General features: G+C 60.0%; 42 protein-coding genes and 1 pseudogene (2 of these 43 running past the window's edge). 21 read left to right on the forward strand and 22 right to left on the reverse strand.

Annotated features, from left to right (window positions below):
• Both chrA and LAD35_RS10015 read left to right on the forward strand, forming a co-directional pair.
• A protein-coding gene (gene chrA, locus LAD35_RS10010; RefSeq protein ID WP_224152516.1) for a chromate efflux transporter crosses the window boundary here: on the forward strand, positions 1-1,227 show its 3' portion. 27 nt of this gene lie to the left of the window's left edge; 1,227 of the gene's 1,254 nt are visible here — the last part of the coding sequence; its start codon lies off the left edge, out of view; the stop codon is at positions 1,225-1,227.
• 76 nt (positions 1,228-1,303) lie between these two features.
• Positions 1,304-1,618 carry a DUF2322 family protein gene (locus tag LAD35_RS10015; RefSeq protein WP_224152517.1) on the forward strand — a complete coding sequence of 105 codons (315 nt, stop codon included), beginning with the start codon at positions 1,304-1,306 and terminating at the stop codon, positions 1,616-1,618.
• Between the two features lie 89 nt (positions 1,619-1,707).
• Here the strand turns inward: LAD35_RS10015 and LAD35_RS10020 are convergent, their stop codons facing one another.
• Both LAD35_RS10020 and LAD35_RS10025 read right to left on the reverse strand, forming a co-directional pair.
• On the reverse strand, positions 1,708-2,826 hold the full coding sequence (locus LAD35_RS10020) for a YbdK family carboxylate-amine ligase (protein ID WP_224152518.1): 1,119 nt from the start codon (positions 2,824-2,826) through the stop codon (positions 1,708-1,710).
• The gene (locus LAD35_RS10025; RefSeq protein WP_224152519.1) at positions 2,816-4,138 is read right to left on the reverse strand and encodes a cation:proton antiporter domain-containing protein; all 1,323 of its coding nucleotides are present in this window, start codon (positions 4,136-4,138) and stop codon (positions 2,816-2,818) included. Before LAD35_RS10025 ends, LAD35_RS10020 begins: the two co-directional genes overlap by 11 nt.
• 150 nt (positions 4,139-4,288) lie before the next feature.
• Here LAD35_RS10025 and LAD35_RS10030 point away from each other — a divergent pair, with 150 nt between their 5' ends.
• Both LAD35_RS10030 and LAD35_RS10035 read left to right on the forward strand, forming a co-directional pair.
• The gene (locus LAD35_RS10030; protein ID WP_224152520.1) at positions 4,289-4,522 is read left to right on the forward strand and encodes a hypothetical protein; all 234 of its coding nucleotides are present in this window, start codon (positions 4,289-4,291) and stop codon (positions 4,520-4,522) included.
• A gap of 361 nt (positions 4,523-4,883) precedes the next feature.
• On the forward strand, positions 4,884-5,858 hold the full coding sequence (locus LAD35_RS10035) for a Bug family tripartite tricarboxylate transporter substrate binding protein (protein ID WP_224152521.1): 975 nt from the start codon (positions 4,884-4,886) through the stop codon (positions 5,856-5,858).
• A 94-nt stretch (positions 5,859-5,952) separates the two neighbouring features.
• Here LAD35_RS10035 and LAD35_RS10040 read toward each other — a convergent pair whose 3' ends face one another.
• Entirely contained in the window at positions 5,953-7,113 is a 1,161-nt protein-coding gene (locus LAD35_RS10040) for an isochorismate synthase (RefSeq protein WP_224152522.1), read from the reverse strand.
• A gap of 596 nt (positions 7,114-7,709) precedes the next feature.
• Between LAD35_RS10040 and panS the strand changes: the two genes are divergently transcribed.
• Complete coding sequence (panS, locus tag LAD35_RS10045) at positions 7,710-8,663, forward strand: ketopantoate/pantoate/pantothenate transporter PanS (RefSeq protein WP_224152523.1); 954 nt, start codon at positions 7,710-7,712, stop codon at positions 8,661-8,663.
• Between the two features lie 67 nt (positions 8,664-8,730).
• Here the strand turns inward: panS and LAD35_RS10050 are convergent, their stop codons facing one another.
• The 3 genes from LAD35_RS10050 to LAD35_RS10060 form a co-directional block, all read right to left on the reverse strand.
• Positions 8,731-9,654 (reverse strand): TIGR03915 family putative DNA repair protein, encoded by a 924-nt coding sequence (locus LAD35_RS10050; RefSeq protein WP_224152524.1) that lies wholly within the window; start codon positions 9,652-9,654, stop codon positions 8,731-8,733.
• A 2-nt stretch (positions 9,655-9,656) separates the two neighbouring features.
• A complete protein-coding gene (locus LAD35_RS10055; RefSeq protein WP_224152525.1) occupies positions 9,657-10,985 on the reverse strand; it encodes a putative DNA modification/repair radical SAM protein in 1,329 nt (442 codons plus the stop codon).
• Positions 10,986-11,170: 185 nt separating this feature from the next.
• On the reverse strand, positions 11,171-12,106 hold the full coding sequence (locus tag LAD35_RS10060; RefSeq protein WP_224152526.1) for a hypothetical protein: 936 nt from the start codon (positions 12,104-12,106) through the stop codon (positions 11,171-11,173).
• Between the two features lie 214 nt (positions 12,107-12,320).
• Here LAD35_RS10060 and LAD35_RS10065 point away from each other — a divergent pair, with 214 nt between their 5' ends.
• Positions 12,321-13,379 carry an asparaginase gene (locus LAD35_RS10065; protein WP_377780244.1) on the forward strand — a complete coding sequence of 353 codons (1,059 nt, stop codon included), beginning with the start codon at positions 12,321-12,323 and terminating at the stop codon, positions 13,377-13,379.
• 92 nt (positions 13,380-13,471) lie between these two features.
• Here the strand turns inward: LAD35_RS10065 and LAD35_RS10070 are convergent, their stop codons facing one another.
• The 4 genes from LAD35_RS10070 to LAD35_RS10085 form a co-directional block, all read right to left on the reverse strand.
• Entirely contained in the window at positions 13,472-14,392 is a 921-nt protein-coding gene (locus LAD35_RS10070; RefSeq protein WP_224152527.1) for an aminotransferase class IV, read from the reverse strand.
• Positions 14,393-14,566: 174 nt separating this feature from the next.
• The gene (locus tag LAD35_RS10075) at positions 14,567-15,565 is read right to left on the reverse strand and encodes a tripartite tricarboxylate transporter substrate binding protein (protein ID WP_224152528.1); all 999 of its coding nucleotides are present in this window, start codon (positions 15,563-15,565) and stop codon (positions 14,567-14,569) included.
• Positions 15,566-15,975: 410 nt separating this feature from the next.
• Complete coding sequence (locus LAD35_RS10080; RefSeq protein WP_224152529.1) at positions 15,976-16,317, reverse strand: FHA domain-containing protein; 342 nt, start codon at positions 16,315-16,317, stop codon at positions 15,976-15,978.
• Positions 16,318-16,877: 560 nt separating this feature from the next.
• Positions 16,878-17,042, reverse strand: a complete 165-nt coding sequence (locus tag LAD35_RS10085; protein WP_224152530.1) for a hypothetical protein — start codon at positions 17,040-17,042, stop codon at positions 16,878-16,880.
• Between the two features lie 828 nt (positions 17,043-17,870).
• Between LAD35_RS10085 and LAD35_RS10090 the strand changes: the two genes are divergently transcribed.
• Both LAD35_RS10090 and LAD35_RS10095 read left to right on the forward strand, forming a co-directional pair.
• Positions 17,871-20,366, forward strand: coding sequence for an IPTL-CTERM sorting domain-containing protein (locus LAD35_RS10090; protein WP_224152531.1), 2,496 nt, complete (start codon positions 17,871-17,873; stop codon positions 20,364-20,366).
• Positions 20,367-21,891: 1,525 nt separating this feature from the next.
• Positions 21,892-23,150, forward strand: a protein-coding gene (locus LAD35_RS10095) for an IS3 family transposase (RefSeq protein ID WP_396022766.1) whose coding sequence is annotated in 2 segments (ribosomal slippage) — positions 21,892-22,240 and positions 22,240-23,150 — 1,260 coding nt in all. Because the reading frame shifts where the segments join, the coding sequence is not laid out codon by codon here.
• Positions 23,151-23,188: 38 nt separating this feature from the next.
• Here the strand turns inward: LAD35_RS10095 and lpdA are convergent.
• Genes lpdA through aceE form a run of 3 tightly spaced genes read right to left on the reverse strand, consistent with a single transcriptional unit; the run spans position 23,189 to position 29,445 of the window.
• Positions 23,189-25,045 carry a dihydrolipoyl dehydrogenase gene (lpdA, locus tag LAD35_RS10100; protein WP_224152532.1) on the reverse strand — a complete coding sequence of 619 codons (1,857 nt, stop codon included), beginning with the start codon at positions 25,043-25,045 and terminating at the stop codon, positions 23,189-23,191.
• Positions 25,046-25,060: 15 nt separating this feature from the next.
• On the reverse strand, positions 25,061-26,719 hold the full coding sequence (gene aceF / locus LAD35_RS10105; RefSeq protein WP_224152533.1) for a dihydrolipoyllysine-residue acetyltransferase: 1,659 nt from the start codon (positions 26,717-26,719) through the stop codon (positions 25,061-25,063).
• Between the two features lie 20 nt (positions 26,720-26,739).
• Positions 26,740-29,445, reverse strand: coding sequence for a pyruvate dehydrogenase (acetyl-transferring), homodimeric type (aceE, locus tag LAD35_RS10110; protein ID WP_224152534.1), 2,706 nt, complete (start codon positions 29,443-29,445; stop codon positions 26,740-26,742).
• Positions 29,446-29,653: 208 nt separating this feature from the next.
• Between aceE and LAD35_RS10115 the strand changes: the two genes are divergently transcribed.
• From LAD35_RS10115 to LAD35_RS10135, 5 genes are all read left to right on the forward strand, one after another.
• Positions 29,654-32,194, forward strand: coding sequence for a PAS domain S-box protein (locus LAD35_RS10115; protein ID WP_224152535.1), 2,541 nt, complete (start codon positions 29,654-29,656; stop codon positions 32,192-32,194).
• Between the two features lie 15 nt (positions 32,195-32,209).
• Positions 32,210-32,842, forward strand: coding sequence for a response regulator transcription factor (locus tag LAD35_RS10120; RefSeq protein ID WP_184709621.1), 633 nt, complete (start codon positions 32,210-32,212; stop codon positions 32,840-32,842).
• Positions 32,843-32,950: 108 nt separating this feature from the next.
• Entirely contained in the window at positions 32,951-33,799 is an 849-nt protein-coding gene (folD, locus tag LAD35_RS10125; RefSeq protein ID WP_224152536.1) for a bifunctional methylenetetrahydrofolate dehydrogenase/methenyltetrahydrofolate cyclohydrolase FolD, read from the forward strand.
• 202 nt (positions 33,800-34,001) lie between these two features.
• Positions 34,002-36,062: a M3 family metallopeptidase gene (locus tag LAD35_RS10130; RefSeq protein ID WP_224152537.1), complete on the forward strand. Its 2,061-nt coding sequence runs from the start codon at positions 34,002-34,004 to the stop codon at positions 36,060-36,062.
• 197 nt (positions 36,063-36,259) lie between these two features.
• Positions 36,260-36,928 carry a glutaredoxin family protein gene (locus LAD35_RS10135; protein ID WP_224152538.1) on the forward strand — a complete coding sequence of 223 codons (669 nt, stop codon included), beginning with the start codon at positions 36,260-36,262 and terminating at the stop codon, positions 36,926-36,928.
• Positions 36,929-37,011: 83 nt separating this feature from the next.
• On the opposite strand, the gene rpiA is transcribed toward LAD35_RS10135, so the two are convergent.
• Positions 37,012-37,686 carry a ribose-5-phosphate isomerase RpiA gene (gene rpiA / locus LAD35_RS10140; RefSeq protein ID WP_224152539.1) on the reverse strand — a complete coding sequence of 225 codons (675 nt, stop codon included), beginning with the start codon at positions 37,684-37,686 and terminating at the stop codon, positions 37,012-37,014.
• Between the two features lie 54 nt (positions 37,687-37,740).
• Between rpiA and LAD35_RS10145 the strand changes: the two genes are divergently transcribed.
• Complete coding sequence (locus tag LAD35_RS10145) at positions 37,741-38,796, forward strand: quinone-dependent dihydroorotate dehydrogenase (RefSeq protein ID WP_224152540.1); 1,056 nt, start codon at positions 37,741-37,743, stop codon at positions 38,794-38,796.
• Between the two features lie 172 nt (positions 38,797-38,968).
• On the opposite strand, the gene pdxR is transcribed toward LAD35_RS10145, so the two are convergent.
• Positions 38,969-40,453 carry a MocR-like pyridoxine biosynthesis transcription factor PdxR gene (gene pdxR, locus LAD35_RS10150; protein WP_224152541.1) on the reverse strand — a complete coding sequence of 495 codons (1,485 nt, stop codon included), beginning with the start codon at positions 40,451-40,453 and terminating at the stop codon, positions 38,969-38,971.
• 105 nt (positions 40,454-40,558) lie between these two features.
• Here pdxR and LAD35_RS10155 point away from each other — a divergent pair, with 105 nt between their 5' ends.
• A complete protein-coding gene (locus LAD35_RS10155; RefSeq protein WP_224152542.1) occupies positions 40,559-41,179 on the forward strand; it encodes an FMN-binding negative transcriptional regulator in 621 nt (206 codons plus the stop codon).
• A gap of 166 nt (positions 41,180-41,345) precedes the next feature.
• Here LAD35_RS10155 and LAD35_RS10160 read toward each other — a convergent pair.
• Positions 41,346-41,929, reverse strand: a pseudogene (locus LAD35_RS10160) (transposase).
• Between the two features lie 486 nt (positions 41,930-42,415).
• On the opposite strand from LAD35_RS10160, the gene LAD35_RS10165 reads away from it, so the two are divergent.
• Positions 42,416-44,872 (forward strand): DUF6923 family protein, encoded by a 2,457-nt coding sequence (locus tag LAD35_RS10165; protein ID WP_224152543.1) that lies wholly within the window; start codon positions 42,416-42,418, stop codon positions 44,870-44,872.
• An 86-nt stretch (positions 44,873-44,958) separates the two neighbouring features.
• Here the strand turns inward: LAD35_RS10165 and bioB are convergent, their stop codons facing one another.
• The 3 genes from bioB to LAD35_RS10180 form a co-directional block, all read right to left on the reverse strand.
• A complete protein-coding gene (bioB, locus tag LAD35_RS10170) occupies positions 44,959-45,996 on the reverse strand; it encodes a biotin synthase BioB (RefSeq protein ID WP_224152544.1) in 1,038 nt (345 codons plus the stop codon).
• 700 nt (positions 45,997-46,696) lie between these two features.
• Complete coding sequence (locus LAD35_RS10175; RefSeq protein WP_224152545.1) at positions 46,697-47,101, reverse strand: glyoxalase superfamily protein; 405 nt, start codon at positions 47,099-47,101, stop codon at positions 46,697-46,699.
• Between the two features lie 86 nt (positions 47,102-47,187).
• On the reverse strand, positions 47,188-47,655 hold the full coding sequence (locus LAD35_RS10180; protein ID WP_224152546.1) for a VOC family protein: 468 nt from the start codon (positions 47,653-47,655) through the stop codon (positions 47,188-47,190).
• A gap of 399 nt (positions 47,656-48,054) precedes the next feature.
• Between LAD35_RS10180 and LAD35_RS10185 the strand changes: the two genes are divergently transcribed.
• The gene (locus tag LAD35_RS10185) at positions 48,055-50,637 is read left to right on the forward strand and encodes an EAL domain-containing protein (RefSeq protein ID WP_224152547.1); all 2,583 of its coding nucleotides are present in this window, start codon (positions 48,055-48,057) and stop codon (positions 50,635-50,637) included.
• A gap of 84 nt (positions 50,638-50,721) precedes the next feature.
• Here LAD35_RS10185 and LAD35_RS10190 read toward each other — a convergent pair whose 3' ends face one another.
• Entirely contained in the window at positions 50,722-53,208 is a 2,487-nt protein-coding gene (locus LAD35_RS10190) for a YgiQ family radical SAM protein (protein ID WP_224152548.1), read from the reverse strand.
• 325 nt (positions 53,209-53,533) lie between these two features.
• Positions 53,534-53,716: a hypothetical protein gene (locus LAD35_RS10195; protein WP_224152549.1), complete on the reverse strand. Its 183-nt coding sequence runs from the start codon at positions 53,714-53,716 to the stop codon at positions 53,534-53,536.
• Positions 53,717-53,935: 219 nt separating this feature from the next.
• Here LAD35_RS10195 and LAD35_RS10200 point away from each other — a divergent pair, with 219 nt between their 5' ends.
• From LAD35_RS10200 to LAD35_RS10215, 4 genes are all read left to right on the forward strand, one after another.
• Positions 53,936-54,535, forward strand: coding sequence for an IMPACT family protein (locus LAD35_RS10200; protein WP_224152550.1), 600 nt, complete (start codon positions 53,936-53,938; stop codon positions 54,533-54,535).
• A 158-nt stretch (positions 54,536-54,693) separates the two neighbouring features.
• Positions 54,694-55,308: a GAF domain-containing protein gene (locus LAD35_RS10205; RefSeq protein ID WP_224152551.1), complete on the forward strand. Its 615-nt coding sequence runs from the start codon at positions 54,694-54,696 to the stop codon at positions 55,306-55,308.
• A 279-nt stretch (positions 55,309-55,587) separates the two neighbouring features.
• Positions 55,588-56,928, forward strand: coding sequence for a serine hydrolase domain-containing protein (locus LAD35_RS10210; protein WP_396022743.1), 1,341 nt, complete (start codon positions 55,588-55,590; stop codon positions 56,926-56,928).
• A gap of 218 nt (positions 56,929-57,146) precedes the next feature.
• The gene (locus LAD35_RS10215) at positions 57,147-57,524 is read left to right on the forward strand and encodes a c-type cytochrome (protein ID WP_224152644.1); all 378 of its coding nucleotides are present in this window, start codon (positions 57,147-57,149) and stop codon (positions 57,522-57,524) included.
• 100 nt (positions 57,525-57,624) lie between these two features.
• Here the strand turns inward: LAD35_RS10215 and LAD35_RS10220 are convergent, their stop codons facing one another.
• On the reverse strand, positions 57,625-57,671 hold the 3' end of the coding sequence (locus LAD35_RS10220; RefSeq protein WP_224148986.1) for a hypothetical protein. It continues 409 nt past the right edge of the window; 47 of the gene's 456 nt are visible here — the last part of the coding sequence; its start codon lies off the right edge, out of view; its stop codon occupies positions 57,625-57,627.

Genomic DNA, 57,671 nt, shown 5'->3' on the forward strand with positions numbered 1-57,671 from the left:
CCTTCTGATACCAGGCCACCACGCCATAGCGCCTGGCAGGTGTTCTGGGTGTTTCTGCAGTTGGGGCTGACTTCGTTTGGCGGGCCAGTGGCGCATCTGGGTTACTTTCGCCAGGCTCTGGTCGAGCGGCGCCAGTGGCTTTCGGATGCGCAGTATGCCGATCTGGTCGCGCTGTGCCAGTTTCTGCCTGGGCCTGCCAGCAGCCAGGTCGGCATGGCCCTGGGTCTGATGCGCGCGGGGTGGCTTGGCTGCCTTGCCGCTTGGCTGGGCTTTACCATGCCCAGCGCCATCGCCTTGGTGGGCTTGGCTGCTGGTCTGAACCATTGGCCACATCTCGCAGACAGCGCCATCGTGCACGGCCTCAAGCTGGTCGCCGTTGCGGTGGTAGCGCATGCGGTATGGGGCATGTGGCGCAATCTGTGCAAAGGCTGGCTGCGCAAATGCCTCGCAGTGGGTGGCGCAATCGTGCTGCTCGCATGGCCTGGGGCTGCCCCCCAGTTGCTGGTGCTTGCCGTTGGTGCCTTGGTGGGGTGGCGCTTTGTGCCCCTGACGCCCGTCAATGCACAGCAAGCAGGCCCCGCCTTGGCGCTTGCGCTGAGCCGCAAGGCAGGGCTGTGCCTCTTGCTCGCGTGCGGCCTGCTGCTGTTATGTTTGCCTGTGGCCGCACAGTTGTGGCCCGGCGTCGCCATGCGAGCGTTTGCGGCTTTCTACCAGGCAGGGGCGCTGGTGTTTGGCGGTGGCCACGTGGTATTGCCACTGTTGCAGGCCAGCGTTGTTCCCCCAGGCTGGGTGAGCGATGCGCAGTTTTTGACCGGCTATGCCGCCGCGCAGGCCGTACCGGGCCCCCTGTTCACGCTCGCGGCATACCTGGGTGCATTGCTTCCTTTGCCTGCGCCGTGGGCTGGCTGGGCCGGCGGCGTTTTGATGCTGGCTGCCATATTCCTGCCCGCCTTCTTGCTGGTGGCCGGTGCCCTGCCCTGGTGGCAACAGTTGCGCCAGAACCTCGCGACCCAGCGCGCGCTGGCGGGCATCAATGCGGCGGTAGTGGGCGTGCTGCTTGCTGCCTTTGTCCACCCGGTATGGTCCAGCGCGATTCGCCAGCCCAGCGATGTATGCATTGCAGCCATTGGCTTTGCCCTGCTGCAGTGGTTGCGGGTACCGCCCGTTGTGGTGGTGCTGCTGACGACCATGGCAGCCTGGAGCATGCAGCTACTGCATAATGCCTGAAGTGACCGCGGCGCCCATCCAACAAGCGCCTACAGCTATTGATTTGATACCAACCTGCTCTTCAAGGACGACCACCATGGCTTTTGCCGACAACCTCAAGACCCTGCCTTCCATCGCCCATGTTGCCGAGATTCAATTGATCGATGTAGACGGCAACTTGGTCGCCAGCATTCCCAACGCTCCCGGCAAGGCAGGTTCGGTCACCGTCTACAACGCATTGGCGGCCAGGCACGGCAGTATCAACGTGGCGGCGGCCCAGGAGGGCCTGCAGCTGTTTGCCGAGCACACCGAAGACGCCAAGGCCCGCCCGGGCGCCCACCCCAATATCGACCGCCTGCTGGAGGTGATCACCACCGGCAAGGGCTATGCGGTAAAAGTGATTGCAGCCTGAAAAGGATTGGTGGCCGCACCCGTCGGTCGTCAGGCGCCCAAAGCTCCTGCCTCCTGAAAAGCGCAACTGCGACCTGACCCGGCCCCGCCCTATTCCGTGCCCCGGAACCGCAGCGTGGACTGCCGCACCACTTCTGGCAGTTGCTGGGCCTCGCCATAGGCATCCCGCAGGCGGCGGGCGTCGTTCATGCCGTCATTCACGGTCTTGCGTAATTGCTGCAGGGCCTCGCGGCTGCCCTCGGGCACATGGCTCTGGATCTTCTGCATCGTGAGCAGAATATGCTCGCGCAGGCCAAACTGCTCGCTGGTAGCAGGGTCCACATAAGTGCCCTCCAGCCCGAAACGGCAGGCCTGGAAGCGGTTGTAGGTGTAGACCAGGTAATCATCTTCCTGGGGCTCGAAGGGGCTCTCGCTCAGGAACCAACTGCCCAGCGCCTGCACATAGGCGGCCAGCGCAGCGGCCCGTTCGATGGACAGCGGGGTATCGAACACCCGCACCTCCACCGTGCCAAACTCAGGCTTGGGGCGGATGTCCCAGTAGAAATCCTTCATGCTGTGGATCACGCCGGTGGCCGTCATCTTGTCAAAGTAGCGTTCAAAATCCTCCCAGTGCAGCGCAAACGGCGCCCGGCCCGACAGCGGAAACGCAAACACCGAGTTGAGCCGCGCCGAATCGAATGCCGTGTCCTGCCCCTGCACGAAGGGGCTGGACGCCGACAGCGCAATGAAATGCGGAATGTAGCGCGACAGCCGGTGCAGCATCAAAAGCGCATCGTCTGCGCTTGGGCAGCCCACATGCACGTGCTGGCCAAAAATGGTGAACTGCTTGGTCAGGTAGCCATAGAGCGCCGTGATCTCCTTGAAGCGCGGCTTGTCGTAAATGCGCTGCTGGTGCCACTGCTGAAACGGATGCGTGCCGCCCCCTGCCAGCGCAATATTGAGCCGGTCTGCGGCCTTGACCAGCGCGTCGCGCGTGGTCGTCAGCTGCTGCAGCGCGTCCTGCGCATCGCGGCAGATGCCGGTCGAAATTTCGATCATGCTGGTTGTCACTTCGGGCACGATCGAGCCGGGCACCTGTGCATTCTTGAGCAAGGCCAGCATATCGGGCGCATAAGGCGTCAGGTTGTAGTGATTGGTGTTGACCAGCTGCAGCTCCAGCTCCACGCCCAGCGTCAGTGCATCGGATTGTTGGAAGGCTTCAAGCGTCATGGCGTTTCTCCTTGGCGTTCAGGGCAGACAGGCCAATGCCGCGATGCGCCTCGCCGCAGCGCCACAGGGCCAGCGATGCCAGCAGTACGCCCAGCACCTCGCACAGCACCACCATCGGCAACGCAATGGCCGTCAGCGCCCCTGCCACGCCCGTATTCACCACCGCCCACTGCATGGCCAGGGCAGACGCCAGCACCAGCGCAAGGCCCGAGCTTGGCGACTGCGCACAGGCCACCGGCCACTGCCGCTGCCACCCCAGGCCCGTACCCAGGCCCAGCAGCAGTACACCGCCCATCTTGCCCACCAGCCGGGCCAGTGCAGCGGCTGCGATCACGCTCACCAGACCTACCGAGGGAACCACCTGGCCCGCCATGCTGGCAACCAGTACGAACATCAGCAGGCTGAGCATGGTATTGGCTGCCATGAAGGCGCTGGGCCATACCAGCGGCTTGGGGCTCATGTTGCGCAGCAACAGCCCCGCCACCAGAAAGCCCAGCGCGGCCGATCCACCCCAGCGCGTGGCCAGCAGGCTCACCGCCACCAGCGCCGCCAGCATGTAGAGCGCGGTCGAATCGCTACGCGAAGACTGCCAGCGCAACACCGGCCACAATGCCACCGTGGTCAGCACTGCCCATAGCACGGTCAGCCCCAGGCTCAGCAACAACTGGCCCAGGCCAGCGGCAGTGAGCACCAGGCTGGCCAGCGCGTCCTCCGCCCCTACTCCCACCGCCGCAGCAGGCGACCAGGCCACGGTAATCACCAGGCCCAGGACCAGCGCATACACGCCGCTCAAGGTGGCCAGCAACAGGCTGCGGTCGGTGACGGCGCCACTCGCGCGCAGATCGGCCACCACACGCAGCAGCACGGCAGGTGATGCGGCCATGGCCACCACGCCGACACCCAGCGACACGGCCCAGCCCATGCCTAGCAACTGCAGCACGCCCGTTACCAAAACCAAGGCAGCCACCGATTCGGCAAGGCTTTGCAGCAGCAGCCAGGGCTGGCGCAGCAGCCATGACAGTGAAATCTGCGACGCAGCCATCAGCAGGCTGGTGCCCACCGCCGTCTGCAGCAACACCTGCGTGTTGCCCTGCAACGGCCAGGGCAGATCGCCAAAGCCCAGCCAACCTGCCAGCAGCCCCACCACCGTATAACCCAGCATGCGCGGAAAACCGCTGAGCCGGAACACCAGATGGCCCGCAATGGCGGCAGCAGCGACCAGCACACACCAACTCATCAGTGGGCCAGCGTGTGCATCAAGCCAGCTGCCGATGTGCGGCGACGGCAAGATCGGTAGGGAATTCGGAGCCATAGGCGCCCTCCTGTATCGGATGCTGCGGCCGCTTCAGGCAGCGCCACAGACGGGTTGGTGCAGACAGTGTTGCGGAAAGTGACGACCTCGGTCGCAAGACATGGCCGGCCAGCAGCCAGAAGACGCAACACCTGCAAGACAGCAGCTGACATGGCAGTACAGATCACAACACGCGCCGCACTTGCCACGGCGGTCAGCCCGCAAATGGAAACAAACCGGAAACTCACTTACATAATAAGAGGCAAGATTCAAACACCTGCTCAAAACCTTTCGAGAAAAGGCTTTGTCTTACAGCAGTGCTGCACATTCCGCCCAGAAATTGCCCAATATCAAAAATGCTGCCAGCGCGCACTCAATGGACATCTTAAGCTCTATAAACAATAGCAATCGGCCACCTCCCTGGTACTGCTTGCCAAGCCTTGTTGCAGCCAGTCGGCGATGAAATGCGCTGTGGTTGGTGCCCGCCAGGGCGCAATGGCAGCGGCGCTTGCAGCACGGCCAGCAGCAGACACTGTCGTGCGCAAGACAGCCACCTCTACCGGCAACCCGGCCGGCGGCTATTTTTCTGCACAATGGCATGCAGCTATGCGTATGCATGGCCGTGCAGTTGCCAAAAGCGCTGGGCCTGAAGCCCAAAATAGCCAAAAATAGTGATACAACCGAACGCCCAAGCCACACCGCGCGCCATCAGGCCGCCCCAGGCGGTGCAGGCGTTCCACCAACGGATGACACAGGGGATACACACATGAAAAGACTGCTACTGGGTGGCGTGGCCGCCGTACTGACACTGGGCACCGTCATCCACACCCATGCGGCAGACGCCTGGCCTGCCAAGCCACTGACACTGGTGGTGCCTTTTGGCGCAGGCTCCAGCCCCGACATCATGGCACGCATCGTGGGCGAAGAGGCGGCCAAGACGCTCAAGCAGTCCATCATCGTGCAGAACAAACCCGGAGCCAGCGGCAACCTGGGCACCGATGTGATCGCCAAGGCCAAGCCCGATGGCTACACCTTTGGCGTCTCCATCACCGGCCCCATGGTCAACAACGCCGTCATCTACAAAAACCTGCCCTACAACCCGCAAACGGACCTGACGCCGCTCACCATGGGTGTGCACCAGTACAACGTGCTGGTGGTGGCCGCCAACTCGCCCATCCGGTCGCTGGCCGACTTGGTGGCCGAATCCAAAAAGCCCAATGCACGCCTCAACTTCCCAAGCACCGGCGCAGGTACGGTATCGCACCTGGCGGTGGAACTGCTGCTTGACCGCGTAGGCGGCAAGGCAGTGCACGTACCCTACAAATCGTCGCCAGACGCAGTGACCTCGCTGCTGAGCGGCGACACCAGCTTTGCCGCACTGCCGCCGGTTGCCGTTGTGCCCATGATCCAGGACGGCCGCCTGCGGCCGCTGGCCGCTGTCTCGGCCAAGCGCCTGGAGTTTCTGCCGGAGCTGCCCACGGTGGCCGAACTAGGCTACCCCGGCGTGGAAGGCTCGGGCTGGATCGGATTTTTTGCCCCCGCAGGCATTGCCCCCGCCACCAAGGCCCAGTTGAACGCTGCGCTCGTGAAGGCCCTGGAAACCCCTGAGGTCAAAACCCGCCTCAAGGGCATGAACATGGAAGCCGCCCCCTCCTCGCCAGAGGCATTCGCCAAATACATGGACGACGAACGCCAACGCTGGTGGCCGCTGATCAAGCGCCTGAGTTTGAGCGAGAACTGAGTACGAGTACACAAAGAACGGAAAAACGGCGTCCAGGGACGCCGTTTTTCATGGCTACCAAATGACGGGAATCAAATGGCAACGAATAACAGTCTTATGCAATCGCCCGCATGAAAGTAGCCATCTTGGTTTCGGTTTCGCGGATTTCGCTGTCGGGGTCAGACCCGGCAACCGTGCCTGCGCCAGCATACAGGCGCAGGGTACGGTGGCCGTCGTAGCGCGCGCAGCGCAGGGTCAACGCCCATTCGCCGTCGCCGCACTCGCGCTGCCAGCCCACCAGGCCGGCAAAGTATTCGCGGTCAAACGGCTCCAGCGCCTGGATGTGGCCAAAGGCCTGTGCGGTGGGAAAGCCGCAGATTGCGGGCGTCGGGTGCAGTTGGCAAGCCAGGTCGAGCGCGGTCATGGCCGGGTCTTTGAGCTCGCCGGTAATAAAGGTGGACAGGTGCCACAGCGCATCGGTACCGATCACCGAGGGGCCGTCGGGCACCTCCAGCGTGCTGCAGTGTTCGCGCAGGATGCGCACGATGTCGTTCACCACGTAGGAGTGCTCGCGCAGGTCTTTTTCCGAAATCGCCAAACCGTCTTTGCGGGCCTGGTCTTGCTCTGGGTCGGCATGGCGCGGAATGGAGCCCGCCAGCGGGTTGATGAAGACGCGCGCGCCTTCGCGGCGTACCAGCAGCTCGGGGCTCGCACCCAGCATGACGGCGGCTGGCTCGGTGTGGCTGCCTTCTTCCCAGCAGGGTATGGCGAAGGTATAGCCCTGCGCATTGCGCCGCAGCAGATCGGCCAGCACGGTGTCGTAGGCGATGGGGGCGTCCAGCTCCACGTCCATGGCGCGCGAGAGCACGATCTTGCTGACACCGCCTTCTGCATACAGTTGGAGGGCGGCGCGTACCATGTCGCCATAAGCTTCAGGCGCTGGCACGGGCTGGCGGCTGGTGACCGCCGGGCGCGCCCTGCGGCCTGTGATGGCAGCGAGGCCAGCGCGATCAGGGGTCGCGGATTGCTGCACCGAGCGCGGTATGGTGAAGCTGCCGGGGCGTGCGCTGTCAAAAGGCACGAGGCCAAACAGCAGCGGTTCGGCAATGCCCTGCGCCTTGGCGCGCGCAAACAGTTGCTGCACAGCGTCCGCCGAGGCGGTGGTGAAGGCGCTCACCGCGCCATCGAGCCCCGTTGAACGAAACTGCTGCGCAGGCGAGGCAAAAAATACATCCCCGTTGTGCATGCCATCCAGCAGCCAGCTTGGCTCAGTCATAACGATTTCCTGTGTCTCCATGTTTTTGGTATCCGCAGCCGCCCCGCTTGCACAGCAGGGCACATGGGCCGCAGATGCAGAGCTTGGGATTGTAGGGTTGCATGCGCCCTGGGCCCCCCTGCCCCCATGGCAATGGAGGCTGCGTTGTCCGCCCCGGGACAGCCGGGCGCGGGACGCGGATGCTCTGTATTCGTTGTTATCACTTCAGCCGCGAAAAATGTGATTCTCCATATACTTTTGAGCGTCAGCGCACGCCCGGCATGTGCAGATTGCTATCATTTTTGTTTATTGTTGCTACCGCAAATATCCGAGCAGTTTGTGGTGCCTCCGTGCTGCGCCTGAAACCGGTTGCAATCGCAACCCTATGATGACAGCCCCGATGCAGCTGGCCAAAAGCACGAAAGAGCCCGCCCGCTACCACCCGTAGCCCTGCGTTCATTGCCGCCCCCGCCCTTTGGCTGCCACCCATGGCCAGGCACTGCGGCGCACTGCTCTTTCGCATCACTACATTCCGCATTTCCGCACCCTGCGTTACGCCTTGCTCTGCCGGGCGGTGCAGCGGCGCGGGGTGCTTTGCCTTTGGTCTGGATACTCTCGTGCTTGCCTTTTTGACCCGTTTTTTCCCCGTGTGGGCCGCCTTGATGGCTGTTGTTGCCTACGCAGCGCCGTCGGCATTTCTGGGCTTCAAGCCCCATATCGCCCAATTGTTGATGTTGATCATGTTTGCCATGGGCGTGACCTTGCGGGTGAGCGATTTCACCCGCGTGCTGCAGCGGCCCGCACCGATTGCGGCGGGCCTGTTTCTGCACTACCTCATCATGCCGCTGGCCGCATGGCTGATTGCCAAGTCCTTGCAGATGCCGCCCGAGCTGACGGCCGGGATGGTGCTGGTGGGCAGCGTGGCAAGCGGCACTTCATCCAATGTGATGATTTTTCTCTCCAAGGGCGATGTGGCGCTGTCAGTCACCATCAGCGCGCTTTCCACCCTGGTGGGCATTGTGGCTACGCCTCTGCTCGCACGCCTTTATATTTCGGCATCGATCGATGTGCCGGTGAGCGCGCTGCTCATGGAGATTGCGCAGATTGTGCTGCTGCCCATTGGCCTGGGCCTGGTGCTCAACCATTTCTGGCATGCGCAGATCAAACGTGTCGAGCGTCTGTTGCCGCTGGTGTCGATGGTGGCCATTTTGCTGGTGCTCTCGACGGTGGTGGCACTCAGCCGCGACCGCATTGCCACCGTGGGTGGCGTGGTGGTTGCCGGGGTGATTGCACACAACCTGATCGGTTACCTGGGCGGCTACTGGGGCGGGCGCCTGCTGGGTTTTGACAAATCGGTGTGCCGCACGCTGGCCATTGAGGTGGGCATGCAGAATTCCGGCCTGGCAGCCAGCCTGGGGGCCAAGTTCTTCAGCCCCATGGCTGCGCTGCCGGGCGCCATTTTCTCGGTGTGGCACAACATTTCGGGCTCGCTCCTGGCGGGCTACTGGTCGAGCCGCCCCACCGGCACGGCCAATGACCATGTGCGGCGCGAAGACGTGGCCCTACACTGATTGGACCCGGAATTCTGTATAAGAAGTACTTCTGACGCAGAGCTGATAAGCGCTATCCGCTATCAAATCAGGAATCTTCACCAGCGCCAGCAGCCTCGCCTTCACCTGGGTCATCGCCCATCGCGGCCAGCATGTGCCCCGTGCGGCTGCGGGCCGTGGCAACCAGGGCGCTGATCGCCTGGGTTTCGGGCAGGTTCTTCCAGTAGCGGCGCGGCATTTCACGCAGCATGGCCTGCTCCTTGAGGCGCGCGGGGTTGAAGGTGGATTGGTAGTAGGCAAGCCAGAGCGCCTCGCCCGCATCGGGCCCGGGCGCCTGGGCAGCCGTGGCGCCGGGCGCCCATTGCAGGGCGTGCAGATCCCACAGCACGCTGCAATCAGGGCTGAGAATGGCCCAGCGCATATTGGTAAAGCGCCGCATGAAAAAGCCCGAGGCTGCGCGCACGATGTGGTGCTCCGGCTCGAACCAGGCCACGTGCAGCGGCTCGCCGCTCGCATCCTGCGCGGGCCGAAAGCGCACAAATGCGTGCATTTTGTGGATTTCGCGCCCCACGGCATGGGCCAGGCGCTCCAGATCGCGCCAGTCGGCATCCAGCGCGTCGCCTGCCAGTTGGGGCATGCGCTGCACGCGCCACAGCCAGCGGTAGCACAGCGCAAAGCGCGCCGGGTTGCGGTGGCAGCAGGCATCGCGCAGCACGGCCAGTTGTGCCTTGCGGATATGCACGGGCCGGCCAGGGGCTGGCACCAGGAGATCCAGTGCATCAGGTGTCAGCACCCGGTCTTGCGCAGAAGAGAGTTTGCCGTCGGCAAACAGGTCGCCTTCTGCAGCGCGAGTGGCCAGCGTGTCGTTCCACCGCCAGTGAACGCCGTCAGGTGCAGCGCCCAGGGCCAGCAATGCCCGCGCCGCTTGCCGAAAGCCCGCAAAATCATCGGGCGCGTCCAGCAGCACGCTCAGCGCCTGCCCGCTCTCTGCTCCATATGGCGCGGCCCGCATGCTCAGAACAGCGCCATCTGGCCCGCAGCGGTCAGGTGCATGCCGCTGTGCCTGCGCTGCACGGCGCCCTGCGCCATCTGCGCAATCAACTGTTCGCGCAATTGGGCGCTCTCCAGGGCCCCGGGGCGGGGGTGGTAATCGGCCAATTCCACAAAGGCCAGCACCTTGGCGCTGGCCACATGCAGTTGCTGCAGATCGGCCAGGCGCAGGCTGCGCACGCTCCGCGCGGCCAGCAGGCGCTCCACGCTGCGCCCACCCAGGCCGGGCACGCGCAGCAGCCATTCCTTAGGCGCGCGGTTCAGGTTGATGGGGAAATGCTGGCGGTGCGCCAGCGCCCAGGCCAGCTTGGGGTCGATTTCCAGATCCAGCATGCCAGTGGCGCCGGGGGCGATGATCTCTTCGTGCGCAAAGCCATAAAAGCGCATCAGCCAGTCCGCCTGGTACAGGCGGTGTTCGCGGATCAGGGGCGGCGCCTGCAGCGGCAGGTCGGCTGACGCATTCGGTATGGGACTGAACGCCGAGTAGTACACGCGGCGCAGCCGGTGGCCGGTATAGAGCGCGCTGCTGGTGCGCAGTATGACGGCATCGCTTGCGCCATCAGCCCCCACGATCATCTGCGTGCTTTGCCCACCCGGCGCATACCGCGCAGGCCTGGCGCGGCGCGCACGCTGCGCGCCGGGCAGCGACACGGGCTTTTGGGCGGCGTGCGCCTGGCCCTCCTGCCTTGCCTCGTCGATATGTCTGGCGACATCGCCCATGGCCGATGCGATGCCGGAAGCGCTTTTTTCGGGGGCGAGCTGCTGAAGGCCTTGCGAGGTAGGCAGCTCGATATTGATGCTCAGGCGGTCTGCATGGCGCCCGGCGAGCGCCAGCAGTTGGGGGTCTGCATCAGGAATGGTCTTGAGGTGGATGTAGCCGCGAAAATCATGGTCTTCTCGCAGGCTGCGTGCTACTTCCACCAGCTGCTCCATGGTGTAATTGGACGACTGGATGATGCCGCTGGAAAGAAACAGCCCCTCGATGCAGTTGCGGCGGTAGAAATCCAGGGTGAGCGCCACCACTTCGGCCGCCGTGAACCGTGCCCGCTGCACATTGGAGCTTTTGCGGTTGATGCAGTAGCGGCAGTCGTAGATGCAGAAGTTAGTGAGCAGTATCTTGAGCAGCGACACGCAGCGGCCATCTGGCGTGTAACTGTGGCAGATGCCCATGCCTTCTGCCGACCCCATGCCCTTGCCACCCAGCGAGTCGCGCCCCTTGACGCCGCTGGATGCACAGCTGGCGTCGTACTTGGCAGCGTCTGCCAGAATGCGGAGCTTGGCGATGGTTTGCATAGAATACTGTAAATAACAACAGTATTTTATCAAAACCCGGTTGCTACGCAGCAAAGCTGCCCGTGAATAGCCGAATATAGATAAATCAGTCTTCAGCGCTTTGCTGAATTGCGCCCATTGCTATCAAATTGATAGATAAATTACCAATCCCGGGCCCCCCATCGCACCATCACGCACACCACCACTCAGGCCGCCAGTTGGCGAATGCGCTGCTCCCGCCTGGATGGATCATCAGCGCCATCGCCATTGCCAAATAGCCTGTCAAACCACTTTCTCTCGTCCAGCTGCCGCACGTCCATCAGATGCAGATCAGCCGCTGTTTCGGTGCGTGGCAGCAGTACCAGGGCCTCGGTGCCGCGCTGCCACACGGTGTTGGGCAGGTCCTGCATGTGGGCAGCGGAGTGCGGCTCTTGCAGCACGGGCGGGCCAAAACGCTGCTGCACATCGGCCAGCAAGGGGCCGATGGGGACGTCCTTGTATTCCACCGTGATGCTGTCCACCGCCCTGTCGCCCTGTGCGCGCAACTGCGACTCGGTAAAGAGCGGCGCCTCACCCGCTCGCAAGGGACGGATGATGCCAGCGGGCATCTGCTCGGCCACGATGCTGAGCCTTTGATACGGTAAGCCCAGTACATTGCCGTACAGGCCCCATGCGGCTTCTGCCAGCGCCTGGGCGGTTTCCACCGTCGCTGCCTTGCCTGCGGGCCACGTGGCCAGCACCAGTGCCACGGCCCTGGCCCAATCGGGCTCGCCTGCCTTGGCGCGCGCCTGCAGTCTGGCAGCTGCAGAAGCGGCTGCTGGCGATGGTGCCTGGGGATCGGCTACGCCCAGTGCAGCCAGTGCCGCGAGCCACAGGCGGTCTCGCAATTGGCTGGCCTGCATGTCAAGGCCCCAATCCGGCACCACGGCCAGCGCAGGCTGCGCCGTCAGTGCCAGCACCACCGGCAAACCCAGGCACAGTGGCGGCGCCCACTCGGAGCCGTCGGCAGTCTTGCGTGGCAGGGTGAAAAATTGATCGCTGGCCAAGTCTGGCGCCAGGGCGCCACCGCCTTGCGCAGGAGTGCGCGACGCGGCGCCCTCGCTCTCTTTCTGGCAGGCTGCCAGTGCCGGCAACAGGAGCATGCAGCTACTCCATGCCAGCCAGCGCCTGCGTGTCGATGGTTGTATTTGCATTGCCGCGCATTGTAGGGGCCGGTTAAGCGCGCGACAGCATGCGCGGTGCGAAACCACGCGCAGCACCCACAATGCTCCTGCCTGCAGCCCCCATGTGCAAAGCACGCAATGTGCGCACCGTGTGCGGTGCATGCAGGCGATTCACCATACGAGGAGACTGCCCATGCCCCGATTCCGCTTTTCCCTGCTGGCCGCTGCGCTGGCCGGCCAGATGCTCACCGCCCCCGCCTTTGCGCAGGACAAGCCCACTGTGCAGTTCATCGCCACAGGCGGCACGATTGCGATGAAGATCGACCCGGTGAAGAACGCGCCTGTTCCTGCGATTTCGGGTGACGACCTGCTCGCCACCGTACCTGACGTGGGCAAGTACGCGCAGATTCAGGTGAACAACCTCTCGAACGTGCCATCCGACTATATGGACCCGGCGCGCTGGGTGGAACTGACGGCCGCCGTGCAGGCAGCCCTTGCCAAGCCCGAGGTGGCGGGCGTCATCGTCTCGCACGGCACCGACACACTGGAGGAGACCGCCTTCTGGCTGGATGTGACCGTGCAGTCGCCCAAGCCCATCGTGCTGATCGGCGCGCAGCGCAATGCTTCGGTGTCTGATTTTGATGGCCCGCGCAACCTGCTCAACGCCGTGCGCATTGCGGTCGACCCACAATCGCAGAACAAGGGCGCCATGCTGGCCATGAACAACCAGATCAACGCTGCCCGGTATGTGACCAAGACGCACACCGCGAATGTGGAGACTTTCCGCTCTGGTGAATACGGTTTTCTGGGCGAGGTCTACCCCGACCGCGTGGTCTACGGCAACGCGCCCGTGCGCCGCCAGCACATTGCCATTGCGGCGCAGACCATGCCCGAGGTGGAAATCTTCCCCATGTATGGCGGCGCCAACGGCGAAGCGTTGCGACAGGCGGTGGATCGGGGTGTCAAAGGCATCGTCATCGACGCGCTGGGCATGGGCAACATGAACGTGCCCATGCTGAATGCCGCCAAGTACGCCATGGGCAAGGGCGTGCCCGTGGTCGTCACCACCCGCGTGCACAATGGCCGCGTGATGCCCAGCTACGGCTTTGAAGGCGGCGGCAAAACCTCGTACGACGCAGGCGCCATCATGGCCGGTGACCTGAAGGCGCCCAAGGCGCGCATTCTGCTGATGCTGGCTCTGCAATCGGGCCTGAAGGAGCGCGCCCAGCTGCAGGCGCTGTTTGACAAGTAGGCTGGCCCGGCAGTCTCCCCGCTCCTGCCCCGCTCACGTCTGCGCTGGCCGGGCGGGTCATTTGCTGGCTGTTTGGGCCAGCTGGGCAGCTCTCAGCGGCTGTAATCCACCGGGTCGCGGTAGGCCGCCTCGTCATGCATGGCCCAGTAGGCGTCCTGCAGCCGCTGGGTGACGGGGCCAGGGAAACCGGTGAGCGCCACCCCGTCGATCTTGGAGATGGGCATGATGCCACCGGCCGTGGAGGTGATGAACACCTCGTCTGCCGTGCGAAGCGCCTCCTGCGTCACCGGCTGGGCATACGCGGTAATGCCCAGGCGCTGGCACAGCTCCAGCGCCGTCTGGCGCGATATCCCCATCAGAACGCCGCGCGCCGGAGTGCTCACCACCCCGTTCTTGACCATGAAGAGGTTGAAGCCGGGCCCTTCGGCAATGCAGCCCGCGCCATCCACCACGCAACTGGTGTCATGCCCGCCGTCGTAGGCATCGAACAGCGACTGCACCAAATCGAGCCAGTGGTAGTTCTTGACCGTGGGATCCACCGACTCGGGGGCAATGCGCACACGCTGGCTGATGTGCAGGTCCAGGCCCTGCTTCTGCTTTTCGGGGCTGGCAATCCATACGTACGGCAGGGCATACGCATAGAAGCGGTTTTCGGCCAGACGCGGATCGCGCACCCCCTTGGGCGCCACTCCGCGCGTACACACCATGCCCACATAGGCGCTTTGCAGGCCAGCGGCGCGCACGCAGCCGTGCAGGATGGCGCGCACCTGCGCCTTGTCGTACGGAATCTGCATGCGCAGCGCCTGCATGCTGGCAAAGAACCGGTCAATATGCGCATCCAGCCGAAAGAAAGCGCCCTGCCACACGCCCACCACGTCATAGGTCACATCCGAACGGGTAAAGCCCCAATCGAACAGCGAAACCTTGGCTTCGGACAGCCGCACATAGGCACCGTCGGCAAAGGCGCAACCGCCGTCCAGGCTGGCGGCGGCAGGCGGGGTGGGAAGCGTCATGGCAGACCTCATGAAGTGAACACGGCAAACGCCCAGCTTAGGCCCGGCTGCATGGCATGGCTGTCGCCTTGGGTGCACCAGGGCCTGGGAGTGCAACCATGCTTGGGAAATATCAGAAAAGGTAGCTGGTACTAACTGCCGCGCGCGCCATACATTTTTATCTCAGAAGCATCACTACTCCGCCGTCGCACCCGACTGCTTGACGGCCTTGCCCCATTCCACCATCTCGCTCGCAACAAAGCGGTCCATCTCGGCAGGCGTGGTGGGCGTAGGTTCCGACCCACGGTCGCGGATGAACTTCTGCATATCGGCACTGCGCAGGATGGCCACGGTTTCCTCGTTCAGCCTGTCGACCACCGCCTGCGGCGTGCCTTTGGGAGCCATCAGGCCCAGCCAGCCCACGGCTTCGAAACCCTTGAACTCGGGCAAGCCCGATTCGGCGATCGTAGGTACCTCCGGCAACTGGCTTGACCGCGTTGCCGATGTCACCCCCAGCGGCACGGCCTTGCCCGCCTGGATATTGGCAAGTGCGGCGGTGACGGAGTCCACCATCAGCGGCACCTGGTTGCCCAGAAAATCGGCCTGCGCCGGGCCGCTCCCCTTGTAGGGAATGTGCTCCAGCTGCAATTTGGCGCGCGCCTTCACCATTTCCGCGCTCAGGTGCTGGGTGCCCCCAATGCCTGCACTGGCGTAGCTGAGCTTGCCCGGCTCGGCACGGGCCCTAACCACAAGGTCATTCATGGTTTTAATGCCAGTGGCCGGGTTGGCCAGAAAGACCAAGGGTACCTTGGCAACCAGGGTGATGCCGACCAGATCGACACGCGGATCAAAGTTCACCTTTTTGTACAGCGTCTGGTTTACTGCCATTGCGCTGCCGGCCACCAGCAGGGTGTAGCCGTCTGGGGCGCTGCGCACCACCTGCTCGGTACCGATATTGCTGCCGGCACCGGCCTTGTTTTCCACCACCAGCGGCTGGCCGAGGTTCTGACCCAGCTTCTCCGCAAGAGCTCGGGCGAAGATATCGGTTGCCTGGCCAGGCGGAAACGGCACGATGAGCTTGATGGGTTTGTCCGGATAGGCCGCCAATGCGGGCGAGGCGCCCACCGCCAGCGTGGCAATGGCAAGCAGGGATGCAGAGGGGCGCAGGCGCGCAAGGGCGGTGGGCTTTTTCATGGTGCGTGTCTCCAGTGGCCAATAGGCGAGGAAGGCCGCATCCCAATGTCTGGGCAACAGAGAGAGGAAATGCAGCGGTATGCTCGAAACGACCCTGATCTTCGCCGATCCTCTGCACTCGCACCCAAGAGTCCTGTCTCTTAGATAACGACAGGCACCCTATCTGTACCATGTCTTTGTCTGCCGCAGAGGATGGATCAATCGAAAATTGACCAGCAGCGTGTTTCCGCCATGTGCAAAATGCTGTTGTTTGGGTGTTGGACGCTGGTCGTATCCCGGATGGGTTCTTTGGGCACCACTTAGGGCGCCCGACCAGCGCTACGGCAACAAGTGAAAAACCGTGAATGGGTGCCTCAGCAACAACTGCCTGGCCAGTGAATCTCCTGAGCCAGCCAAGCGGACTTGTTACCTCAGGGGGCACTCAAAGAGGAGCGGGCGTCATGACGGCCTGCAAGCTCAGACCCGCTGGTGACAACGATCTTGAACTCGCCCACCGCGACGCGGTCACCGGCATACAGAACCTGTCGCTTGACGCGTACGCCGTTCACAAAGGTGCCGTTGGCGCTGTCGTGGTCTTCCACCGTCAGAATACCAAGGTAGTAGGTGAAGGCACCATGATCACGACTGACGCTTGGATCTTCCAGGACAATTCGGCAGCTTTGGCCTCGGCCGATCAACGTGCTTCCCTTTCCCAGCGTGAGGGAGCCTGGAGAAACCCGGGAACGTGAACTGATCTGGATTTTAGGAAGCACGTTAAACCTCTATCAAAAAATCAAAGCCAATAGCATGGCCCCAGAGGTGCTAACACGTTCAGATAAATAGACCTGCGGTCGAATACGGAGCCTGAGATGTATGGAAAGTGCAAAAGCACAACAGGCGGGCCACGTAGCACCAAAGGTCGCGTTGGCAACTCTTCAATAAGAAACTGAACGTAATTGTCCGACAATCCGCTGGTTTTGATTGAGAACAATAGCAAACCTGCCCACCTGAAGGCTTGCGTCGCCTCCGTGGAAAAGTGTCTTGTTTCAATAAAGGCGACATGTCGGTCCAACGCATCGCCAGCCATCAGCAACCGCTGTCGGATTTCCGACTAACGCGAGGACAGGAACTACGACACGCCAGCCCGGACCACCTTCGCTCTGGTACCTGATCTCGGGCACGGTGCCTTTGGCCTAGCAAACACCCTCCTGCGGCATGTGATGTCGCTGTCCGGCCCTACCCTGTGCAGTAGTCGTGCACCTCACGCGCGGGAAAAAACCGCCCAGCATCTGATCCAGATGCTGCCGATGCATACCAAGCGGGCGCATAACTATCAACTAACAAAATAAAGGGGCAGCTTCGTCTGCCTTTTTGACATGGATTCCGGCATTTGCTTGCTGGTGGCAAAGATGTGAAGAGCCCTGTCCATTCCTGCAGCCATGGCGATGCCTTCATCCGGGGAGGCGCAGAGATGGATAGGAACTTCAATGTCCGCCACGGTTGGCGCTCTTTTCCTATTGAGGATTCGGTGTCTGCCGCACCCTACACGACGCCCAATAAAAAGTTGGCTGCAATCCTTTCCACTTTGGCTCTGCTAATACCACCCTTGACACATCGTTGCTTCGTATTCGAGGGCTCCTAGCCGGGGGCCCAGCGTTGTCGCGTGTCTGTGCTCCCTGCGGCTTCACCTGGCGCGGCCCACCGCCTTGCCTCATCCGTAAACCCATGATTTGCTGGGTTGTGTTCGCGGCTCTCAGCGCTCCAGTGGCGCGAAAACCCAATTAGTTTATTCAATAAATGCCATATTCACAGGGTCAGATGGGGTTTTTTCAAAAATAAACATCCATAAAAATAAATCAACTCAATCAAAGAAATTGATTTAATTACATAAACTAATTAATAATATTGGAATATTTCATTGGCCGTATAAATAAGGTTTGATCTACTATTTGATAGATCTCATAAATCGACGTTGAATTTTCGTTTTCAAAACGATGCCAAAATTACAATTTCATTGATTAATACCAAATGCTCAATGGAATTATTCAGTGAGTGAATATTTCTAATTACATTAGAAATTATAAATTCTTAACACTTCTTATCGAGAAGATAAACTGGTCAAATTGGTAGTGAATGAGTAGCCTCAGGTTTTCAATAGAAGCAATGAGCCCCGCCAACATAATTACTCTGCAGCGGGCGTTTCAATTCTAAATTGAATTCCTCCAGGAATCTTGAAATTGCATAATCAAGCAGCCCTCTAATTTCCTGCTTTGAAAATTATGCATCCACGCCCTTTCTTCAACCTTTTCTCAATTCAATTTCTCATATGCTCAGAAAAACTCTACCTGGATTCCTTTTATTATCAGTTTTAGCCAGCGCAGCATCTGCCCAAAGCATCGGAATTGAACTGCGCGAGAGATACAGCGGTGCAGCTGGTATGGCACCTAGCGCCACGGCACCGAAAACCGATCAGGACAACCCAACAACCCCATATATGGCCGTTGCCTTTCAGCAAGATGATACTGTCCAGTACCATATTCGCTTCAAGAATACTGACAGTGCAAATGCGATTCCAGCCAATTCTGGTGCAAGTGCAACCTTCAATATTGATGCCAATATGACCAATGCGACGATTCTGGGCGCGTTCGATGAGAACTATATGTCCTCCTCATGCGCAAACAATCTCAGCATCACCAATAACACGGTTACAGCCACCCTCGTTGGCAGCCTGACGGGTACAAGCAGTCGTTGCACTGTGGTAGTGGAAGCGAAAGCCACCAACCTGACCCCATCTCTGGGCGTGAACAACACGGTCACTCTAAATCCCAATGGCATTGCAACGGGAAGCAATCCAACCAGCTTGGGCGTAACAACGATCGTCTCCAAACCTCCTGCAGGCATCTGCTCCGTCAACAATCTCTATGCAGTTGCGCGCCGCAGCAACATCATCATGCGGTTGGATCTCTCCACACAACCCCCTACCTTTTCCCCATTTGACACTTTTCAAACTCCAGATTATGTAAATGGGCTTGGCGTCACCAGATCGGGGATATTTTATGGCGTTTCTCAATACGAACTCAAGCCAGGCGTGAGTGGAAAGGCAGTCTATTCATATAATCCACAAACGCGAGCCACGACTGCATTCCCGTTTACAGACAGCAGCGTGACGGGTGATTTTCTAGGTGGAGCCATCAGAAGCGATGGCATATTCTTCATGGCCCATGTTTCCGTTCCAAATGCGGATGGAACGGCCACACTTCCCATCTATGCCTTCAATACCAACAACAATACCTATATTGGCCGTGTCGCCAATCTAACCCTCAACCTCCCGGCAGGAAGTGATCTCGCGCGATCTGGAAAAAATGGGGATATCACCTTCGATTCGGCAGGCAATCTTTATTACACCACCGAATACACGCTCACCACAGACACCACAACCAGCAAAGGAATGCTGTATCAGTTTGATGGCCCTCTGCCGTCTACTGCTGGCACCCCCACGCCTACATTGACTTCGGGAAGAATTGTTACAACCTTTGCTGGTGTTGCACCACCCAATGGAGCAGCCTTTTCCAGTGACGGCAACCTGGTTCTGAACAGCGGCGTGAATGCAGCCGGCCAGAACATGGAGACCGTCGTGGATCCTCACACGGGAGCCGTTCTTTCCCAACCGCTGTTCGACTTCGGGGGACGTAGCTGGGTGGACCTGGCCTCTTGCATTTTGCCGGGCACCTTATCGGCAACAACCAAGTTCGCCAATCGCGCCAATCCGACAGATGATTTCCAGGTGACCTTGAATCCCCCTGCAGGAGGCGGACAGGCGCTTCAAGCGCAAACCAGCGCAGGCCAGCCCCAAGCCAGCACGACGGAGGCCATTGGCAACGCCGGTGGGATGTACACCCTGACCCAGACTCGATTGGACAGCGGCACCAGCAGCTACACCACGGTTTGTCAATGCGTGGACACCTTGAACAACAACATGCAGGTGGCATCTGGCGTGGGAACAACGATCAACTATCAGTACCCCAACCCATCGGCAAACCATGCCGTTGAATGCACCTTTGTCAATAGCACCACACCAGCTGCCACACCCTTCCAGGACAGCGGCAGCAGTGTGGAAGGCATTCCCAGGACTGTGGTTCCCAACATCCGCACCAACGACTTTGTCAGTGGCACTCCAGCCACCGCCAGCAATTCGACCATCTCTCTGGGCACAGACCCATCCACCCTCGCCGCCACGGCTGCAGGTATTACCGTGAATCCCAGCAATGGCGCTGTCAATACTTCGGCAACGACCCCTGCGGGCACCTACCAGTTGACCTACCAACTCTGCCTTCAAGCTGACCCTACCGTATGCAATACCGCAACCATCACTGTGGTGGTTGCTCCACCGGGTTCCGCTGCCGTAGATCCCCAGCCCGATACCGGCACAGCGCCCGCTGGAACTGCCAGTACACCGATTGCCGATATTCGCGTCAATGACACGCTCAATGGCCAGCCAGCCACCGCAGCCAACTCAACCATCACGGTGGGTACGGATAGCGACACGCAAACGGCTACAACCCACGGAGTGGTCCTCGACCCAGCCACAGGCAAAGTCACTACAACGACCCAGACACCTGTCGGTACCTACACGCTGACCTACACCCTGTGCGACTCCGCCAATCCGACGGTCTGCCAGGTGACAACTGTCACGGTGACCGTGACAACCGCTGGAGCCAGCGCAACCCCTGTCCCTTCACTGTCCGAAACTGGATTGCTCATTCTTGCCTCCATGTTCGGGCTGTTGGGCTGGCAACAGTCGCGCCGCCGTCAACACCCATAACTGGTGCGTTCGATAGAAGGAAGGAGCATTGATGCCCATGAACCTGCCAATTCAATCCGCCTTTAAGGGCGGTTGCTGAAACATGGCCTGAGTTCGGAGTTGTGCCGAACTCAGATCGTTCCATATCGAATCCATGCTCCATTCTTCCTGATATGGAAGCCATGTATCTGCGTAACGGCCTCCAAAATTCAGAGTCTCATTCGAGAAAATTGATTCAATAAATACTCTTTATTGAATAATGTATTTTTACTTATAAAAGAGGTGAATTATTTAAGGATTTTATAAGTACTTGCTTAAGTATTATTAAACATCAAGAAAAAGATTTAGGACACCAAACGATCGCTAATAAACTATTGTTGAATTTGACAAATCTTCGTCAAAAAATAGTGATGCATACTCGAACCCATACCTTAAACTGATAATACTTCAATCCGATACGATCGCAGGCCCCACACCCTCTCACTTGATAATCAACAGAACTGAATATTATGTATACCAAGGCTAATACTCGATTTTATATAGGCATCACCATAGCAGCAATTGGTTTTGCTCGATTGTTCTACTTGGGATCGCTATGGGTTTCAGAAAAAATTTAAGCATAGCGAGCTCTAAAAAATGATAAAAATATTTCAATCAAGATCGAATTATAAAACACCACTATTTTTTGCAAACATCCCTGCTCATTGGCCGTAGTTCGCCGAATCAATATGAAAAACTTTATGCTTCACAGTTTTTTAAAAAGGAAGCAAAAGTTATTAATCTGGATTGGTAGCCGAATCGAAGAAAATAGAAACGATGGAACTAAACAGAAACAGGTCTATTTGCCTCTGGTTGGATTTGCATGAAATGCTTTGCATTACTTTGTGGCATGTTGCAGCCCCTGAGAAAGCGCGAAAAATTCGCACCTTTGGGCCTCGAAGAAAAATAAATGCATATAATCGTTTAACCAAGGAGCGGCAGATGCTATTGCTTATTCTTGAAGAAATAGGCATTTGCCCCATCACCTTTCAAGATCAATGCTTTACCAAATTATGCAGACGTTATACAATAGAAACAGCACACAAAGCACTTTCCGAGTTGTATGGTCGATGTGCATTTAGTTCCGCATACCTGATAAGACCAAAACTAGAGCGATGGCTGCTTGAGCGTGCGAGAATTCATAAATTACATACTCAGATTTTCTCGGCATAATGTTTATTCCTCACATGAATCAATTAAAAATAGTTTCACGCAAACAATAAGAGATCAATTCAGAAGATTTATGTTTCATTTAAAAATATTCTTGAAAAGACATAGATTTTAAAATCGCAAATGCAGATATTGCATAAACAGAGTCAGTAGTTGTGGATTTTCAAGAAGATTTTCAGTTATTAATATCGATAGATAATTTATAAAGTTAAACAAATATAAAACCGACTAATTACATTTACATGAAAAAAGGCAGCTTTCAAGCTGCCTTTTTTTGAGAACGTGACCCGTCCTGAATTGGGTTGACACCTTTCTGAAGAACAGAAAGGAAAGTCAAATGGAACAGTGGGTTAAGAGAACGCAACGGGACTACACGCTGGCTTTTAAACTCGCAGTAGTCGATCAAGTAGAAAGAGGTGAGCTGACCTACCGGCAGGCCCATGAGCGGTACGGAATCCAGGGCGCCTCAACTGTACTGGTGTGGCTTCGCAAGCACGGACGGCAGGACTGGAAAGCTGCATCATCAAGGGGCAAAGGATTACAGAAGATGCCTGAATCGCCCAAGCTGCTGACTCCAGAGCAGCGCATCAAGGAGCTGGAAGTGCAGCTGAAAGAAGCCCGCGAGAAAGCGGCCTTCTTTGAAGCGGTAGTGAACGTGCTCAAGCGCGACTACGGAGTCCAAGTCACAAAAAAGCCTGCGGGCAAGTCCTCACGCAAAAGCTCGTCAAAGGGTTAAGCGTCACGAGGGCTTGCCGCTACATGGGAATCAGCCGCCAAGCGCACTACAAGCGCCTGGTCTGCCAGCGTGCACGCAGCGAGCGGGACAAGGCGGTGGTGGAGTTGGCCAGTGAAGAGAGGCGCCATCAGCCACGCATTGGCACGCGCAAACTGCTGCACTTGCTCAAGCCGCCGCTTGAACAGGCGGGAATCCAGATCGGGCGCGATGCACTGTTCATTGTCCTGCGCCAAGCACGCATGCTGGTACTGCCACGGCATGCGTACCACAAGACCACCAATAGCCATCATCACTACCGCAGGCACCCCAATCTACTCAAGGAGGGCCCGACCAAAACAGTGGCAAGTGGTTGTGAGCAGCTATGGGTCGCTGACATCACGTATCTACCCACCAAGGAGAAGACTGCCTATCTGAGCCTGGTGACCGATGCCTACTCGCGCAAGATCGTGGGCTGGCACGTGCACGATAGTCTGGAGACCAAGCAGGTCAGCCAAGCGTTGAAAATGGCACTGCGTCAGCGGCGAACAGATCAGCCGCTCGTACACCACTCTGATAGAGGTGTTCAGTACTGCTCGGCTCAATACCAGCGCATCCATGCACGCAACCGCATCACCTGCTCCATGACCGATGGCTACGATTGCTACCAAAACGCTCTGGCTGAGCGGGTCAATGGAATCCTCAAGATGGAATACTTGTTGCAACGACCTGCCGATCTCTCGCAAGCCCGCACCATGGTGGGCGAATCGGTACGGCTGTACAACGAGCGTCGGCCGCACCTGTCCCTAAAATACAAAACGCCCGATGCAGTACATCGGGCGTCTCTCGCCAACCAGCTTGGGCTGGAGATTAGTCGCGAATAGGTGTCAACCTATGACAGGACGAGTCAACGTCCAGAGACTTATTTCCGTGCGGGAGGAACGTCCGTGCAGGTGCCGTGCGCCACTTCTGCCGCCATGCCGATGCTTTCGCCCAGCGTGGGGTGCGGGTGGATGGTCTTGCCGATGTCCACGGTGTCAGCCCCCATTTCGATGGCCAGGGCGATTTCACCGATCATGTCGCCAGCGTGCGTGCCGACGATGCCGCCGCCCAGAATCCTGCCGTGGCCATGGGCCTCTGGCGAATCATCGAACAGCAGTTTGGTGAAGCCTTCGTCACGGCCATTGGCAATGGCGCGACCTGAAGCTGCCCAGGGGAACAGTCCCTTCTTGACCTTGATGCCTTGCGCCTTGGCCTGGTCTTCGGTCAGACCCACCCATGCCACTTCGGGGTCGGTATAGGCCACGCTCGGGATCACGCGGGCATTGAAGGCGGCCGAGGCCAGCTCCTTGTTGCCCTGCAGTTCACCGGCGATGACTTCGGCAGCCACGTGCGCTTCATGTACGGCCTTGTGTGCCAGCATGGGCTGGCCCACGATGTCGCCGATCGCAAAGATGTTGGGCACATTAGTGCGCATCTGGATGTCGACATTGATGAAACCCCGGTCGGTGACGGACACGCCAGCGGCTTCGGCGCCGATCTTCTTGCCATTGGGCGTGCGGCCCACGGCCTGCAGCACCAGGTCGTACACCTGGGGCTCGGGCACGGTGACGCCATCCTTGGCGGGCTCGAAGCTGACCTTGATGCCTTCGGGCGTGGCTTCGGCACCCACGGTCTTGGTATTGACCATGATGTTGTCAAAGCGCGGCGCATTCATCTTCTGCCAGACCTTGACCAGATCGCGGTCGGCGCCCTGCATCAGGCCGTCCATCATTTCCACCACATCCAGGCGTGCGCCCAGCGTGCTGTAGACGGTACCCATTTCCAGGCCGATGATGCCGCCGCCCAGGATCAGCATGCGCTTGGGCACGCTCTTCAAGGCCAGCGCGCCGGTCGAGTCGACAATGCGCTCGTCCTTGGGCAGGAAAGGCAGATGCACGGCCTCGGAGCCCGCTGCGATGATGGCCTTCTTGAACTGCACGACCTTCTTGGCGCCGGTCTTCTCCTGGCCGTCGCCCGAGGTTTCCTGCACTTCGATGTGGTTGGCACTCACGAAGTTGCCATAGCCGCGCACGATGGTGACCTTGCGCATCTTGGCCATGCCTGCGAGACCGCCGGTCAGCTTGCCGATCACCTTTTCCTTGTGGCCACGCAAGGTGTCGATGTTGACCTTGGGGGCGCCGCCGTAGTCGATGCCCAGCGCCGCGAGGTGGCTGACCTCGTCCATGACTGCGGCCACGTGCAGCAGCGCCTTGGAAGGGATACAGCCCACGTTCAAGCACACGCCGCCCAGCGTCTTGTAGCGCTCAACCAGCACGACCTTGAGGCCCAGGTCGGCCGCGCGGAAAGCGGCAGAGTAGCCGCCAGGGCCACCGCCCAGCACCACCACGTCGCAGTCTTCGTCGACCTGGCCGCTGTAGTTGCTTGCTATTGGAGCAGGAGCAGCAGGCGCTTGCGCTGCGGGCGCCGGCGCCTGTTGTGGTACAGATTCTGCGGGCGCAGCAGGGGCGGCACTGGGCGCAGGGGCCGATGCGGCGCCCTCCGCTGCTTCGAGCGACAGGATCACCGAGCCTTCGGCCACCTTGTCGCCGATCTTGACTTTGAGTTCCTTGACCACGCCAGCATGGCTCGACGGGATTTCCATCGAGGCCTTGTCGGACTCCACGGTGATCAGCGACTGGTCCTTGGCGACGGTATCGCCAGGCTTGACCAGCAGCTCGATCACGCCCACTTCAGCGAAATCACCAATGTCGGGGACTTTGATATCTACGATTGCCATAGTGTGCGTCTCCGATTACAGGATGATGCGGCGGTAATCCGCCAGCACCTGACCCAGATAGGCATTGAAGCGTGCAGCAGAAGCACCGTCGATGACACGGTGGTCGTACGACAGCGACAGCGGCAGCATCAGACGCGGCACGAACTGCTTGCCGTCCCACACCGGCTTGATGGCCGATTTGGACAGGCCCAGGATGGCCACTTCCGGCGCATTCACGATAGGTGTGAAGTGCGTGCCGCCAATGCCGCCCAGCGACGAGATGGAGATGCAGCCGCCTTGCATGTCGGCAGCGCCCAGCTTGCCGTCGCGCGCCTTCTTGGCCAGCTCGCCCATTTCTGCGCTGATCTGGATGATGCCCTTCTTGTCAGCATCCTTGAGCACCGGCACGACCAGGCCATTGGGCGTGTCAGCGGCAAAGCCGATGTTGAAGTACTGCTTGTAGACGAGCGTGTCGCCATCCAGGCTGGTGTTGAACTCAGGGAATTTCTTGAGTGCGGCAACCAGCGCCTTGATGACGAAGGCCAGCATGGTGACCTTGACGCCGCTCTTCTCGTTCTCCTTGTTGGTGGAGACGCGGAAGGCTTCGAGCTCGGTGATGTCCGCTTCGTCGTTGTTGGTGACGTGCGGGATCATGACCCAGTTGCGGTGCAGGTTGGCGCCCGAGATTTTCTTGATGCGCGACAAGTCCTTGCGCTCCACGGCGCCGAACTTGCTGAAATCCACCTTCGGCCATGGCAGCAGATCCATACCCACGCCAGAGCCACCGGCCGGTGCCTTGGCGGCCTGGGCCTTGGTCTGCACGGCGCCGGTCATCACCTGCTTGGTGAAGTTCTGCACGTCGTCCGCAGTGATGCGCCCCTTGTTGCCCGAACCCTTGACCTCTTCCAGCGGTACGCCCAGTTCGCGCGCAAACTTGCGCACCGAAGGCGATGCGTACGGCAGGCTGCCCGTAGGCGCCACGGTCGGATTGTGTGCGGGCACAGCAGCGGCAGGTGCGGCGCTTGCGGGCGCTGCCTGCGAGGATGCCGGAGCCGCTGCGGGCGCTTCTGCTTTAGGAGCGGCCTGCGCAGGTGCTGCAGCAGCTGCCGTATTGCCTTCCAGAACCGCCACCAGATCGCCCACATTGACCTTGTCGCCGATCTTGATCTTGAGCTCCTTGACCACGCCAGCGGCGGGCGACGGAATTTCCATCGAAGCCTTGTCGGACTCCACGGTGAAGAGCGATTGCTCCTTGGTGACGGTGTCGCCCACCTTCACCAGCAGCTCGATCACGGCCACATCCTTGAAGTCGCCAATGTCGGGAACATTGACGTTGATGGGGCCGGACGCAGCAGGTGCTGCTGCGGGTGCGAGGGCCGGTGCGGCCTGCGCAGGTGCCGCGACCGGAGCCTGGGCTGCAGGGGCGGCCGCGGCGGGAGCGGGTGCTGCAGCGCCATCGGCTGCTTCCATCTTGATGATGACCGAGCCTTCGGCAACCTTGTCGCCGATCTTGACGAGAATTTCCTTGACCACGCCTGCGTGGCTGGACGGAATCTCCATCGAGGCCTTGTCGGACTCGACGGTGATCAGCGACTGGTCCTTGGCGACGGTGTCGCCAGGTTTGACGAGCAGCTCGATCACGCCCACTTCTGCAAAGTCACCAATATCGGGAACTTGAATGTCAATCAATGCCATTGTGCTGTCTCCTGCTGGCTTTAAGCGTAGAGCGGGTTGATCTTGTCGGCGTTGATGCCGTACTTGGCAATCGCATCGGCCACCTTCTGTGCAGGCAGCTTGCCTTCATCGGCCAGCGCCTTCAGGGCTGCCACGACGATGTAGTGGCGGTCGATTTCGAAGTGCTCGCGCAGCTTGCGACGGAAGTCCGAGCGGCCAAAGCCGTCGGTGCCCAGCACCTTGTAGGTGCGGCCAGCGGGAACGAACGGACGGATCTGCTCGGCATACGACTTCATGTAGTCGGTCGAAGCAATCACGGGGCCCGTGCTGCCTGCCAGCTCTGCCGTCACGAAAGCCACCTTGGGCGCTTCGGTCGGGTGCAGCATGTTCCAGCGCTCGGCATCCTGGCCGTCGCGGGTGAGCTCGTTGAACGATGGGCAGCTCCACACGTCGGCGGCAATGCCCCAGTCCTGCGCCAGCAGTTCCTGGGCGAAGAAGGATTCACGCAGGATGGTGCCCGAGCCCAGCAACTGCACGCGCTGCTCGCCCTTGCCACCCGACTTGCACAGGTACATGCCCTTGAGGATCTTTTCCTCGGTGCCGGGCGTCAGGCCTGGCATGGCGTAGTTTTCGTTCAGCAGCGTCAGGTAGTAGAAGACGTTTTCCTGGTTCTGCACCATGCGGCGCAGGCCATCCTGCATGATCACGGCCACTTCGTGGGCGAAGGTCGGGTCGTAGCTGATGCAGTTGGGAATGGTGCCTGCCAGGATGTGGCTGTGGCCGTCTTCGTGCTGCAGGCCTTCGCCGTTCAGCGTGGTGCGTCCCGAGGTGCCGCCCAGCAGGAAGCCGCGCGCCTGCAGATCGCCCGCAGCCCAGGCCAGATCGCCAATGCGCTGGAATCCGAACATCGAGTAGTAGATGTAGAACGGAATCATGATGCGGTTGCTGTGGCTGTAGCTGGTTGCCGCTGCAATCCAGCTGGACATGCCACCCGCTTCGTTGATGCCTTCCTGCAGGATCTGGCCCTTGGTGTCTTCCTTGTAGTACATCACCTGGTCCTTGTCGACCGGGGTGTACTGCTGGCCATGTGGGTTGTAGATACCGATCTGGCGGAACAGGCCTTCCATACCAAAGGTACGGGCCTCGTCCACCAGGATGGGCACCACGCGGGGGCCGACTTCCTTGTCACGCAGCAGTTGCGTGAGGAAACGCACATAGGCCTGGGTGGTCGAGATTTCGCGGCCTTCCGGCGTAGGCTCCAGCACGGCCTTGAAGGTGTCGAGCGAAGGCACGGTGAACTGCTCGTCGGCCTTGGCGCGGCGCTGGGGCAGGTAACCGCCCAGTGCCTTGCGGCGCTCGTGCAGGTACTTCATTTCCGGCGTGTCGTCGGCCGGCTTGTAGAACGGCAGATCGGCGATCTGGCTGTCTGGAATCGGGATGTTGAAACGGTCGCGGAAGGCCTTGATGTCCTCGTCAGCCAGCTTCTTGGTCTGGTGGACATTGTTCTTGCCTTCGCCAACCTTGCCCATGCCAAAGCCCTTGACGGTCTTGACCAGCAGCACGGTAGGCTGACCCTGGTGGTTCTGTGCTGCGTGGAAGGCCGCGTAGACCTTTTGGGAATCATGGCCGCCGCGCTGCAGGTTCCAGATCTCGTCGTCACTCATATGCTCGACCATCTTCAGCGTGCGTGGGTCGCGGCCAAAGAAGTTCTTGCGGACGTAGGCGCCGTCGTTGGCCTTGAAGGCCTGGTAGTCGCCATCGTTGCACTCCATCATGATCTTGCGCAGCGCGCCATCGTGATCCTTGGCAAGCAAGCTATCCCAGCCCTTGCCCCAGATCAGCTTGACGACGTTCCAGCCGGCGCCACGGAATTCGCCTTCCAGCTCCTGGATGATCTTGCCGTTGCCACGCACAGGGCCGTCAAGGCGCTGCAGGTTGCAGTTGATGACGAAAACGAGGTTGTCCAGGTTTTCACGTGCAGCCAGGCCGATTGCGCCCAGGGATTCGACTTCGTCCATTTCGCCGTCGCCGCAGAACACCCAGACCTTGCGGTTTTCGGTATTGGCAATGCCACGGGCGTGCAGGTACTTCAGGAAACGTGCCTGGTAGATCGCCATCAGCGGGCCCAGGCCCATCGAGACGGTGGGGAACTGCCAGAAATCAGGCATCAGCTTGGGGTGCGGATAGCTGGAGAGGCCCTTGCCGTCCACTTCTTGGCGGAAGTTCAGCAGCTGCTCTTCGGAAATGCGGCCTTCCAGATAGGCGCGTGCATAGATGCCGGGCGAGACGTGGCCCTGGATGTAGAGGCAGTCGCCGCCATGGTTTTCGCTCTCGGCATGCCAGAAATGGTTGAAGCCGGCACCAAACATGCTGGCCAGCGATGCGAAGGAGCCGATGTGGCCGCCCAGGTCACCACCTTCGGGAGGGTGGATGCGGTTGGCCTTGACGACCATGGCCATGGCGTTCCAGCGCATGTAGGCGCGCAGGCGCTGTTCGATCTCGAGATTGCCGGGGCTGCGGGCCTCCTGCTCGGGCTCGATGGTGTTGACGTAGCCGGTATTGGCAGAAAACGGCAGATCCACGCTGTTCTGGCGTGCATGTTCCAGCAGTTGTTCAATCAGGGAGTGGGCGTATTCCGCGCCTTCGCGATCGATCACTGCGGACAGCGCATCCATCCACTCGCGGGTTTCTAGGTTGTCGGTTCGGGTGGTGCCGTTGACTGGCTTTTGTTCGGATGGCTCGGACATGCTAGGCGTCTCCTTATTGACTGAACTGCTACGAATGACTGTGCCAGAGTTTCTCACATTTTTTGAGTATTTCAAATAGCGGTCTTCGTTTTTATATTATGAAAAAATGCTGCAAACGCACAATTGACGGGCGTTTGCGCTGGCACAGGTACCACGATACGCCAGTTTCAGACGGTGGTTTGGCTCCCCCTCGTCTACACTCTGGGCCATGAATCCGAATGAGAGTTCCGTCGCCGAAACGGAAAACAGCCGCCCCAGCCTGGTCCAGATGTGGCGCACCTGGTGGAAGGGTTTGTCGCCTGCGCGACAGGATCGCTATGCATCGATTGCCCCGTTGGTGGCGGTCGTGATGTTTTTCATCGCCATCGTTGCAGCCTTCTGGTACCTGCGTATCGAGGAGTTCGAGCGTGAGCGCGAATCCATGCGCCGCGATGTGGAATACGCCCAGCAGCGCATTCGCCTGCGCCTGTCCGAGCGGCAGGAGCAATTGATGCGTCTGGCGCGCGACGTGGGCAACCAGGACATCGACAAGAACGGCTTCAATGATCGCGCCGACACCATGATCAGCCAGTACGCCGAGCTGCAGGCGCTGAGCTGGCTGGATGCCAAGCGCCAGGTGCGCGCGACGCAGTTTGGGCCGAGCGTGGCCTCCGAAGACCTGCTGACCGTGGATGAAGTCATCAGCAAGAAGGAGCTGGTCGACCTGTTCGACATGGCGCGCGACCTGCAGCAGCCGGTGTACTCGCAGCCGCTGTCTACCAAAGGCACCTCGCCCATGCTGCTGCTGGAAGTGCCCATCAGCCAAAAGGGGCGCTTTGGCGGCGTGCTGCTGGCGGAGTTTTCCATCGACAACCTGCTGCGCTACGCCACGCCCACGGAAGTACTGGCGCGCTACGCCGTCACGCTCAAAGACGGCAACGGCACCACCATTGCCGGCACCCCGCTCGCCCCACGCGCGGCAGCCCAGCGCCTGCTGCCCTGGCGCGCCGTGCCCAATGAATACGAGATACCCATCGCCCCGGTGGGCAACAGCCTCAAGCTCCGTGCCCAGGCCTACCATACCTCGCTAGGCCTGGTCAGCAACGGCCTGTTCTGGCTCGTGGGCGTGCTCAGCTTCATGACGGCCTGGCTGCTGCTGGCCACCTGGCGACACACACGCAAGCGCATCCGCACGCAGGAAGCGCTGCAGGGCGAGACCAATTTCCGCCGCGCGATGGAAAACAGCGTGCTGACCGGCATGCGCGCGCTCGATCTGCAGGGCCGCATCACCTACGTGAACGCCGCGTTCTGCCAGATGACCGGCTGGAGCGAGGGCGAGCTGGTGGGCAAGATGCCACCCTACCCCTACTGGCCCGAAGGCGACCAGAGCACCTACCACGACATGCTGATCGACGAGATGAGCGGCAAGGTCTTTCCCGGAGGCTTTCAGATGCGTGTGCGGCGCAAGAACGGCTCCATGTTCGAGGCGCGCCTCTATGTATCTCCGCTGATCGACGGCCACGGCCGCCAGACGGGCTGGATGACCTCGATGACCGACATCACCGAGCCCAACCGCATCCGTGAGCAGCTGTCCGCATCCTACGAGCGCTTCACCATCGTGCTCGAAGCGCTGGACGCTTCCGTCTCCGTTGCACCATTAGGCAGTGCAGAGCTGCTGTTTGCCAACAAGCTCTACCGGCAATGGTTCGGCTCGCAGACCGTGGGCCACCTGCAGCTGGTGGCGCAGGCCGGTGTGCTGCCCAGCAACAACCAGGCATCTACCAGCCTGGACGATGAGGACGGCCTGATGGGCCTGCCCAGCGACGAGATCACCACCGCCGTGGCGGGCAACGCGGAAATCTACATTCCAGAGCTGGGCAAGTGGCTGGAGGTGCGCTCGCGCTACCTCAACTGGGTGGACGGACGCCTGGCCCAGATGGTGATTGCCACCGACATCACCCAGCGCCGCCTGGCCGAGGAACAGGCCTCTCGCCAGGCCGAGAAAGCTGCTACCGTCAGCCGCCTGGTGACCATGGGCGAGATGGCTTCCAGCGTGGCGCACGAGCTGAACCAGCCGCTGTCGGCCATCAGCAACTACTGCAGCGGCATGGTCTCGCGTATCAAGAACGGCACGCTCAGCGAAGAGGCCCTGCTGGGCGCGTTGGAAAAGACGGCCCACCAGGCGCAACGCGCCGGCCAGGTGATCCACCGCATCCGTGCGTTCGTCAAGCGCAGCGAGCCCAACCACGAACTCGCCGATGTGGCGGAAATCGTCAGCGAGGCGGTAGAGCTCGGCTCCATCGAACTCAAGCGCCACAACGTGCGCCTGTCGCACCATGTGGCGGCGCGCCTGCCCCAGATCCGGGTGGACAGCATCCTGATCGAACAGGTGCTGATCAATCTGATGAAGAACGGCGCCGAATCGATTGCCAATGCAGGCCGCCCGCCACACCAGCGCATGGTGGAATTGCGGGTGGTGCCCCGCAAGATTGGCGATGCGGATGTGATAGAGTTTTCTGTTCAAGATACGGGGCGCGGCCTGTCACCCGAGGTTCTCGACAGATTGTTTCAGGCTTTCTTCTCTACCAAGAGCGAAGGCATGGGCATTGGCCTGAATCTTTGCCGTTCGATTGTGGAATCGCACCATGGCCGGATGCAGGCCGATAACATCTACAATGGCAACGAGGTGACGGGTTGTAAGTTCAGCTTCTGGATTCCGGTGGCCCGTGCTGCTGAATCTGCTGAATCGCCGGCGCGACAGCAATACTGATAGAAGGAATTGTGCATGAGCTTGATCCCGAAGAAGGGCACGGTATACGTGGTGGATGACGACGAGGCAGTTCGTGATTCGCTGCAATGGCTGCTGGAGGGCAAGGACTACCGCGTACGTTGCTTTGACTCTGCCGAGTCGTTCCTGGCGCGCTACGACCCACGCGAAGTGGCCTGTCTGATCGTGGATATCCGCATGGGCGGCATGAGCGGCCTGGAACTGCAGGATCGCCTCATCGAAAACAAATCCCCGCTGCCAGTCGTCTTCATCACCGGCCACGGCGATGTGCCGATGGCTGTGGACACGATGAAAAAAGGCGCCATGGACTTCATCCAGAAGCCCTTTGACGAAGCCCATCTGGACTCCCTGGTCGAGCGCATGCTGGACAAGGCCCGCGACTCGTTCGCAGGCCACCAGCAGGCCGCAAGCCGCGATGCCCTGTTGGCCAAGCTCACCAGCCGCGAATCGCAAGTGCTGGAGCGCATCGTGGCCGGGCGCCTGAACAAGCAGATCGCCGACGATCTGGGCATCAGCATCAAGACCGTTGAGGCGCACCGCGCCAACATCATGGAAAAGCTGGGCGCCAATACCGTCGCCGACCTGCTCAAGATTGCACTGGGATCGCAAGCGCCAGCCAAGGCATCGTGATAAATTAGCGGCCTTCCCGCTCGGACAAAGAACTACGGTTTTTATAGCTATATGCGCTTGTACCGCCTGCGGTACGGCGCATTTTCTTTTGGCATTTTGAATTCAGACATGACCGCTCAACTGATCGATGGCAAGGCCCTCTCCCAACAACTGCGTGCTGATGTGAAGGCGCGCGCCGACAAGCTCAAAGCTCGGGGGGTCGTGCCCGGCCTCGCCGTCATCCTGGTGGGCGACAACCAGGCCAGCCAGGTCTATGTACGCAACAAGGTCAAGTCCTGCGAGGAGTGCGGCTTTCACTCTGTACTGGAAAAGTACGATGCCAGCATGACCGAGGCCGAGCTGCTCGCCCGCGTCGAAGCGCTCAACAATGACCCAAGCATCCACGGCATCCTGGTGCAGTTGCCCCTGCCCAAGCACATCGACGACCACAAGGTGATCGAAGCCATCTCGCCCAAGAAGGATGTGGACGGCTTTCACGTAGCCAGCGCCGGTGCACTGATGGTGGGCGAAGTCGGCTTCAAGGCCTGCACACCCTATGGCTGCATGAAGATGCTCGAATCCATTGGCATGAAAGACCTGCGCGGCAAGCACGCCGTGGTCATCGGCCGCTCCAACATCGTGGGCAAGCCCATGGCCATGATGCTGCTGGCTGCCAATGCCACGGTCACCATCACCCACAGCGGCACCGCCGACCTCGCGGCCATGACACGCCAGGCCGACATCGTGGTTGCCGCCGTAGGCAAGGTGGGCGTGCTGACCGCCGACATGGTCAAGCCCGGCGCCGTGGTCATCGACGTGGGCATGAACCGCGATGCCGATGGCAAGCTGTGTGGCGACGTTGATTTTGACGGTGTCAAGGAAGTGGCGGGCTACATCACCCCCGTGCCCGGCGGTGTGGGCCCAATGACCATCACCATGCTCATGGTCAACACGCTGGAGTCGGCCGAGCGCGCCTGAGGCCTGCGCAAGGACCGGGCGGGTACCCGCCACAGGCCTGTCAAAAACTATTAAAACGATAGCTGCTGGCGTGCTCCCATTGCGCGCCAGCAGCTTTTTTCATGTTCAAATGGCTGGCAATGCCCCGTTCGCCAGCAGTAGTTCAGATATTGCGCCAATAATGCATTGATTGCAGGGCAATACGCCCCATCTAACCAGCACCATGACCAATCCATTGCTCGACTTCAGCGGTCTGCCCCGCTTTGACCAGGTACAACCCGAACACATTGCACCCGCCATCGACCAGTTGCTGGCCGAAAGCGAAACCGCCCTCAAGACGGTGACGGCGCCGGATTTTCCCGCGCAATGGAGTGAAATCGCCAAAGTGCTGGATGTGACGACCGAGAAGCTCGGCCGCGCCTGGGGCATGGTGGGCCACCTCAATTCAGTGGCCGACACGCCCGAACTGCGCGCAGCCTACAACGCGGAAATGCCCAAGGTCACCGCGTTCTGGACGCAACTGGGCTCGGACGAGGCACTGTACGCCAAGTACAAGGCCATCGATCCCGCCACCTTGAATGCAGAGCAGAAGCAGGCCTGGGACAACGCCATGCGCAACTTCGTGCTCGGTGGTGCAGAGCTGCAGGGCAAGGCACGCGACGAATATGCTGCATTGCAAGAAAAGAGCGCCCTCGCCTGCCAGAAGTACAGCGAAAACGCCATGGATGCGACCGACCAGTTCGCCTACTATGCAGCGCTGGAAGAACTGGATGGCGTGCCACAGGATGTGATAGCCGCAGCCCGGGCGGCCGCCGAAGCCGACGGCAAGGACGGCTACAAGCTGACCCTGAAGATTCCCAGCTACCTGCCCGTGATGCAGTTTGCCAAGAGCAGCGCACTGCGTGAGACGCTCTACCGCGCCTACACCACCCGTGCCAGTGAATTTGGCGATGCCAAGCTCGACAACACGCCGCTGATGGTCGACATCCTGAAAATGCGCGAGCAAGAAGCGCATCTGCTGGGGTATGCCAATTTTGGCGAGCTCTCCGTAGCGCCCAAGATGGCCAAATCATCGCAACAGGTGCTGGACTTCTTGCAGGAACTGGCCAGCAAGGCCAAGCCCTTTGGCGAAAAGGACGTGCAGGACCTGCGCGAGTACGCCCGTACGGAGCTGGGCCTGGCCGACCCGCAGGCCTGGGACTGGGGCTATATCGGCGAGCATCTGAAGGAAGCGCGCTATGCCTTCAGCGAGCAGGAGCTCAAGCAATACTTCCCTGCCCCCAAGGTGCTGGCAGGGCTGTTTCGCATCGTCGAGACCCTGTTTGGCGTGCAGATCAGGCGGGACTTGGCCCCCGTGTGGAACGAGGCAGTGCAGTTCTACCGCATCGAGCGCAATGGCGAACTGGTAGGCCAGTTCTACCTGGATCCTCCTGCGCGCAACGGCAAGCGCGGAGGCGCATGGATGGATGATGTGCGCACCCGCTGGCTGCGGCCGGACAACGGGCAGTTGCAGACGCCCATTGCCCACCTGGTATGCAATTTTGCTGCCGGCGTGGACGGCAAGCCGCCGCTGCTCACGCATGACGATGTCATCACCCTTTTCCACGAAACCGGCCATGGCCTGCACCACATGCTCACCCAGGTGAACGAGCGTGATGTCTCGGGCATCAGTGGCGTGGAATGGGATGCCGTCGAACTCCCCAGCCAGTTCATGGAAAACTTCTGCTGGGAGTGGGAAGTGCTGCGCCACATGACCGCCCATGTGGACACCGGCGAGCCGCTGCCACGCGCGCTGTACGACAAGATGATTGCAGCCAAGAACTTTCAGTCGGGCATGCAGACCCTGCGCCAGATCGAGTTCTCGCTGTTTGACATGCGCATCCATACCGAACTGCAGGGCGACGGCATCCATGCCGACGCGCTCTATGGTGTGATGCACGACGTGCGCCGCCAGGTGGCCGTGCTGCCCCAGCCTGCATTCAACCGCATGCCCAACACCTTCACGCATATTTTTGCAGGCGGTTACGCTGCGGGTTACTACAGCTACAAATGGGCAGAAGTGCTGAGCGCCGACGCCTTTGCGGGCTTTGAAGAAGCCGCCAAGGCCAAGGGCAGCAGCGACGTTGTCGATGCTGAGGTGGGCCAACGCTATCTGCACGCCATTCTGGAAGCAGGCGGCAGCCGCCCGGCGATGGAATCGTTCAAGGCCTTCCGGGGACGCGAGCCGCAACTGGACGCCTTGCTGCGCCACCAGGGCATGCAGGCAGAGGCCGCCACTGCCTGAGAGCGTTGCCCCTTGCACTGAAAACCCAGCCTCGCAGCGGCCAACCAGTGGCAAGCTGCGAGGCTTTTTCACAACGCAGACGTGGTATCCGGCCCGCGCAGGCCGGTGCCCTTGTCTCTGTTGCACTCTGCAATGGAAGCCATGCCTGTTTTGGGCATAATGGGCTGGATAACACGACAATGAACCGAGGGATCACTATGCAGATGAAAGCCTTTGCCACCACCGCCGCAGCGATTGCCGGCGCCTTGATGGTGTTCGCAGCCAGCCCGGCTGCGGCCCAGAAGGTCTACCGCATTGTGGGCCCGGACGGCAAGGTCACGTTCTCGGACCGGGCGCCTTCCACGGATACGCCGTCGCAATCGGTATCGGGAGCTACCAGCGCAGAATCTGCCGGTCCCAACCTGGCCGGCCTGCCACTGGAGGTCAAGCAGGCCGCCGGCAAATACCCGCTGACCCTGTATACGTCCAAGGATTGCAGTGCCTGCGATGCAGCACGCAGCTACCTGCAAGACCGTGGCGTGCCATACACCGAGAAGACGGTCACTTCGAACGACGAAATCGTTGCGCTCAAAAAGCTCAGCAGTGCAGACAGCGTTCCATTTGCCACGCTCGGCGGCCAGCACCTCAAGGGCTTCAACAGTAATGACTGGAGCGCATACCTGGATGCAGCAGGCTACCCCGCCAAATCGCAGTTGCCTGCCAGCTACCGCCAGGCAGCTGCCACGCCCCTGATTCCCAAGATGATCAAACCCGCTGCTGCCGCTGGCAATGGCGCCGCTGCGCCCGATGCCGCAGCGCCTGCGGGCGGCAATTCTGTCGTGCCGCAACGGGTGACGCCGGAGAACCCGACCGGAATCGTGTTCTAGCCCTCTTCTGGTCCAGCAAAAAGCCTGCTTGCGCAGGCTTTTTTTCCATGTCGGCAGCGACAAGACAGCTGCCACAACAGTCCTCAGGCAAATTCCAGCGTCTCCACGCCCTGTTCGGTGCCCAGCAGGCACACTGCAGCCTTCTGGTGGGCAAACACCCCGACGGTGATGACACCGGCCCATTGGTTCACTTCTGTCTCGAATGCCAACGGGTCCGCAATCACAAGGCCCGTCACATCCAGGATATGCTGGCCGTTGTCGGTCACCAGCGGCTGGCCGTCCTTCATGCGCAAGGTGGCAGTGCCTCCCTTGGCGGCAAAGTGGCGGGCAATCTGCGCGGCAGCCATGGGAATCACCTCCACCGGCAGCGGGAATACGCCCAGCGTCTGCACGCGCTTGGATGCATCGGCAATGCAGACAAAGCGCTCGGCCAGCGACGCAACGATCTTCTCGCGAGTGAGCGCCGCGCCGCCACCTTTGACCATATAGCCCTGGTGATCGATTTCGTCCGCACCGTCGATATAGACAGCCAGGTTGGTCACCTCGTTCGCATCGAACACCTGGATGCCCAGCGCCTGCAGGCGCTCGGTACTGGCGACCGAGCTGGACACCGCGCCAGGAATCTGGTCTTTGATCGTGGCCAGGGCATCAATGAATTTATTGACCGTGGAGCCGGTGCCCACGCCTACAATCTCGCCCGCCACCACGTATTGCAGGGCCGCGCGGCCGACTTCGGCCTTCAATTCGTCTTGAGTCATGTTGGTGCTGTCAGATCAGCGAAAATACAAACAATTGCGCAATTATCCCATCCCATGTCCCTGATCCCCTATTCCCTGTCCCGAGCCATCCTGTTTGGCATGCAGCCCGAGGCTGCGCACGACTTCACCATGGACATGCTGGCCAAGGGCCAGAACTCCCCCTTGGCCTGCGCCTGGCGCCAGACACGGGTGTCCGATCCGGTGACCCTGGCGGGCCTGAACTTCCCCAACCGCGTCGGCATGGCTGCGGGGTTGGACAAGAATGCACGCGCCATTGACGGGTTGGGCGTCATGGGATTCGGCTTTGTCGAAGTGGGCACGGTCACCCCGCTGGCCCAGCCGGGCAACCCCAAGCCGCGCATGTTCCGCATTCCCGAGCGTGACGCCCTCATCAACCGCCTGGGTTTCAACAACGGCGGACTGGAGGCCTTTATCGCCAATGTGAAAAAGGCGCAGTTCCGCAAGCAGGCCAACCCGCTGCTGCTGGGCCTGAACATTGGCAAGAATGCCGCCACCCCGATGGAGGAGGCCACGCGCGACTACCTCCAATGCCTGGACGCCGTCTACCCGCACGCCGACTACATCACGGTCAACATCAGCTCGCCCAATACCAAGAATCTGCGCGCGCTGCAAAGCGATGAAGCGCTCGATGCCCTGCTCTCTGCTCTGGTGGCACGCCGCGAACAACTGGCACGCGAGCACGGCAAGCACAAGCCGGTGTTCCTCAAGATCGCGCCCGACCTGACGGACGAACAGGTCGCCGTCATCGCAGCCAGCCTCAAGGCCCACGGCATGGACGGCGTGATTGCCACCAACACCACCATCAGCCGCGACGCAGTGCAAGGCCTGCAGCATGCGGAAGAAGCCGGTGGCCTGTCGGGCCGCCCGGTGTTCGAGGCGAGCAATGCCGTCATTCGCCAGTTGCGCGCAGCGCTCGGGCCACAGTTCCCGATCATCGGCGTGGGCGGCATTCTGAGCGGTGCCGACGCGGTCGAAAAGGTCAAGGCAGGAGCCGACGTGGTGCAGATCTACACCGGGCTGATCTACAAGGGCCCGGCCCTGGTTCCCGAGATTGCCCAGGCGCTCAAGGCAGAGGGCGGACAGGGCTAGGAACGTGTTTACGATATCTACGCAGCCGCGACAGTGGGCTTGCGGGCGGTCTGCGTTGTTGCAAATCCTCGCAATAGCGGGGCTATTGCTGCGGTATTGCGCTTAGCAGCCCATCCCTAGCCGGGCGCCCCGCAAGCCCACTGTCGCAGCGCGAGGAGATCGTAAGCAGGTTCTAAGCCTGCTCCACCTCGCGCACCGCTTGTGCGAGGCGCTCCACCCCCTTCGCAATCACTTCGGGCTGCAGCAAGGCGTAACCCATGACCAGCCCGCAGGGTCTGGGCAGCGCCCGGTCCGGGGCCTGGGGGTGGAACAAGGGGCTGAGCGGATGGACTCGCACGCCCCGCCGCTGCGCCGCAGCCACCAGGAGCGGCTCTGCGCTTGCCGGCAAGGAAGGCAGCCACACCACCACATGCAGCCCGCTCGCGGCGCCCTGCACCTGCGCCTTGGCGCCCAGATGGCGCTGCAATGCCTGCAGGAGTGCCACCTGGCGTGCCTGCTGCAGGCGGCGCATGCGGCGTACATGTCTGTCGTAGCTGCCGTCTTCCAGCAGCAGCGCCAAGGCACGCTGAACGCCAGTGGCTGCATGCCGGTCGGTCACGCGCTTGGCTGCGGCGAAGGGCTCGACCAGTGCAGGCGGCAGCACCATGTAACCCAACCGAAGCTGGGGTGAAAGCGTCTTCGAGAAGGTGCCCACATGGACCACGCAGCCATGCGCATCCAGCGACAGCAGCGTGGCCTCCGGGCGCACGGCATAGCGGTACTCGCTGTCGTAATCGTCTTCGACGACCCAGGCCTTGCTGCGCACCGCCCAATCCAGCAACTGGCGCCGCCGGCCAATGGGCAAAAAGCCTCCCAGCGGAAACTGGTGCGTAGGCGTCACATAGGCCAATTTGGCATGGCCCAGGCTCTCCAGTCCATCGGTCACCGCGCCGTGTTCGTCAATGCCCAGAAAACGCAGCCGCGCGCCATAGGCTTCAAAGGCATGGTGCGCCATCCGATAACCCGGGTTTTCGACCACCACAGGGTCACCCGGGTCCACAAACAGTCGCGCGCACAGATCCAGGGCCTGCTGCGAGCCGCTCACGATCACGATCTGCTCGGCACTGCAGGCGAGGCCCCGCGCACGGCTCAAATGGGCCTGCAAGGCCGTGCGCAACGCAATGCTGCCGCGCGGATCGTCATACTCCAGCCGGTTGCTGCGCTGGCGCTCAACTGCACGCAGAGCATTCATCCAGGCCAGAGTTGGAAAATCGCCGCCCGACAAGGGGCCGTAGACAAAGTCGATGTCCTGCTCACCCTCTTTCGGGCTGGGCGTTGCCAGCCCGAGCGCGGCAATGCGTTGGCCAACAGCCGACAGCGGCCTTGCCGGGTACGTGGGCATGGCAGCCACCGGCACTGACCGCGGCGAATTTACCGTCGCAGCCGCGCCGCTCGCCACACGGCTGGCTGCCCCCGGCCGGGTTTCGATAAAACCATCGGCCGCGAGCTGCTCATACACCAGCGTGACCGTGGCTCGCGATAGCCCCCGTTCAGCCGCAAGCGCACGGGTGGATGGCATGGGGGCACCCACGGCATAGGTGCCATCGGCCATCCGCGTCCGGATTTCTTCATACAGCGCCCGGCTCAATCCAGGACGCCGATGGTGCGAAGGGTTCATCAACTGGTATGGCAAATATTCAGAAAACTGGCTATTTTATGCATACCACAAATGCGGCACAGTGGCGTTTGGCCGCTTCAGTCCGGCATTTTTTCAAAGAACTCCATGTACCTCCCACCCGCTTTTGCCGAAACCGATGTTCAGGAACTCCATCGCATCATCCGAGAGAATGCCCTGGGCATGCTCATCACCCATACCGCCAACGGGCTGGAAGCCAACCATCTGCCGCTGCTCCTTGACGACAGCACGCTGATTGCCCACGTTGCGCGCGCCAACCCTCTCTGGCGCGAGGTGCGCGATGGCGAGGGGGTGCTGGTAGTGTTCCGTGGCGCGCAAGGCTATATCTCACCGAACTGGTACCCCAGCAAGCACGAGACGCACCGGCGCGTCCCCACCTGGAACTACGAGGTGGTGCATGCCCATGGCACCATCCATGTACGCGACGAAGAAAAATTTGTGCGCCGCGTGGTGGGGCTATTGACCCGCCAGCACGAAGCGGGCCAGCCCAAGCCCTGGAAGATGGCCGATGCCCCTGCCGATTTCCTTCAGGAGCAGCTGGGTCACATCGTGGGCATCGAGATCCGCATACAGCGCCTCGAAGCCAAGCGCAAGCTCAACCAGCACCACACAACACCCGACCGGGAAGGCGCCATTGCCGGGCTGGAATCACAAGGCAACCACGCCCTGGCCCAAGCCATGCGAGGTACCGCCTTGCCACCGGGATAAACCCGTTCAAGATGGGTGCAGGAGTTCTCGCACGATGTTGCGCCTGGGAGAACTAACTGGCAAGGACCTTTGGCGTTATGCGGGCACTTCGTAGGTGCGCGTGGCTGTATTGGGCTTTGTTGCAAAAATCGCTCGGAGGTGGAGCTTCCCCAAACCCCAGACGCAGTTATGCCATGGCCACCGTTTGGAGCGTGCCCACTTCGATGAATTGATTAAGGATGGACGCCCGGATGTTGAACTCGGCCACCTGCCGTTCGAACGTCCTGGCTATCACTTTCTCGCCCACGCGCTTGAAGCAGTTCATCTTCGTCTCCATGAGTGACCTGCGGTGGCAGCCGCTCCAGCGCTTCCAAATAGCCCGGCCTAGCTGCCTGCACGCTTTGACCGCTTCGTTTCGATGTTTAGGCTTTCCACTCGCCTCCGCCCCAAGAACTTGGTGCCTGTGGAGTCGGCAAGCAAATGCAGGCCATTGCGGCTTAGACGGTAGTGCACCTGAACATCAAGACTTTTCTGCCTGCGGCACACCGTGCTGTAGTCGGGCGCTGATCAGAGTAGGCGAGCCATTTTGAGCAGGGATTGCACCATCCCCAATGTCTGGCGCAGGGGCTGTCCAAACAGGCATTTGATAGTCAAGCAGAACTGGATGGCCACACCTGAGAACGTCTGACGACGCCCGCGCTTGCCGCTGGGCGGGGCCAACCACTGCATGTCCTCGTCCAACCAGATGGTCAGGTTGCCTCTGGCCTTCAATGCTGCGTTGTATGCCTTCCAGTTTGTGGTGCGGTACTTGCGCCGTCCCCATTTCGGTCATTCATCGGGCGAGGCTACCGCATCTGTGTGCAGGATTTATGCAACAACGCCCGTGTCCGTGTCCGTGTCCGTGTCCGTGTCCGTGTCCGTGTCCGTGTCCGCACCTAGTATTCATTAACCATTTCCACAACATGTTTCCAGCCATTTCATATCAATTCTTATTTTGAAGATTTAATTTAATAAATATATACATCAACATCTCTCCTTTGATGTAGTCTTGCAGAACCGAATTAAATTCAAGTAAAACCCCTACTTAACCCGATATTCACACTCATCTATAAATCAATAATTTTTTAGAAATAAAAATTATGACATAAACAGACAGTCAATTAATTAAATTAGATTTCAAGACAATGGCTTAATGAAATATAATTTTTTAGAAATAAAAACCCCCTGATGAATTTCCATATTTTAGATTGAGGAATTATGTTAACAAAGCAAACTATTTTTTCACTATCAACCGGCTTATTTATGCTTGGCGCCCAAGCTCAATGCACAGGAGATATGTATGTAGCAAGAGAAGCAGCCTCGGGAACTGGTTCACGTCTGAACTTGGTTGATACGAGCGTATATCCAGTTACTCTAAGCCCTATAGGTTCAGCAATAAGCTTCTTCTACAATGCAATGGGTCGCCACCCCGTCTCTGGAGATCTTTATGCATTGAATCAAAGTAGTAATTTCCGCCAACTCATACGCATCGACTCAGCCACAGGTGCTACTACCACCTTGGGTCTGGTAACTGGCCTTGCCAATACCGAACACAATGCAGGTACTTTTGATGAAGCTGGCTCGTATTGGGTCAAACAGACTGGCAACAACAGAACGCTTTACCGTATCAATAACGTTCTCACTGCTTCTACAGCTAGCCCTGCTAGCGTAGCTGCAACGGTGACATTGAATCGTGACATCCTTATTGCCGACATGGCATTTGTTACAGGTGAACTTTTTGCCGTCACTAATGACGGGCAGTTGGTAAAAATCGATGTAAACAGCGGCGTTGTTACCGATATAGGTTCTGCAGACACTTCCGGCCGGATTTTTGGCTCACAGTTCGGCGCACCCAACGGACTATACGGAGCCTCCAACGCCGGAGAAGGCCTGTACCGCATTGACACAACAACAGGAGTCCAAACGCGGGTTTCCGCATTAGGCAGCAGCGACAAGAATGATGGCGCCAACTGCCCGCAAATGCCCATTCTCTTCTCGGCTGATTTGGCAATTACCAAGACGGATGGCAACGTGGAATACACCCCCGGAGCCCCTGTTACCTACACCATCGTAGCGCGCAACAACGGCCCGCATGATGCTTACGGCACCAAGGTAAGCGACCTGCTGCCTGCAGGCATAACCACCGCCAACTGGACCTGCACGCCTTCCGGTGTCGGTGCCTCCTGCACCACCAGCGGCACGGGGGCAATTAACGACACGGTGAATTTGCCGCGTGATGGCTCGGTCACCTACACACTGACCATGAATGTGCCTGCCAATTTCACTGGCAATCTGGCGAATACGGCTACAGTGACTGTTCCGCCATTCATTGAGGATCCCAATCCAAGCAACAACACAACCACCGATACCGACAATTCGCCGACAACGGCTGACCTAGCAATTGTCAAGACAAGCAATAGCCCTGTGTACACGCCGGGTAGCTCACTGGTCTACACCATCAACGTCTCCAATACAGGCCCCGCTGCAGTCAGCGGAGCGACCGTACGGGACCTATTACCTGCAGGCATTACCACTGCAAACTGGAGCTGCGTTCCAGGCCTTGGTGCGGCCTGCACAGCCAGCGGCACAGGTGCCATCAATGATTCGGCAGTTACCCTGCCCGTTGGCGGAAGCGTAACCTATACGCTGTTTATGTCTATTCCCGGTGGTCAGACGGGTAGTTTGGCCAATACGGCGACGGTGGAGGTACCTGCTGGCGGCCCTACCGACCCCAACCCATCGAACAATACCTCTACATCTACCACTACGCCCTCTGCAACGCCACCGCGCTCCTCTGACCTGATGGTAACGAAAACGAGCACCACCACAGGCTCCTATACGGCTGGTGGGACTGTGACTTACACGATTGTCGCCAGCAACAACGGCCCAGATGCAACAACCGGGGCAGTGGTATACGACGCACTGCCTACCGGTATCACCGGAACCTGGACCTGCGTGGGAAGCGGCGGCGGAAGTTGTACTGCAACTGGTACCGGCTCCATCAATGATACGGTTAACCTGCCTGTAGGCGCCAAAGCTACATATACACTCATTGCCAACGTGCCTGCGAATTTCACAGGTGCGCTGGTCAACAATGTTCGCGTCGTGACAACCGATGGTGCTGATTCAGTACCAGGCAACAATACGGCCTCACTCACGATTCCCGCCCCCACTCAAGCGAACCTGGGTATCACCAAGACTGATGGCAAAAGCAGCTACACACCCGGCACCAATGCGGTGTACACCATTGTGGCAACCAACTACGGCCCAGCTGCTGCCACCGACGTTACGGTAAGCGACCCACTGCCGGCAGGCATCAGCAGCGCGAACTGGACTTGCACCGCTGTAAACGGCGGCACCTGCACGGCCAGCGGCTCGGGTGCACTTAACGACAGCGTGAATCTGCCTGTTGGGGCCAGCGTTACCTACACACTGAGCATGGCCGTGCCTGCCACCTTCACCGGCGACCTCGTAAACAAGGCCTCTGTGAAACACTCGGCAGGAGGAGGACTGACCGACCCAGACCCCTCCAACGATACCGCTACCGACACCGATACCCAAACCAAAGAGCCCTCCAAGGAGCCGGCTCCTGTACCTGTGGGTGGTACGGGATTGTTGCTGGTATTCATGGGTCTGCTTGGCACGGCCATAATGAGCCGCCGCCGCAGTTGGTAAAGAGAATAGGTTTATATAGCCCTCGGCACCAAATTGCCCAGCGCAAGGCACACGGCATTGCTACAGCAAGCGGTGTGCCTTGTTACTTAGAACTTTCCACAAGTGCGCGCAGGCATGCCCAGTTTCATCAATAGGCGCGCATCGGCATCTGCCTCCGGATTGCCGGTGACCAGCAGCTTGTCTCCGTAGAAGATGGAGTTGGCACCTGCCAGAAAGCACAGCGTCTGCACTGCTTCCCCCAATTGCTGGCGGCCTGCCGACAGACGCACGCGGGCTTTGGGCATCAGAATGCGGGCAGCAGCAATCACCCGCACAAAGTCCAGCGGATCCACTGGATCGCTGTCGGCCAGCGGCGTACCCGGCACGCGCACCAGGCTGTTGATGGGCACGGACTCCGGATAAGGCTCCATATTGGCCAACTGGGCAAGCAGGCCTGCACGATGCACAGGCGCCTCCCCCATACCCACAATGCCGCCGCAGCAGACGCTGATTCCGGCCTCGCGCACTGCAGCCAACGTGTCGAGCCGGTCCTGGTACTGGCGGCTGCTGACCACATCGCTGTAGTACTCGGGCGCGGTATCGAGGTTGTGGTTGTAGTAGTCCAACCCCGCCTCTCGCAAGGCCTGCGCCTGGTGTGGGGCCAGCATGCCCAGGGTGGCGCAACTTTGCAGGCCCAGGCCCTTGACGGCCGCAATCAGCTCGCCCACTTTCTCGATATCGCGGTCCTTGGGAGCGCGCCATGCGGCACCCATGCAAAAACGGGTGGCACCTGCATCCTTGGCGGCCTGGGCTGCAGCAGTCACCTCGGCAACGCTCATCAGCTTCTCGGCCTTCACCCCGGTATCGAACTCTGCCGACTGCGGGCAGTAGCCACAGTTCTCGGGACAACCTCCCGTCTTGACGGACAACAAGGTCGCCAGCTCCATATCGCCTGCAGGCCAATGCGCACGGTGAACCGTCTGCGCACGGTACATCAGCTCCGTAAATGGCAATTCCAGCAGTTCCTGCACGGCCTGCACAGGCCAGCGCTCTGTTGCGGTCGGTTGTGCCGGCTTTGCAGCGGGGTGCCAGTGCACGGCGGTGGTGACAGGTGCCGATCCGGAAAAATGAGATGGGCTGGACATGGGGCTCCTCAATCAAGGCCAAAGCCGATCTGGCCTGGCATGGAGCCCATTGTCTGCACAAGCGGCGCCAATCCCAAGCGCACGGCGCGCCCTGCGGGAAGCAGTTTTGGCAGATATCCAGATGCAGCATATTTGTATGCAGATAGACGCCCATAGCCTGCACGAAGACCGCAAGATATTGCAAACTGCGCCAATCACCCTTCAATTTTCTGCAAATCACGGTAGCGCTGCGCCTGTACTGCGGTCCGTTACTAACAACTTGGTGGCATTTGACGTGGTTTGCCCAAGAGAATCGGGCGCTGCTGGATGAAATGACGCAGAAGTGCTGCAGCTGCCGCAACAGGACTGGCAGGATTTGGGAGCTTTTAGCACCACGGAGATGTATTCAATCCCGAGTGACATATGTGGGTATTCCGGACCGAGCGCAGGAAAGCGCTGCACCGGCCAGAAGTACGGCGCTTGAAGTGTTCACGGAAGTCGGCCCACGATGTATTCCGTGGGCCGTGGCAGGTGGCGCGATGTGGGAGTGTTCCCGCTAGGGAACCTCTGCAAAACCCTCGCCAGATGGGATGGACGCGGATCGGAATGAGCCGCAAGGCGTCTTTTGAAGGCAATAGCCGTAGCTATTGGCGAGGAAGACAACGCAGCGGATCGCCCGAGACCGCGTTCAGACCACGGCAGGGAGTTTTGCAGAGGTTCCCTAGGGCGAGGCGTGGGCCGCCTCGTCCTGCAACTCTTCAAAGAAAACGAGGCGATTGCCAAACGGGTCAGCAATGCGCAACTCCTGCATGCCCCAGGGCATGCGCTCCAACCCCGGCTTGGCATTGCGGTAGTTTTTGGCCAGCAAAGCCTGCTGGAAAGCCGCCAGCCCCGGCCATTCAATGCGCACATTGGCGCCAGGGCTCCCGTCCCCATGGTGCTCGCTCAGGTGCAGAATGCAGAAGCGACCGTCCTGCCCCTTGAGGCTCAGTTGCTGGTAGAGCGGAAAATCGTCACCGAAACGGTGTGTCCAATCCTGCGAAAAGCCCAGGAACACCTGGTAAAACTCGACAGCCTTGGCCTCGTCAAAACTGCGCAGCACGGGAATGATGGGGTTGCTCAGCATGGAAAAACCTTGGTTCGCTATCACTTTTGACATGCTGGCGCCCTATGAACAAGCGCCAGCGCAGGATGGAGCAAAGCCCCCTTCGATCAGCCCAGTGCAGCAATGACCTCCGGAGGCGCTTGCACCAACTCGATCAGCACTCCTTCACCGGCAATGGGAAACTCATCATTGCTCTTGGGATGCAGGAAAGTGATGTCGTAGCCTGCAGCCCCCTTGCGGATGCCACCCGGTGCAAAGCGCACGCCATTGGCACTGAGCCATTCCACGGCGACAGGCAGATCATCGATCCACAAACCGATGTGGTTGAGCGGCGTGGCGTGCACGGCAGGTTTTTTCTCGATGTCCATGGGCTGCATGATGTCCACTTCCACCTTCATCGCGCCTTTGCCCATGGCCAGAATGTCCTCATCCACATTTTCTCGCTCGCTCTGGAAGGTGCCAGTCTGCTCCAACCCCAGCATATCGACCCAGAGCTTTTTCATGCGCCCTTTGTCGGTACCACCGATGGCAACCTGCTGAATCCCCAGAACCTTGAACGGACGCGCTTGTGACATGTGTATGTATCTCCTTGAACAATCCACGGCACAACCCTTGGTTGCGCCGACGCCACCATTGTGCCAAGGCTTTGCTGTCACCTGGTGGACTGCGTACCCAGGAGCCCATTCAAAGCCCACGCCCAGGGGGTCTCCAGAGGAGAGACACCGCAATGAATCAGTGGAAATCGGGGCCTCGCCCGGTGCTGCTTTTTGTAAGAATCGAAAACCAATTACATTTATTGAAAAAATAGTATTAGGCTATCTATAGAATATTGGCCATGGGTTTCTGATATGAAGCCCGACTTGATTTGCAACCGTAGTACTTGAAAACCTCCACTCCATGCAAGGCAAACCCACCTGTCAATGCTCTCAACCGGCCAAGCGACTGCTGGCCTGGTCATGGCGGTAGGTGGACCCATGGACTACTACGCCTCGCAACGCCCTTCTGCCTCAGGTACGGTTGCGAGCGGGATTGCGGATCCGCGTTGGCAACGCAGTCTGCGAACCCTGCGCAGCATCTGGCCTTTCATTGCGCTGGCCATTGTGCAGGCCACGCTTGCCGTCATCAGTTTGCAGATGCTCAGCGCACTGCGCTCCTTCAGCACTGGAGAAAGCCAGTGGAGCAAGGGCCAGAAGGACGCCATCTACGCACTGAGCGATTACGCCACCACAGGCAATGCCAGTGCCTATGGCCAGTTCCAGAAAGGGCTGCGCATTCCCATGAGCGACATGCAGGCCCGCAAGCTGATCGAGGCACGGGGCAGCAACGCCGAAATCCAGGCGGCGCTGCTGCTCAAGGAAGGCCGCAATGAGCTTGCAGAGATCAAGGAGCTGTTCTGGCTGACTGGCTACTTCAAGAATACCGACCTTGTGGCCCCACTCCTCGAAAAATGGCAGGCCAGCGACGGAGCCCTGATGGAACTCCAGTCTCTTGGCAATCTGATCCATGCCAGCTTGCAGATCGGCCCTCCCACACTCACCTTGCAGCGGGGCTGGCTTGCCCAGCTCAATACCCTGCAGTCCCAGCTCTCCGCCCTGGAGCAGGAATTTTCCAACGCCCTGAATATGTCGGCCCGCAAGCTCAAGGCAAGCCTGCTGTGGCTCAATATCGGAGGCGCCCTGCTCATGCTGGTGCTGCTGATGTGGCACACCAGCCGCCTCAAGCGCGATACCGAGCAGGTGGAAAACACCCTGGACATGGTGAGCCAGCGCGCCACCACCACCTTGGCAGCCATTGGCGATGCCGTCATCACCACCAATGCGGCAGGCGATGTGCTCTATATGAACCAGGCCGCCGAGCAATTGCTGGGGGCCAGCCTTCACCAGCTTTTCCTGCGCAACTTGGCAGAGCGCATGCGTACCCCGCCAGCAAACCTCGAAAGCTACCTGGTTCAGGATGCCATCCTGGACGCCTTGAGTGGCAAAGCGCTGGTGAATGAAGCCATCTTCACCATCTACGACAGCCACCGTCGTGCGCGGCAGGTGAAAATGGCCTATACCCCCATTGGTACGCACACCGGCACCGTCGAGGCGGTTTTCGTATTCCATGATGTGAGCCAGGAGCAGACCTTCATCCGCGAGCTGGCCTGGCAGGCTACGCACGACCAGCTGACCGGTCTCGTCAACCGCTATGAATTTGAGCGCCGCCTGGGGCTGGTGCTGGCCCAGCCGCACGGGCCTGAAGGCCCCGCTGGGGCCATCATGTATCTGGATCTCGACCAGTTCAAGGTCATCAACGACACTGGCGGCCATTCTGCGGGCGACGCCATGCTGCGCGCCATCAGCACCATGCTCCAGCATGGCCTGCGGGCTGAAGACACCCTGGCCCGCGTTGGCGGCGATGAATTTGCCATCCTGCTGGAGAACTGCCCCTTCAATCTGGCCAGGGAGCTGGCCGAGCAGATTCGGGACGCCGCCCAGCATCTGCGCATCCAGTGGGGAGAGCGCAGCCTCAGCTCCAGCATCAGCATAGGCCTGGTCAAGCTCTGTGCTCCCCTGGATTCGGTGGAGGAGGTCTTCCGCGTGGCCGACATGGCCTGCTTCGGCGCCAAGCAGCGCGGCCGGAATGTGGTGTATGCCTACGACCCGGCCGTAGACCAGGAAATTGCCCGCTACGTGGGCGAAATGGAATGGGTGGAGCGCATCAAGACAGCGCTGGAGAGTGACCATTTCATCCTGCATGCCCAGCCGATCCACGCCTTGAACAACAGCGCCGAGGCAGCTGCCGGCCATGGCTTGCATGTGGAAGTGCAGATACGCATGCGCATGCCCGACGGCAGCGTGATCAGTCCTGTGCACTTCATTCCCGCTGCTGAGCGCTATGGCCTGATGCCGCTGGTGGACCGCTGGGTGGTCAACAAATCGCTGGAAACCCTGGCTGCCATGCAAAAGGCTTGGCATGTGATGCCCATCTCGTGCTGCGCCATCAATCTCTCGGGTACGACCCTGGGCGATGAAAAGCTGCTGGATTTTCTGCGCCACCAGATCGAGCTGCATGGCATCAACCCGCGCATTCTGTGCTTTGAAATCACCGAGACTGCGGCCATCACCCACCTGCCCAATGCGATCCGCCTGGTCAAATCGCTCAAGGACATGGGCTGCAAGTTCTCGATGGACGATTTCGGCGCAGGCGTCTCGTCCTTCGCATCCCTCAAAAACCTGCCGGTCGATTTTCTGAAGATTGACGGTGCCATTGTGGCTGACATGCAGCGCGAGCCCGCGCACCGCGCCATGGTGGAGGCCATCAACCACCTGGGCCATGCGCTGGGCATGAAGACCATTGCCGAGTTCGCAGCCACGCCCGAGATCGTGGAGATGCTGCGCGACATGGGCGTGGACTATGCCCAAGGCTATGCCACGGGTGCGCCCAAGCCTTTCCCGGGGGTGAATGCATCCCCCGCCGCCAATGAGGCCGCTGCAGTTGCATCCTCCGCCGCCAGCGCCAGACTCGGCAGCCCTGCACCCAACCTGCCGCTCTCCATTGCCCGTGGGCTTATCTAGCAGCGGAGGCTGGCTTCGATTTCGCCCACGAAAAAGCCCGATGTAGTCGGGCTTTTTCTTTGCGTTTGTAAGGCAGCGAGTGGGTCAGCCGGGTCTGCGCGCTTTGCCGGGCTTGCCCGCTTTGACGCCGACCTTGACGCCCGCACGCGGCGGCAAGCCGGTGTGCTGCGTCAGCATCTGGCCCGCCTTGGGCTGCTGCGCCGAGCGGAACCGGACATCGCCCTTGGGCTCCTGCTGCGCCTGCGGGCGGCGCGGAGCCAGGGCAACCGCCTTGCCATCCTTGTTCACGGTGTAGCCCAGACCGCCACCGCCGGGCTTGGCCGACGTGCTGTTCTTCTTGCGCGCACTCTGGTAGCTGCCATCCACCAGCGGCTGGAAGGTGGGAATCAGGTGCTGCTTGCCATTGCCGATCAGGTCGGCGCGGCCCATGGCCTTGAGCGCATCGCGCAGTACCGGCCAATTGTTCGGGTCGTGGTAACGCAAGAACGCCTTGTGCAGACGGCGGCGCTTTTCGCCACGCACGATGTCCACCGACTCCTCATCCGCGTCGCGCATCTGGCGCCGCACCTTGGTGAGCGTGTTGCGACCGCTGTGATACATGGCCGTGGCGGTAGCCATGGGGCTGGGATAGAAAGTCTGCACCTGGTCGGCGCGGAAACCGTTCTTCTTGAGCCAGACTGCGAGGTTCATCATGTCCTCGTCGCTGGTGCCCGGATGGGCGGCGATGAAGTACGGAATCAGATACTGCTTCTTGCCTGCCTCTTCGCTGAACTTCTCGAACAGCTGCTTGAAGCGGTCGTAGCTGCCGATGCCGGGCTTCATCATCTTGGACAACGGCCCTGTCTCGGTGTGCTCGGGCGCAATCTTCAGATAGCCGCCCACATGGTGCTGCACCAGTTCCTTCACGTACTCGGGCGACTTCACGGCCAGGTCGTAGCGCAGGCCCGAGCCGATCAGAATCTTCTTGATGCCGGGCAGCTTGCGCGCGCGACGGTAGATCTTGATGAGTGGCGCGTGGTCGGTGTGCAGGTTCTGGCAGATGCCGGGAAAGACACAACTGGGCTTGCGGCAGGCCGCTTCAATTTCGGGGCTCTTGCAACCCAGGCGGTACATATTGGCCGTGGGGCCACCCAGGTCGGAAATGGTTCCGGTAAAGCCCTTGACCTTGTCGCGGATGTCTTCGACCTCCTGGATGATCGAATCCTCGGAGCGGCTCTGGATGATGCGGCCCTCGTGCTCGGTGATCGAGCAGAAGGTACAGCCGCCAAAGCAGCCGCGCATGATGTTGACCGAGGTGCGGATCATTTCCCAGGCGGGAATCTTCGTCTCGCCCTCATGGCTGCCCTGCGCGTCAGCATAGCTAGGGTGTGGGTTGCGGGCATACGGCAGGCCAAAAACCCAGTCCATCTCGGCGGTGGTGAGCGGAATGGGCGGTGGGTTCAGCCACACATCGCGGGCCGTCGCACCCTCGCCGTGTGCCTGCACCAGCGCGCGGGCATTGCCGGGGTTGGTCTCCAGGTGCAGCACGCGGTTGGCATGGGCGTAAAGGATCGGGTCGGCCTTGACCTGCTCATAGCTGGGCAGGCGCAGCACCGTCCTGTCGCGCGGTGGCTGCTTGCCCTTGGCGCGCAACGACAGGTTGGGGATGAACTGGATGGGTTGGGCGGCAGGCCCTGCCTCGGCTTTTTTGACGCCGCCAGCATTGATGACCTCTGCGCTCATTGCTCCTGAATCAGGAGCATTTTCCTTGGAGCAGGTCTGCCCCTGGGCTTCGGCCTGCTCGCTGGTGGTCATATACGGATTGATGTGGGGCTCTACCACGCCGGGCTCGTCCACAATGGACGAATCCACCTCATACCAGCCTTCTTCCGACGCGCGGCGGAAGAACGCAGTGCCACGCACATCGGTGATGCTCTCCACAGGCTCGCGCGCCGCAATGCGATGTGCCACCTCGACCAGGGCCCGCTCGGCGTTGCCGTAGAGCAGAATGTCGCACTTGCTGTCCACTACGATGGAGCGGCGCACCTTGTCGCTCCAGTAGTCGTAGTGGGCAATGCGGCGCAAGCTGCCTTCAATCCCGCCCAACACAATGGGCACATCCTTGTAGGCTTCGCGGCAGCGCTGGCTGTAGACGATGGCGGCACGGTCGGGGCGCTTGCCACCCACGTCGCCGGGTGTATAGGCATCGTCCGAGCGGATCTTGCGGTCTGCCGTGTACCGGTTGATCATCGAATCCATGTTGCCCGCCGTCACACCCCAGAACAGGTTGGGCTTGCCCAGGGCCTTGAAGGCCTCGGCACTGTGCCAGTCCGGCTGGGCAATGATGCCCACGCGAAAGCCCTGCGCCTCCAGCACACGGCCGATCACCGACATGCCAAAGCTCGGGTGATCGACATAGGCGTCGCCCGTGACCAGAATGATGTCGCAGCTGTCCCAGCCCAGCTGATCCATTTCCGCGCGGCTCATGGGCAGGAACGGTGCAGTGCCAAAACGCTTGGCCCAGTATGGCTTGTAGCTGGTCAGCGGCTTGGCGGCACGTTCAAAAAAGGAGACGTCAATGGGGGCAGTCATGGGCAACAGTCAGGGTAAAGCGCGCTCTGGCTCGGGCAGGCCATAGCAGCAACAGGCCCGATATTTTAGGGAAATAGCCCGTAGCGCGCTTTCATACGGGTATTGTTGCTATTAGTTTTATAGTTTTCGCAACATGCAGCGCGGGTGGCCAACAGCGAAAGCCTCCATACAGATATTGCGCTGCATCAATGTGTCTCGCATTGTCGCATGTTTGACTCAGATTACAAAAACCAAGGGCAGCCTGCGCTGCCCTCTTTCCATCAGTCAATGGACCCTGGCCCTGCCCGGCATCCACCCGGCTCCAGGCCGGGAAGCTGCCCGGTGTTCACCACTCTCCGCATTCACGCACACGCTGCGCCAGGTCCACATAGCCGTCGTCATCGTTGGCACTGGGATGTGCCGGCAAGGCGGCCACGAGCTCGGTTGCATAAGCAGGCAGCTCCATGTCTGCTCTACCAAAGCCATGGTTGTTCAAGGCGCCCAAGTTGGTTTGCAGTTGGTGTTGCATATGTGCTCCCGAAAAAGATCTGTGTGAGTAAAAAGGGCTGAAGTTGATAAAAAAGAATCGAGGTAGACTCGCGCCTTGCCTCGTTATCCCTGTTTGCCTGATGCAGTGCGCCGTCTCCGATGCACCCCCGTCATTGAAACAATGGTATGTGTCTAACGCATGACGTTGCTGTCTCGTTGACGCCAACATGTTGTAAGCAAACATCTCTTTCCTCGTCCGATGCCCTACACCCTGGCGCAAGCCGTCCATAGCGATCTGCTGATCAAGAAAAGCCGATTCATTGGCTGCGTGCAACCCGTTGCAGACCGTGCCCAGGCCCAGGCCATCGTGCAGCGCCTGCGCGCCGAACACCCCGCCGCCAACCATGTGTGCTGGGCCTTGCTGGCGGGCGGCCAGTCGGCAGCAGTGGACGACGGCGAACCCAGTGGTACCGCCGGCCGGCCCATGCTCGATGTGCTGCGCCACCAGCAGCTTGAAGGCGCGCTGGCCACCGTGGTGCGGTACTTTGGCGGCGTCAAGCTCGGAGCTGGCGGCCTGGTGCGCGCCTATACCGATGCCATTGCCCAAGCGCTCTTGCAGGCCGAAAAGGTGGAGCGCCAGGCCATGGCCTGTTTGCAGTGCAGCATTCCATACGCACTGGAAGGCACGTTGCGCCGCGAAATTGCGCAGGCCCAGGCCCAACTGCTGGCCATCGAGCACGCAAGCCAGGTCGTTGCCACCATTGAATTGCCCGCCAGTGCCGCCCCGGCGTTCATTGATCGCATGAACGATCTGGCCCAGGGGCGCATTGGCTGGATCGATATACCCGAACTGCCCTAGGGAATCTCTACAAAGCGCGTTGCTCATCGGGCTGTAACGACTGCTAAAACATTTCCACCGACACAGCTGACCAAACATACCTATTTTTGTGTTTAAGATTCGTATCATCAATTCGAAAAAGCTGCACCTTCGCGCATCGTTTTTGGCAGGAGTGATCGATGGCAATTCATTTGTGGGACTATGCACCAGACGCCTTGGAAGTGGCGATGAGCGAACTTTTGGTGGCAACCGCCGACGAAGCGGATACGCTGATTGACCAGAATGTGAAAGAGGTGCTGCATGGCCTGCGCGAGCACCTGAACATGGATGTGATCTTCGTCTCCGAAATCCGTGACGGCAAACGCATGTTCAAGTACGTCAACCACAAGCCCGACCGTGCGCTGATCGAAACGGGCGGTGGGTCCACGCTGGAAGAATCCTTTTGCCAATGCGTGCTCGACGGCCGCCTGCCCCGCCTGGTACACGACGCTGCGGTCTATGCCGAGCAAGCCAGACTGCCTCCGACGCCATTCCGGGTTGGTGCACACCTGAGCACGCCCATCGTGCTGTCTGACGGCCAGGTGTACGGCACGCTGTGCTGCTTCAGCACCGAACCTGACCCTGGCCTGCGGGAGCAGGACCTGCAAAAGCTCGAATGCATCGCCAAATACACGGCCAAGCGCATCGACGTACGCCGCAACCTGGAGCGCGAAGCCGAAAGCGGGCAGTGGAAACTCCAGCCACTGGAAGACAACCGGCCCACCCTCCCGAGGCCACGCACGACGCGGCCCTGAAGGCCTCTGGGCGCACTCCATGGACATCCCTCTGGCACCTGGCAAGAGTCGCATTGCCGCCACAAAGCCCGAAAGACCGGGCTGGGCAGCTCGCAGTTGTTGACGTGATTCCCCTCTGCAATGGCTCAGCGGAGGAGAATGGACCGTGCTTTGAGTATTTGCCATCTGCCAGATCACCGGTGTTCTGGCTGGTGACACGCTCACCGCACGATGCGGCGAACCTGGCTCTCCCGAGCTGTTCAGGCTTCGGCTATTTGATACACCCCATGGACCCAGGACATGACACCTCACCAATGGCTGAATCGCGTGGCAAGCCTGATTGCCGCATCCCTTTTGCTTGCCAGTCATGCGCTCGCGGCGGACAAGGCGCCGCACCAGCAGTACCCTGATGCCGCAGCCAGCGACCCTGTCAAGCTGGGATGGATGGCGGGCTCCCCTCCCCCTGCAGATCGCATTCTGCGGTTTGATGATGGCTCGTATTTCCGCTTTCCCGCCATGCGCTGGAGTGTCTCGCACTTTCGCGAACTGATGCCCACAGTGAACGTCTCGCGTGGTCTCGGTCCCGCAACGTCGCTATCACGGGCATTGCGCGAAGACATTGACCGACTGGAGTTCAAGCGCCTTGACTCCGGCGAGAAGATGACCTGGAGCGAATCGCTGCAAGCCAACTACACCGATGGCATCGTGGTGCTGCACCAAGGCCGCATCGTCTATGAGCGCTATTTTGGCGCCCTCCAGCCAGATGGTCAGCATGGGGCAATGTCAGTAACAAAGTCCTTCGTGGGAACACTGGCGACCATGCTCGTTGCCGAGGGGCGGTTGGATCCAGCGCGCAAAGTGGCGGAATATGTACCGGAACTCGCCTCTTCGGCTTTTGGTAGCGCAACCGTGCGCCAGATCATGGACATGACCACTGGCATCCAGTTCAGCGAAGACTACGCTGACCCCAACGCTGAGGTCTGGGCCCATGCGGCAGCCGGCAACCCGCTGCCCAAACCCAAGGACTTTACCGGTCCGCGCACCTACTACGAATTTCTGAGAACAGTGAAACCGCAAGGCTTGCACGGTGAAGCATTCGGCTACCGTACGGCCAATACCGATGCCCTTGGCTGGATCATTGCGCGGGTTACCGGACAGTCCGTAGCACGGCTATTGTCAGACCGCATCTGGAGCCAGTTGGGTGCAGAGCAAGATGCTTATATGTCCGTCGACTCCATCGGAACGCCTTTTGCAGGCGGCGGCCTCAATACGGGCCTGCGCGACCTCGCCCGCTTTGGCGAAATGATTCGCAACAATGGCTTCTACAACGGCAGACAGATCGTCCAGGCGGCAGCTATCGAAGACATTCGCAAAGGTGGAAAACCCTCAGACTTCGCGAAAGCTGGCTACCAACTCCTCCATGGCTGGACTTACCGCAACATGTGGTGGATCACGCACAATGAACACGGCGCCTTTGCCGCGCGTGGCGTACACGGCCAAACGATCTATGTCGACCCCAAGGCGGAAATGGTCATCGCCCGGTATGGATCACACCCCGTCGCCGGAAATGCGGCCAACGATCCCACGTCCCTGCCAGCATTCCATGCACTCGCGCTGCATTTGATGGCACACTCACGCTGACAAATTCCACACCTCTGTCGGCAAAGACAGCCGACACGGCCACCTGGTGATGAAGGCCTAAATCAACGGTGAGAGATTGCAGCAAATGCTGGGGCTCCCATCCCGACAAGGCTGTAAATTCCACCATCCCCAAAAAAATAGAACCTCTCCGTGCCGCCATGGCACAGGGGAAGCTCTTTCCAGACACATCATCGGCTCATCAACAAATTGGCATAAAAATGAAAAAATTTCTCATTGCCTCACTTGCCTTGTTCTCTCTGGTTCGACCAACTCCATCGCTCGCCGACAACGTCAATGGGAAAACCATATACCTTCAGCGCTGCGCCATGTGCCACGGTACCGATTTGAAAGGAACAGGCGCGCTGGCCAGGAAGAGCACGCCTCCAACCCCTGACCTGACACCCCCCGCGTTCAAAAAACGGCTCAACGACTACCCCGGCGTCATTGTTTCATCCGTGGTGCTTCGCCCCAATGGCGATTTGATCCCTAGAACATTGCAGGAGAACGGAGTGAAGCTCGCGCCGTTCAATTGGAGAAACAAGGACCTTCGCGATCTGCATCAATACATGAGCGGAGAGATTTCAAGAAGCCGCTGACTTGCATGCCGCATCACATCCACCCCGAGCCTCGCTTTTCCATTGTGCCGGGTCGGCTGTGAAGATTTTGCCCGCGCGCGCCTGAACCGCGCCTAGACGCCTACGCTTCGCCAGAATCAGATGGCATTCCGTCCACACCAAAGGCCA

Source organism: Comamonas odontotermitis, assembly GCF_020080045.1.
Classification (GTDB): Bacteria; Pseudomonadota; Gammaproteobacteria; order Burkholderiales; family Burkholderiaceae_C; genus Comamonas; species Comamonas odontotermitis.

Coding starts and splice junctions, on each gene's coding strand:
- LAD35_RS10015 (WP_224152517.1), top strand. CDS start 1,304: ATGGCTTTTGCCGACAACCTCAAGACCCTGCCTTCCATCGCCCATGTT.
- LAD35_RS10020 (WP_224152518.1), bottom strand. CDS start 2,826: ATGACGCTTGAAGCCTTCCAACAATCCGATGCACTGACGCTGGGCGTG.
- LAD35_RS10025 (WP_224152519.1), bottom strand. CDS start 4,138: ATGGCTCCGAATTCCCTACCGATCTTGCCGTCGCCGCACATCGGCAGC.
- LAD35_RS10030 (WP_224152520.1), top strand. CDS start 4,289: ATGGCAGTACAGATCACAACACGCGCCGCACTTGCCACGGCGGTCAGC.
- LAD35_RS10035 (WP_224152521.1), top strand. CDS start 4,884: ATGAAAAGACTGCTACTGGGTGGCGTGGCCGCCGTACTGACACTGGGC.
- LAD35_RS10040 (WP_224152522.1), bottom strand. CDS start 7,113: ATGACTGAGCCAAGCTGGCTGCTGGATGGCATGCACAACGGGGATGTA.
- LAD35_RS10050 (WP_224152524.1), bottom strand. CDS start 9,654: ATGCGGGCCGCGCCATATGGAGCAGAGAGCGGGCAGGCGCTGAGCGTG.
- LAD35_RS10055 (WP_224152525.1), bottom strand. CDS start 10,985: ATGCAAACCATCGCCAAGCTCCGCATTCTGGCAGACGCTGCCAAGTAC.
- LAD35_RS10060 (WP_224152526.1), bottom strand. CDS start 12,106: ATGCTCCTGTTGCCGGCACTGGCAGCCTGCCAGAAAGAGAGCGAGGGC.
- LAD35_RS10065 (WP_377780244.1), top strand. CDS start 12,321: ATGCCCCGATTCCGCTTTTCCCTGCTGGCCGCTGCGCTGGCCGGCCAG.
- LAD35_RS10070 (WP_224152527.1), bottom strand. CDS start 14,392: ATGACGCTTCCCACCCCGCCTGCCGCCGCCAGCCTGGACGGCGGTTGC.
- LAD35_RS10075 (WP_224152528.1), bottom strand. CDS start 15,565: ATGAAAAAGCCCACCGCCCTTGCGCGCCTGCGCCCCTCTGCATCCCTG.
- LAD35_RS10090 (WP_224152531.1), top strand. CDS start 17,871: ATGCTCAGAAAAACTCTACCTGGATTCCTTTTATTATCAGTTTTAGCC.
- lpdA (WP_224152532.1), bottom strand. CDS start 25,045: ATGGCAATCGTAGATATCAAAGTCCCCGACATTGGTGATTTCGCTGAA.
- aceF (WP_224152533.1), bottom strand. CDS start 26,719: ATGGCATTGATTGACATTCAAGTTCCCGATATTGGTGACTTTGCAGAA.
- aceE (WP_224152534.1), bottom strand. CDS start 29,445: ATGTCCGAGCCATCCGAACAAAAGCCAGTCAACGGCACCACCCGAACC.
- LAD35_RS10115 (WP_224152535.1), top strand. CDS start 29,654: ATGAATCCGAATGAGAGTTCCGTCGCCGAAACGGAAAACAGCCGCCCC.
- LAD35_RS10120 (WP_184709621.1), top strand. CDS start 32,210: ATGAGCTTGATCCCGAAGAAGGGCACGGTATACGTGGTGGATGACGAC.
- folD (WP_224152536.1), top strand. CDS start 32,951: ATGACCGCTCAACTGATCGATGGCAAGGCCCTCTCCCAACAACTGCGT.
- LAD35_RS10130 (WP_224152537.1), top strand. CDS start 34,002: ATGACCAATCCATTGCTCGACTTCAGCGGTCTGCCCCGCTTTGACCAG.
- LAD35_RS10135 (WP_224152538.1), top strand. CDS start 36,260: ATGCAGATGAAAGCCTTTGCCACCACCGCCGCAGCGATTGCCGGCGCC.
- rpiA (WP_224152539.1), bottom strand. CDS start 37,686: ATGACTCAAGACGAATTGAAGGCCGAAGTCGGCCGCGCGGCCCTGCAA.
- LAD35_RS10145 (WP_224152540.1), top strand. CDS start 37,741: ATGTCCCTGATCCCCTATTCCCTGTCCCGAGCCATCCTGTTTGGCATG.
- pdxR (WP_224152541.1), bottom strand. CDS start 40,453: ATGAACCCTTCGCACCATCGGCGTCCTGGATTGAGCCGGGCGCTGTAT.
- LAD35_RS10155 (WP_224152542.1), top strand. CDS start 40,559: ATGTACCTCCCACCCGCTTTTGCCGAAACCGATGTTCAGGAACTCCAT.
- LAD35_RS10165 (WP_224152543.1), top strand. CDS start 42,416: ATGTTAACAAAGCAAACTATTTTTTCACTATCAACCGGCTTATTTATG.
- bioB (WP_224152544.1), bottom strand. CDS start 45,996: ATGTCCAGCCCATCTCATTTTTCCGGATCGGCACCTGTCACCACCGCC.
- LAD35_RS10175 (WP_224152545.1), bottom strand. CDS start 47,101: ATGCTGAGCAACCCCATCATTCCCGTGCTGCGCAGTTTTGACGAGGCC.
- LAD35_RS10180 (WP_224152546.1), bottom strand. CDS start 47,655: ATGTCACAAGCGCGTCCGTTCAAGGTTCTGGGGATTCAGCAGGTTGCC.
- LAD35_RS10185 (WP_224152547.1), top strand. CDS start 48,055: ATGGACTACTACGCCTCGCAACGCCCTTCTGCCTCAGGTACGGTTGCG.
- LAD35_RS10190 (WP_224152548.1), bottom strand. CDS start 53,208: ATGACTGCCCCCATTGACGTCTCCTTTTTTGAACGTGCCGCCAAGCCG.
- LAD35_RS10195 (WP_224152549.1), bottom strand. CDS start 53,716: ATGCAACACCAACTGCAAACCAACTTGGGCGCCTTGAACAACCATGGC.
- LAD35_RS10200 (WP_224152550.1), top strand. CDS start 53,936: ATGCCCTACACCCTGGCGCAAGCCGTCCATAGCGATCTGCTGATCAAG.
- LAD35_RS10205 (WP_224152551.1), top strand. CDS start 54,694: ATGGCAATTCATTTGTGGGACTATGCACCAGACGCCTTGGAAGTGGCG.
- LAD35_RS10210 (WP_396022743.1), top strand. CDS start 55,588: ATGACACCTCACCAATGGCTGAATCGCGTGGCAAGCCTGATTGCCGCA.
- LAD35_RS10215 (WP_224152644.1), top strand. CDS start 57,147: ATGAAAAAATTTCTCATTGCCTCACTTGCCTTGTTCTCTCTGGTTCGA.